Source organism: Xanthomonas sp. F10 (genome assembly GCF_014206815.1).
GTDB lineage: Bacteria > Pseudomonadota > Gammaproteobacteria > Xanthomonadales > Xanthomonadaceae > Xanthomonas_A > Xanthomonas_A indica.
Genome location: NZ_JACHNP010000004.1, coordinates 167855 through 223911, shown reverse-complemented (window position 1 = coordinate 223911; position 56057 = coordinate 167855). Strand labels below are relative to the sequence as shown.

Genomic DNA, 56057 nt, shown 5'->3' with positions numbered 1-56057 from the left:
GGGGGATACTAGATCAGCGCGCGCGGCATGTCCCTGCTTTTGGGCTGGACAACACATATCAGCGCCCAGCTCACACAGATCTAGCGGCTGGAATCACCTTTTTTGACGAACTACGTCACGCATTCGCGACTGATCCAGGCGAGGTTGCCCACTACCTGACACACCCGCGAGGGCGCCCAAGCCTAGCCTCCCCGCGATCTCGTCCGCGAACAGTTCGGCGCTTGAGCTCTGACTGCCTCAGGCGGGGAGGAGCATGTCTCCGTCTCCAGCCGCGGCCTGCTTGCCGCCGCGTCACTGTCCGGCGACGTCCGGCGGCAATCCCATCTTGGCTCGGCGCTGCTGCAGCTGCTCCGGCTGTTCTACATCGAACAGGCTGCCATCTGATTTGTGCTGGGTCCCATAGAGTTGCGGCCGACCACTCAGCACGCGGTTGCGATCCACGAATAGCGCGAGATCCTCTTTGCTGTAGCGCCCCTTGTCGGCCGCGGCTTCGATGCCTTGCAGGAACGCGTCACGGAACGTCCGGTCCGCGGCATGCTGCGCGATCAGAAAGCCCGCGTGCGCGCCGTCATCACCGGCGACCGTGGTATCCGGAAAGCCGTATTGGCCCATCAGCGCGGAGAGCTTCTGCTGGTTCTGTTGCTGCGAAGCATGGATCTGCAACGCGAGAGCACGCGCGGCACCAGGATCGCTCTGCAACTGCTGCGGCGTGTAGTGCTTCAGGGCATCGTCGCGGATCTGCTGGTCGGCCCGGGCAAGCTGCAGAAGCTGTTGCCGGTACTCGGCATTTACGCTCGCGGCTTGGTCAGAATGGGCCATCGAGGGCTCCTGTCGAGGACGTGCGAAACCGTAGCCAGCGATCGCGAACAGGGCCGCCGCCGCGGCCAAACGCATCATCATTCGCATAAGGGACTCGTTTCAGTTGGGATCGGTGTGCGCTCGGATGCGTGCGCAAGCGGTGCGACGACGACAGGCATGGCGAACTCGCGATAGCGCGCGATGTCACCATGCACCAGCAAAGCGCAGAACTTGCGTGCGACATCCAGATGTGGAAGCTTCTGGTCCAGATACAGGAACTGGCCGCCCGGGTTGAGCTCGATGAAGATCGGCTCGCCTCCATCCGCCGGGACGAGAAAATCGGCACAGAAAAAGTCGATGGCCAGCGTCTGTCGCAGGTGCTCAAGCTTGACCAGCAGCGCGTGCGGCAGCGCAATCTCGGCATAGGTGATCGTGGTCTTGTGGCGCACCGCGCGGTAATCGATCTCGCCTTCCAGCGCATGCGTCATCTTGACCGCTACGTACTGCCCCTGGAGGCAGACGACGCGCAAATCGCCACGGTGGGGCACAACTTCCTGGTAGTTGGTGGGGCAGGCGCTCACGTCGCCATCGGCCAGGGTTTCCTCGATACAGACGCGCGTCGCATAGGACACGCTATAGCCCGCGTTTTCCGACCAGGCCCCGACGTTGAATGGCTTGACGACAACGCCATCCGGTTCGGCGCTACGAAACCGACGAATGTCGTCCGCACGGCGGCTGATCAGGGTCCGCGGGAGGCGCAGGCCGCTGGCTGCCGCCATCGCCAACTGCAATGCCTTTTGGTCCGCCATCAGCGCCTGCATCGGCGCATTGATCCAGCGCTGCACGCCGACCCCGCTCCCCATCACGGCAAGCGTTCCAAGGTCGAACAGCAATCCCTCGGAGCGGATGAATCCCACATCCTGCTCGTGCACCGCCGCGGGCGGCTGCTTCTTGAACAGCAACCGCCTGCACCAGGCGGCGTCATAGTGCAATGGTGACCCGTCGCGCACGAAGCGGGCTCCGTGCGTGTCGCACAGCATCGATCCGGTCATGCCGGTCGGCCATGCGCCACTGTCGAACAACTCCACCGTATGTCCCGCCGCCACGATCATGGCGGCGATGGCCGTTGCGTGCGTGTCGCGTTGCGGCGCCACGATCAAGACCTTCCTTGCCTCTTCCTGCGTCATCTGGGCATCCGTTGTGCAGTCTCGCCGGATGCATGGCGGCGCTGCAGCGCCGCCATGCGCCTTCCGATCAGCCGATGATGACGATGGTCTCGGTATCGACAGCTTCGACGATGATGACGATCAGCGTGTCGCCCTGCTGCTGACCGCCACCACAGGAGATCGCATTGACTTCTTCCTGGGTCATTTCACGCGCGAAGCGCTGGGCGACGGGACGCGAATTTTCCGTGTTCACGACAGTTTCCATTCCACTCTCCTTGAAAGACAGCATGGTTATTCGCCGGCGACGATGCCGGCGAGCTTCTCGACGCTTCGCGACGCGTCAAGTCTTTCGGCGCCATGACGCACGCCTTGATTCCGCTCCGCCCCCAGCACGACCTTGCGGTCGGCCGAGGCGATGGTGTCTTCTCGATGCGCGATCAGGACGCGCGTCATGCTCAGCGCCTTGATGTGCGCATTGACCATCTCGTCGCGCTGCCGATCCAGATGGCTGGTTGCCTCATCCAGCACCAGGATCTTGGGCTGCCGGTACAGGGCACGCGCCAGAATCACTCTCTGCCGCTGCCCGCCCGACAGGATCGACCCCATGTCGCCAACCAACGATTCGTAGCCCATCGGCATCCGCACGATGTCGTCGTGGATGGCCGCCAGCTTGGCGGCGGCCACAACGCGCTGCAGGCTGGCGTCAGGATCGAAGAACGCGATGTTGTCGGCCAACGAGCCGGCGAAAAGCTGGTCGTCCTGCATCACCGCACCGACCATGCCGCGATAGGTCTCCAACCCCAGCCGTCGGATTTCCACACCGCCCACCTCGATATGCCCTTCGGTTGGCGCGAGCAAGCCCAACAGGAGTTTGGCCAGGGTGGATTTGCCGCAACCGCTCGGTCCGACGATGGCCACCGATTCGCCTGCGCGAATCTTCAGATCAAAGTGGCGCAGGACCCAAGGATCATCGTCGGAGTAGCGGAAGCTCACGCCCTTGAGCTCAATCTCCGGCGCCAGTTCGGGCCCACTGTAGTGTCCCAGCGCATGCGGTTCGGGATCACTCATGGCGATGTCGGCGATACGCTCGGCATGCAATCGCAGCATACGAAACTCGACGCACTTGTCGACCAGGCTTCCTGCCCGGCTGGTGAACAGATCCGCATAGCTGAGAAACGCCACCAGCATGCCCGCCGACAACGCATCATGCAGTGCCATGTAGCCACCGATGCTGATCAGCAGCACGCGCTGGAGCCCGAAGACGCCGCCATTCAATGCGGTGAACGCCAGGCCAATGCGCTGCGCCTGCATATCCAGACTGGCGGCCTGGACGGTCGCCGCGAACAGCCGGCTCTGACGCAGGCCCTGCTTGTTGGCCAGCTTGATCGCCTGGATGCCGCGGACCGACTCCATCAACTCGCTCTGCTGCCGCGCCGAATGAAACAATTGATCGCGGGTGATCCGGAACTGCACGCGGTACATCGCCACGCGCAGCAGCAAGTAGCAGACGAATGCCGTCAACACCAAACCGGCGAGCTTGGCGCTGTAGAAAAACAGCACCACCAGCGCCAGTACGCCGGTCATGCCGTTGAGGACTGCTTCGACGAAACTGCCGGTCAGCGTCGTCTGGATCGACTTCAGCGATCCGAACCGGGACAGCACATCGCCCATATGCCGCTTTTCGAAATAGTCCAGCGGCAATCGCATCAGGTGGCCAAACAGGTTGTTGATCCACTGGCTGTTGAGCGAGGCGCCCAGCCAGCTGACCACCCAGCTGCGCGCCAGACTCAGCGCCGTCTGTGCGAGTACCGCGAGGAGGAATCCGATCGCCAGGATCTTCAGCAGTGGCATGTCTGCGGAGACCAGGACGTGGTCGATCAGCCACTGCATCTGGAATGGCATCAGCAGCACCAACATCTCGATCGCCAGCGCCAGCGCAAAGACCTGCACCAGCGCGCGACGCAGCCCGACGACCCTCCCGGTCAGCATCCGCAAGGACACCGGCTGCGGCGCCGCCACCTTCTCGAAGCTCGGACTCGGCACCAGTTCCAGCAACACGCCGGTGAAATGCTTGCCGACCTCTGCCAGCGGCAGCCGCAGCACGCCGCGCGCAGGGTCGTGGATCAGCGCGACCCCTCGCGTGACGCGCTCAAGGACCACGAAGTGGCTTAGATCCCAGTGCAGGATGCAGGGGCCGCCAACAGCGGCCAGGTAGTCGAGCTCAGCGCGCATCGGCCTGACCTCGAAACCGATGGTGCGCGCGATTTGCATCAGACGCTCAAGACGTGCGCCCTGCAACGAGATGCTGAAGCGCCGACGCAGGCTGGGCAGGTCGACGTTCTGCCCGTGGAATCCCGCGACCATCGCCAGGCAGGCCAGGCCGCACTCCGCCGCCTCGGTCTGCATGACCGGCACGATCCGCGTCGCAAACGGCGACCTCCAGGGCGACCAGGACCCGCTCATGACCCACGCTCGTCAGACGGGGCATCGCGCATCCCGGCGGCCAGTTCGTAGACCGGCTCGAACATCCATTCGATCAGGTGTCTGCGTTCCAGCAGAATGTCCGCATCCAGCGCCATCCCGGGGCGCAGTGGCTCCTTGCGTCCGTACGCCACGACATTCTGGCTACCCAGTTCGACGACCACCCGGTAGCGCTGCTCCTTGATGTCCTGGCCCAGCAACCGGGTCAGATCGCCCGAACTCATCGCACTGCGCGAAATTTCCGCGACGCGGCCGGCGTGCCGTCCGAACTTTTGATACGGAAATGCCTGATAGCGCAACACCACCCGATCGCCTGGGCTGACGAACCCGACTGCACGCGAAGACACCCAGAGCTCGGCGCGCAGACGCGTCTCCTGCGGCAACAGCGTCATCAACGGCTGCTGTGCAGCGACCGGCTGCCCCGGATACACCAGCAGATTGCCAACGATCCCATCCGATGGCGCGCGCAGGATCACCGCGCGGCGGGCCTCGCTCTCGGAAATCGACTGTGCCACGTCCGCCAGTTGCCGGTCGATCTCGTTGTTCTTTCCGATCAGCGTTGCCGGAAGCTGCTCCAGCTGTGTCCGCAATTGCGATTGCTGCTGCCGCAGTTCCAGCGAATGCTTCTGCAGATCCTTGAGCTGCGCCTGATTCTGTATCGCCACATCCTGCTGCTGCAGCAACTGCACCTTGGTCAATACCCCACGGTTGCCGGGACTGGACCATTGCTCGTACAGGCGCATGGCGCTATCGGCACGTTGCCGCTGCAGACCGATCTGTTCTTCGGTACTGGCAATCTGACGTTTCAGCAGTTCGATTCGCGTACGCAAGTCGCGATCCTGCGCCTGCGACAGGCTGCGCTGTTCCTCGATGTCCGAACGCAAACGCTCGCGCTTGAGGCGCAATTGCGCGATCACCGATGCCTGCGTATCGCCGAGCGAGGCGCTGTCCTGTTCGCCGGAAATCTCGATCAGCGGTTGTCCCGCACGGACTTTCGCGCCTTCCTTGGCGAACGTACGCACGACCCGCCCAGAGGCCGAAGGCGTCATGGTCAGCAGCCCGCGATCGGGCACCAACGTGCCACTGACCGCTTCTCGCCGCGTATAGCTGCCAATGCACAGCAGCGTCAGAACAAAGACGAGTAGTGCGATGCTGACCCAGAAGTAAGCCCAACCGAAGCGTGGCGCGTCCAGGCGCACGGCGCCGAGCCAGCCCTCGCGGCGCGCTCGAAACACTTCTTCCCTGAAGAATCCGTCCGCCATCGCCATCCCCTGAGCGGCGCTGTGTGCTTTCCTAGCGCGTGAATGTTTATCGCTTTTTGGGATCAGGGCCGTCAAGCGCGCATCGACGCATCCATGGACGGCACGGTAGACAATTTCACGCTGCTACGACGCTGCCCGCGGCCCGTCGCGCAGAGCAGCGACCGACCACGTCGGCATCAGCGGCGTCGCACGCGCATTCGCTAGCCGATCACCCGCTTGAACGGCGGCAACGCATCGATGATGCGCTTGCCATAGCGCTTGGTCAGCAGCCGCGAATCGAGAATGATCACGCGGCCGTGGTCGTCGGCGGTGCGGATCAGGCGGCCGGCGAACTGGGTCAGGGTGCGCAGCGCGTGCGGCACCGCGATCAGGTTGAAGGCGTTGAGGCCGCGGCTCTCGAACCATTCGCCGAGCGTGGCGGTCTGCGGATCGGTCGGCACCGCGAACGGCACCTGGGTGATGACTACCGTGGTGCAGGCCTCGCCCGGCAGGTCCAGGCCTTCGCCGAAGGAATTGAGGCCGAACAGCACCGAGCCTTCGCCGGCGGCGATGCGGCGCATGTGCTCGCCGATCATCTGCGACTTGGAGCCGTCGCCCTGCACCAGCACGCGGTTGCGCTGCGCGATCGGCAACAGGTCGGCCACCTTGAGCATCTTCCAGCGCGAGGTGAACAGCACGATCGAGCCCTTGCCCCAGTCCAGCTCGCGCACCAGGTAGCGCGCCACTTCGCGCGGGTGGCCCTCGCGGTCGTCCGGCGCCACCGGGAACGCCGGCACGATCAGTTCGGCCTGGTTGGGCAGGTCGAACGGCGAGGACAGCGACACCATCTCGGCGTGCGCGGGCAGGCCGTTGTCGATCGCCAGCGCCTGGAAATCGCCGCCGCCGGTGAGCGTGGCCGAGGTCAGCACCGCCGCGTCCACCTCGCTCCACAGCAGCGAGCGCAGCACCTGCGCGGCCGACACCGGCGAGCAATGGCAGATCAGATCGGCATCGCGCGAGGCGGTGATCCAGCGCGCCATCGGCGGCTGCCCGTCCTGGTCCTCGCGGCGCCAGCCCAGCCACAGCGCGTACTGCTGCTCGACCATCTCCAGGGCCATGCCCAGGTTGCGCTGCAGGCGTTCCTTGGCCGCATCCTCCTGCTTGGACTTGGCCGCCATCTGGTGCGCGGCCTGCACCCAGTTCAGCAGCGCGCCGGTGTCCTGCGCCTGCGCATCGATCAGCGGCTTCCAGTCCTCGGGTAGACGACCGTTGGGCGCGCGCCACATCGGTTCGTCCTGGCCCGGCTCCGGCACCCACACCCGTTCGATCTCGGCGCGGAACGCCTTCAGCCCCTTGGCCACCTGCGCGGCCAGTTCGACCGCCTCGTTGGGCAACTGGTTGCCGATGCGGTCCTTGTCGGCAAGCCGGTAGGCGGCGCCGACCAGCGCCTGCAGGCGGCCGGTGCGCCGCGCCATCTCGTCCAGCGGCAGATTGGCTGCGCCCTGGTCGATGGCGACGCCGGCGATGTGGTGGCCCTCGTCGAGCACCAGCAGCATGTCCGACGGGGGCGCGATCAGCGGCTGGCCGTTGTCGCTGTCGCCCAGCGACAGCGCCGACAGCAGCAGGGCGTGGTTGGTGACCACGATCTGCGCATCGCGCACCTCGCTGCGCGCCTTCAGCACCGGGCACTGCACCGCGAACGAACAGCGCCGCCCGGCGCAGCCGGCGGCATTGGTGGTGATGCGCGCGCGCAGCGACGGCGGCACCGGCTCCGGCGCGGCGTCCAGGTCGCCGTTCCAGGTCCTGTCGGCGTAGGCCTTGGCCAGCGCCCGCGCCTGTTCGGCCTCGGCCGGGCTCAGCGGGCGGTCGTACAACGGCGCCTCGTCCTCGAACATGCTGTCCTGCGCGGCTTCGCCATGCAGCTCGGCCACGTTGCGCGTGCACAGGTAACGGGTGCGGCCCTTGGCCAGGGCCACCGTGGCCTCCAGCCCGGTCGCCTTGAGGAAGGCCGGGATGTCGCGCTCGACCAGCTGCGACTGCAACGCCACCGTGCCGGTGCTGATCACCAGCTTCTTCTTGCTGGCCAGCGCGATCGGCACGCCGGCGGTCAGATAGCCCAGGCTCTTGCCGACGCCGGTGGGCGCTTCGGCCACGCCCACGCCGCCGGACGTGCCCAGCGCGCGCGAGACCACGCCGATCATCTGGCTCTGCGCGCGGCGCACGCGGAAGCCCGGCGTATTGGCCTGCAGCTTGGCGTAGGCATCGCGGATGGCCAGCTTGACCGGTTCGGTGAGCTGACGCGGGGACGGGCCGGACGCGGGCGGCGTCGACGGCGAAGGGGACTCGGTCATCCCGACATTTTCTCACGTCCCGTCGCAAGGACTGAAACGCGGGAACTGAACGGCGCGCCATGCCGCCCTACGGCGGCGGCGCGCCCTTGCGCGGCAGCGCCAGCCACAGCGCGCGCAGCAGCAACCCCAGGCCGACCACGTACAGCGCATCGTCCAGCAGATGCACCAGCGCATAGACGCCCGGATGCATGGCGCGGAACTGATCGTCGATCAAGGCCGCCCATGCCAGCACCGCGTCCAACAGCCGCGGCAGGATCGCGCCCACCAGCAACACCGTCAGCCCGAGCCGCGCCCGGGTGCGCGCGCGGCCCGGCGCCAGCCGCGGGAGCAGCAGCAGGGCGATCAGCGGCAGCAGCAGACGCGCCAGCAGGCCGAGCGCGCCGGTCAGCGCGCTCACGTCCAGCACCGGGTACAGCCCCATCGCCAGCATGGCGCCCTCCATGGACCAGGCCCGTCGGCGTCGGTCAGTGCGGCGCCGCCACGCGCGGCGGCAGGGCGAAGCGCAGCGCCAGCACCACCAGCAGCATGCCCGCCGCGAATATCAGCGCGGCGACGAAGCTGACGATGCCAAGCATGCTTGAGACCGACGAGTAGCTATGGCCTTGGGAAACCAGCCACATCGGCACGAACGACATCGCCGTCCCCAGGACCAAGGCCAGCAGCAGGATCGCCAGCCCGCAGATGCCCAAGGTGCGCGCACGGCCAGGACGGCGCGTGAACAGCAGCGCCAGACCGACCACATAGACCAGCAAGAGCGGCAACTGCGTAAGCAGTCGCGTCAGCACTTGCAGCATCAACGATTCGTCCATGCGTTTACTCCCGGATAGATGGCGGAGGCGACGTCTTTCAGTCTGCGCTGACCAGCACTGCATCGCGCTCGCGCAGCGCGGCATACACCGGATCGGTGTCCGGACGCACGCCATGCCAGGTCTCGAAGCTCTCTGCGGCCTGTTCCACCAGCATGCCCAGGCCGTCCACCGTGTCGCGGCACCGCGCCGCGCGCGCCCAAGCCAGGAACGCGATCGCGACCTCGCCGTAGTTCAGGTCCACCGCCAGGGTCATGCTGTTGATCAGCGACAGCGGCAGGGTGAAGCTGGCGGCCGGATCGCGGCCGATGGTGGTGGCGTTGACGATCAGTTCGAAATCGCCCAGCTCGCGCAGGTCTTCCCAATAGCGCGAGATCGCGCGCGCCGGCTCGCCCAGCGCATCGACCAGCGCGTCGGCGCGTTCCGGCGCGCGGTTGACCACCACCAGTTGCTGCACGCCGGCCTCCAGCAGCGCCGGCGCCACGCCGCGCGCGGCGCCGCCGGCGCCCAGCAGCAACGCGCGGCGACCGCGCAGGTCCAGGCCGTTGCGGCCGGTCAGGTCACGCACCAGGCCGGCGCCATCGGTGTTGTCGCCGTGCCACTGGCCATCGCGGTAGCTGAGCGTGTTGACCGCACCGGCCGACTGCGCGCGTGCGCTGTGCACCAGGCTGAGCGCGAACGCGGCTTCCTTCAGCGGCAGGGTCACGTTGGCGCCGACGCCACCGGCCGCGGCGAAGGCGGCCAGCGCCGCGGCGAACCCGTCGGCCTGGACGTCGATCGCCTCGTACTGCAGGGCGATGCCGGTCTGTTTGGCGAAGGCGGCGTGGATGCGCGGCGACAGCGAATGGGCGACGGGGTGGCCGAACACGGCAAAACGGGAGTTGGGCATGGAGCGCTCGTTGGTTGTTTTAGACTGGCGGCGACATTCCATGGAATCCCTCATGCGGACCCCTGCCCTGCCGCTCGCGCTGGCCGCGAGTTTACTCTGCGCGCCGTGTGCGTTCGCGCTTTCCGAATTCGGCATCGAGGGCATGGGCGTGGTGTCGACCGCCGCCGACGAGACCCGCGCGAGCGTGTCGCCCGACGGCCAGCGCATCGTCTGGGCCAGTCCCGACCGCGCCGGCGGGCCCGGCGGCGGCGACCTGTGGCAGGCGGTGCTGCGCGACGGCCGCTGGCGCGACCCGCAACCGCTGCCGGCGCCAGTGAACTCGCCGAACCTGGACAGCGACCCGTTCTTCAGCGCCGACGGCCGCTGGCTGTACTTCGCCTCCGATCGTCCCGGCGGCCACGGCGGCAGCGACCTGTACCGTGCGCCGGTGCTGGCCGGCGGCGGCTACGGCGCACCGCAGAACCTGGGCGCGGCGGTGAATTCGGCGGGCAACGAACGTGCGCCGGCCCTGTCGCTGGACGGCACGCGACTGCTGTTCGCCAGCGACGGCCACGGCGGCGCCGGCGGCCTGGACCTGTTCGTGGCGCGTCTGGAAGGTCAGGGGTTCGTACGCCCGCAGGCGCTGGCCGGGGTCAACAGCGCCGACGACGAAACCGATGCGGCCTGGCTGGGCGACGGCCGCGCGCTGCTGTTCGCCCGTGCCCACGGCAGCGCGAGCAGCCAGGTGCTGCTGGCGCAATGCGCCGGCGGCCGCTACGCGGACCCGCAGCCGCTGGCGCTGTCGTTCAACGGCAGCGATGGCCACACCGCCGGCGCCGTAGTGGATGCGTCCAAGCCGGGCGAACTGCTGTTGTCCGGCAGCGCCCGCGCGCCGAAGGCCGGCAAGCGCGACCTGTACCGGATCAAGGCGCCAGCGGCGACCGGCAGCGGCGACTGCATCTAAGCGGGTTGCGCGGCGACGCGACGCACGGTTGCAATTGGTCGAGCGCAGTCGCGCAGGTTCGCCGAAGGAGTACGGCGGCGGCGGCCGCCCCCTTCCGGCAACCACACCCGGGCGTTTCCGGGATGCCCGGGCTGCTGCCATGCCGTCGGGCAAGCGGCGTAAGAAAAGGCCGGTGTGGGAGGGACTTCAGTCCCGACGCGTGGCACTTGGGCGCATCCCCTCTGCGCTTGCCGCAACCGAAGCCCTCCTCCAACAACGCGCTCTACCGCAGTCAGCGAGACACGCCGTGGTCTTGCAGGAGCACATTTCGCCCTTTTTTGCAGAAACAGCCGCGACGTGCATTCCCGGGTGCCGGTCGCGGCTGAAGCCGCTCCTACGAGGCACGGCGTATCCGGGTGATCCATGACCGGCGCAGACGATAAGAGACGCCCTGAAGTCGCGCCACTCGCATCTCCAGCCGGCACATGATGTGCAGCAGCAGTCGACGCAAGCACGCAGCGGACACCGATTACGCCGCTATCGGCGCATCATCTCAATACACATCGCGTCGGTAGCGCCCCTCGGCGCTGAGCGCATCCAGCGCGTCCTCGCCAAGGATCTCGCGCAACGCAGTATCCACGCCTCGCGCCATGCCCTGCAGGCTGCCGCACACATACACGGTGGCACCACGCGCCACCCAGTCGCGCAGCGTGTCGGCGGCCTCGCGCAGCCCGTCCTGCACGTAGCGCTTGTGCGCCTGGTCGCGCGAGAACAGCAGATCCAGGCGCTGCAGATGGCCCGCGGCCTGCCAGGCCCGCAATTCGTCGCCGAACAGCGCGTCGTGCGCGGCGTTGCGTTCGCCGAACAGCAGCCAGTGCCCCTGCACGCCGGCCTGCTCGGCCTCGCGCAGTAGGCTGCGCAGGCCGGCGATACCGGTGCCGTTGCCGATCAGCAGCATGGGCGCATCGCCATGCCGGCGGAACCCGGGGTTGGCCCGCACCTGCGCGCGCAGCACGGCACCCACCGGCGCGTGCTGGCACAACCAGCCGGCGCCCACGCCGGGGCTGCCGTCGTCGCGTACGGTCAGGCGCACGACCAGCTGCAGCAGGCCGTCGGCCGGCACCGAGGCGATCGAGTACTCGCGCAACGGCAGGCTCGGCAGCGCATCCACCCAGGCCTGGAGATCGTCGTCCGGCGCCGGCGGCGTCAACGCGCGTGATGCCAGCGCCTGCCACAGCGGCTGACGCACACCATCGGCGTGCACCGCCTGTTCGGCGTCCAGCGCCTGCGCGGCGAGCCAGGCGCGGACCGTGTCGGCGGCGTGGCAGGGCTGCACTTCCAGGATGTCGCCGGCGTGCCAGTGCGCCTGCGGCGGCGGCGCCAGATCGATGCGCCACACCGGGGCGCCGGCGCTGCCGGGGTTGAGCAGGACGCGACCAGCCAGGCGCCAGTCCAGCGGTTCCGGTGCCTGCAACACCGGCGCCGACGCCGCCACCCCGGTGAGCGCGGACAGTTGCCATTGCCACTGCGCCAGCGCCTGCGGGTCGGCGTTGTCCACTTCCAACGGCGGGAACAGCGCCTGCGCGCCCTGCGCGTCCAGCCAGTGCTGCACCTCCCGCGAGAAGCCACAGAATTGCGGATACTGGCGATCGCCCAGGCCGAGCACCGCATAGCGCAAGTCCGGCAGCGCCTGCGCCTGGCGCAGCACGCGGCGGACGAAACCACGTGCCGCGTCCGGCGGTTCGCCATCGCCGAAGGTGCTGATCACGAACAGCGCGCGCTGGGTGCCGCGCAAGTGCGCCAGGTCCAGCTGCGCCAGCGAGCGCACGTCCACCGCCAGGCCGGCGGCCTGCAGTTGCGCGGCGGTCTGCCAGGCCAGGCGCTCGCCCAGGCCGCTCTGGCTGGCGAAGCCCACCAGCCAAGAGCCAGCGGCATCGCCGACCAGCCCCGGCAGCGCACGCCGCGCGTCGCGCAAGGCGCGCTTCTTGCGACGGCGGTCCAGGTACAGCATCCAGCCGGTGACGAAGAACAGCGACATGCACAGGCTCGCCAGCAGCATCACCACGCGCCCGGGCAGGCCGAAGAAGCTGCCGGTGTGCAGCGCGAACATGCTGGTCAGCAGGCGCCGGCCCAGCGGTTGCTGGCGATACTCCAGGTGGCGCAGGACGCGGCCGCTGGCCGGATCGACCTCCACGCTGTCGTAGGCGCGGTCGTGCGCCGGGTCGGGCGGCAGGTAGCGGGCCACGATCGGCTGGCCGCTGCGGCCGGGCAGGCGCAGATCCAGGTAGGCGCGCTGTGCGGCGGGCACGGTCGCCAGGGCCGCCTGCAGCCGTGCGTAGTCCACCGTCGGCGGCTTGCCGCCGCGGCCGCCCTCCTTGTCCTTGGGTGCGGCATCGCCGCCGAGCATCGCCACCAGCCCCTGCCGGTACCAGTCGTAGGACCAGTACAGCCCGGTCGCGGCGATCAGCAGGTAAAGCAGCAGGCACCAGGTGCCGATCACCGAGTGCAGGCTCCACAGGAAGCTGCGTCCCTGCCGGTTCCACTCCACCGCCCACCAGGCGCGCCAGCTCCACCATCGCCGCGGCCAGCGCAGGTACAACCCGGACAGGCAGAAGAAGATCAGCACGAAGGCGCAAACGCCGGTGACCGCCTTGCCGCGCTCGCCGGCGGCCAGGCGCCGGTGCAGGTCTTCGACGAAGGAGAAAAACCCGTCCAGGCGCGGCGCCGGCAGCACCGCGCCGGTGTAGGGATCGAAGTACAGGCGGCCGCCGTCGCGGCCGGGCAGGCGTACCGCGGACGGCCGCGTGCCAGTCGGGTCGATCAGCAGCCTGTTGCTGCGGTGTGCGCCGTCCAGGTCCAGGCGCCGCGCCAGTTCAGCCAAGGGCAGCGGCTGCTCGCCGGCGGCATGGCGCGCGGCGATGGCCGCCAGCGGCGGATTGGCCAGGCGCACGATCTCGTCCTCGAAGGCCAGCGTGGCCCCGCTCAACCCCATCACCGACAGCACCAGCCCGGCGCTGATGCCGAGCAGCCAGTGCAACTGGAACAACAGCGTCTTGATCACGGCGCGCGCGGGGGACAGGGCGGGCGCGCATTGTAAATGAGAACGCTTATCGCATGCGATTGATCCGGCGCGGCGCGGCGTCTACCGCCAAGCGTGACCGCCGGCGCGGTTGCCATTTGCCGCACATCCAGCGGTCACCCGGCGGACATCGAACCTGGCCAGTTTCTTCACCTCCATCGACCACCCCCGAGGTTCCTGCAATGTCCGTCTCCCTGCGCGGTTGTCTTGCCCTGCTTGCGCTGTTCGCCGCCCAGGCGGCCAGCGCCGCCACCAGCTGCCCCACGCTCTACGCCGGCGGCAAGGCGCCGACGCTCGACGCGTCGATCACCAGCCGCACCACCGAGGTCTGCCATACCGAATACGTGCTGATGGCCTCGGGCGTGACCAAGGGCCCGCTGTACTCGGCCGAGCACATCACCGACCAGCAGGTCGCCGGCGCCGAATCGATCGGCCGCGTCGGCTCCTTCCACGACGAGACCGGCATCCCGGCCGCCGACCGCTCGCACACCTCGGACTACACCAACTCCGGCTTCGACCGCGGGCACATGACCCCGGCCGGCGATGCCTCGACCACCAACTCGGAGAAGGAAACCTTCTCGATGGCCAACGTGGTCCCGCAGGACCACAAGCTCAACACCGGCGAGTGGGCGCGGATCGAGGAGCAGGTGCGCCAGCTGGCCAAGCAGCGCGGCGAGGTCTACGTGGTCACCGGCCCGGCCTTCGACAGCGGCACGCGCAGCAGCATCGGCGCCGACAACGTGCAGATCCCGAACTACGTGTGGAAGGCGGTGTACGAGCCGGGCAACGGCGCGGCCGCCTACATGTGCGTCAACGACAGCACCATCAACTGCGACGTGGTGTCGATCAACGACGTCATCACCATGTCCGGCGTGGATCCGTTCCCGGCGATCAGCGCCAGCATGAAGGCCAATCCGATCGCGCTGACGTTGCCGTAAGGCGGGGATTGGGGATTGGGGATTCGGGATTTTGGGATTCGTAAAAGTGTCCTGACATCCCTGCCCGGGTCGGGGCGGCCGGAGGCGAGCGTGATGTGCCGGCCGCCGTGATCAACGCGCGCACACCTCAGGCGGTGTGCGCGGTCATCGCGTCGACCAGCGCCGCGAACACCGCGCTGCAGGCGGCGCTGCCACGCACGTCCTGGTGCATCACGATCCAGCTTTCCAGGCCCACGCGCACCTGCTGCGGCAGCACCGGCACCAGCGCCGGCGTCCGTCGCGCCAGCGCGACCTGGCAGAAGCCGATGCCGCAGCCGGCACGCAATAGCGCCAGTTGCGCCAGGTCGCTGTCGGCGCGCAACGCGAACGCCTCGCGCCGCCATGGCGGCAACGCACTGCGCGCCGCGCGCAGGAACGGCGTTTCCGTATCGAAGCCGATCAGCGCATGCTGCGGCAGGTCCTCCAGCGTCTGCGGCAGCCCGTGGCGGTCCACGTAGTCCTGGTGCGCGAACAGCGCCACCGCCACCGCGCCGACGTGGCGCGCGACCAACACGTCCTGGGTGGGGCGGGTCATACGCACCGCGACGTCCGCTTCGCGGTGCAGCAGGTCCTGCACCCGGTTGCTCAGCACCAGTTCCAGCCGCAGGTGCGGATGCGCGCGGCGCAAGGCCGCCAGCGCCGGCGGCAACACCTCCGCACCGATCACTTCGCTGGCGGCGATGCGCACCGTGCCGCGTACCGCATCGCCGTGGCGGCCCGCCGCGCGCTGCAGCGACGCGGCCAGGCTGCCCATCGCCTGCGCATGCCCGCGCAAGGCCAGTGCGGCATCGGTCGGCAGCAGGCCGGTCTGCGAACGCACGAACAGCGGCACCGCCAGCGCCTGTTCCAGCGCCGCCACGTGACGGCCGACGGTGGGCTGGGTCAGGCCCAACGCGCGTGCCGCCGCCGACAGCGAGCCTTCCTCCAGCACCGCCAGGAAGGACCGGTAGAGTTCCCAACCGATCGTGTTGTCCATACAGAAATGTATAGCCGGTCCGCATTATTCGCCAATTTTCTTCAGCGGCACCGGCACCGACACTGACCGCCGACCCCAACGGAGCGCTGTCATGTCCTCTTCTTCTTCCACGGCCCTGGTGCTGGGCGCCAGCGGCGGCATCGGCGGCGAACTGGCGCGGCAGTTGCGCGACGCCGGCTGGCAGGTGCGCGCCCTGCAGCGCGGCCTCGCCCACGCCAGCGAGGAGCGCGACGGCATCCATTGGTGCCGCGGCGATGCACTGCAACGGGCGGACGTGCTGCAGGCGGCGCAGGGGTGCGCAGTGATCGTGCATGCGGTCAATCCACCGGGTTACCGGCGCTGGTCGGAACTGGTGCTGCCGATGATCGACAACACCGTCGCCGCCGCCATCGCCGAGCGCGCCACCGTGGTCCTGCCGGGCACGGTCTACAACTATGGCCCGGACGCCTATCCGGCGCCGCACGAAGACGCACCGCAAGCGCCGATCACCCGCAAGGGCGCGATCCGGGTGGAACTGGAGCGACGCCTGCAGGCCGCGACCACGCGAGGCGCACGGGCGATCGTGGTGCGCGCGGGCGATTTCTTCGGCCCGCGCGTGGGCAACAGCTGGTTCGCGCAAGGGCTGGTGCGGCCGGGACGACCGGTCACGACGGTGACCCTGCCGGGCGATCCGGGCGTGGGCCACCAATGGGCCTACGTGCCGGACGTGGCGCGGACCATGCTGGCGCTGCTGCAGCGGCGCGAGCGTCTGCCGGACTTCGCCCGTCTGCACATGGACGGGCATTGGGACGCCGACGGTACGCAGATGGCCGCGGCGATCGCGCGGGTCGCGCAACGCCATGGTCTGGCGCCGCCGCGCACGCGCCGCTTCCCGTGGCTGCTGCTGACCCTGGCCGTGCCGTTCTGGCCGCTGGCGCGCGAACTGCACGAGATGCGGCCGCTGTGGCGGCAGCCGCTGCGCATGCGCAATACGCGGCTGCTGGAGTTGCTTGGCGAAGAACCGCATACGCCGCTGGACGCAGCGGTGGAGGCGACGCTGCGCGGACTGAGCTGTTTGCCGGTGGCATTGCCATCGGCAACGCCGACGTGCGCGTAGAAGCGGTTTCAGGCACGACCGGGCTGTAATGGGAATGCCCGGTCGCGGCTGAAGCCGCTCCTACGAGGAGCCGAAATAGATGGGTCGATGGATCGCAAGCTCCTGCCTGTGTAGGAGCGACTTCAGTCGCGACAGGGGTTTGCCGAGAAAAGCGTCGCGACGGAGGTGTCTCTGACAGACAGACGCTGGCTCAGCGCGCCTCGCGCAACCAGCGCGCCACCTGCGGCGCGAAGTAGGTCAGCACGCCGTCGGCACCGGCGCGCTTGAACGCCATCAGCGACTCCAGCACGCAGGCGCGCTCGTCCAGCCAGCCGTTGCCGATCGCCGCCTTGAGCATCGCGTACTCGCCGCTGACCTGGTAGGCGAAGGTGGGCACGCGAAACTCGTCCTTCACCCGCCGCACCACGTCCAGGTAGGGCATGCCGGGCTTGACCATCACCATGTCCGCGCCCTCTTCCAGGTCCAGGGCGATCTCGCGCAGGGCCTCGTCGCCGTTGGCCGGGTCCATCTGGTAGGTGGTCTTGTCGGCCTTGCCGAGGTTGCCGGCGCTGCCCACGGCCTCGCGGAACGGGCCGTAGAACGCCGAAGCATACTTGGCCGAGTAGGCCATGATGCGCACGTGCAGGTGCTCGTCGGCATCCAGCGCGCGGCGGATCGCGCCGATGCGCCCGTCCATCATGTCCGACGGCGAGACGATGTCCACGCCGGCCTGCGCGTGCGACAGCGACTGCTGCACCAGCGCCTGGACGGTGATGTCGTTGAGCACGTAGCCGCGGTCGTCGATGATGCCGTCCTGGCCGTGGCTGGTGTAAGGATCCAGCGCCACGTCGGTCATCACCCCAAGCTCGGGGAAGCGCGTCTTCAGCGCGCGCACCGCGCGTTGCGCCAGGCCGTCCGGGTTCCAGGCCTCGGCCGCGTCCAGCGACTTGCCGGCCGGGTCGATCACCGGGAACAGGTCGATCACCGGGATGCCCAGTTCCAGGGCCACCTCGGCCTCCTTCAGCAGTTCCTCGATCGACAGGCGCTCCACGCCGGGCATGGAGGCGATTGGCGTGCGCCCGGGCACGTCGTGCACGAACACCGGCCAGATCAGGTCGTCGACGGTGAGGGTGTGCTCGCGCATCAGGCGGCGCGAAAAGGCATCGCGGCGCATGCGCCGGGGGCGATAGTGGGGATGGGCCACGTGCAGGCTCCTGGGTGGGCGGATTCTGGGAGGCCGCGCCGGTCGTACGGGCCGATGCCGCCAAGGCACCGCAGGCCGCGCCGCCGGCACCGGCGTGAACGCAAGGCGGCCCGTGAGCGGCGCCGTCGGCTGCGCATGTTACTCCCGCCGGAGTGGCCCGCCGCATGGGATGGTGCAACACAGCATGCTGGTTGCCGGCCCGCGGCTCAGATCACGCCGCCGCCCAGGCTCAGCCGGATCACCCCGACCACGATCACCAGCGCATTGAGCATCAGGCCGGTCTTGGCGCGGCCGCGGTTGGGCGCGGCGGTGAACAGCAGCCCGATCGCGGCGATCAGCGCACCGACCGCGGCGAACGGGATCAGGAACCAGTTGCCCCAGCCGAGCAGCGGGATGAAGGCCAGGATCATCCACAGCAACGCCACGATGCCCCACAGCAGACTGATCAGACCCATGCCGGCCTCCGTGCGAATGTCAGCCTCCACGATAGCGCACTGCGGAGGCTGGCGCGGCGCGTCCGCCCGACCGATAGCGAACGATCCACATAGCGGGCGATCCACGCTGACGGCGCCAACGGAGCGCCCAGGCAACGCAGGTAGGGGATGCACGCACTGGATCGTCTTAATGCGGGACGGGAACCCTGGACCGTCCCCCATCTAGGAGCAGCCCATGAAGCGCTGGATATGGAGTTTCGCCATCTGCCTACTGTCGTTCCCCACCGTCGCCGAGCCCGTCTACAAGAAGCTCGTATGCCGCGACAACGACCCGTTCGTGTTCTGTACCCAAGGCTGCAAGGGCGTGGACAAGAACTGGAGCCCGGTCGACCCGATCAGCGGCTCCTGGCAAGCGGACCCCGGGTATTGTTTGCGGCCAAGTCCCGTGCGCTGCTGCAAGCACGGTTCGCACTGCGGCGCGTGGACGCCCACCGCGATCGTGGCCGTGAAACAGTACGAAGACATCTGTCCTGCCGCCGTCACACAAGGCGACTGGACGGATCCGAGCCGGCGTCCGGAGAACGTGCCCTACGAGCACTGACGATCATGCCGCTGCACGACGCAGCGGTGTGTTGCCCCGCCAGACGCCCCGACCCTTGGCATGGGGATCACGCCCGCCCTGCCAGGGTGACGGCGGCGGGTTCGGCGCGATTCACCCGGCCCGCCTATGATCGCGTGAGATCCGAATACGGGGGTAAGGCCATGAAGATCCGACCGTTGCTGCCGCTGGCGCTGCTGCTGGCCCTGAGCGGCTGCGCCAGTTCCTCCAAGGTGATGGTCGGGGCGGCACGCCCGCCGATCGATCCGGCGCTGGTGCAGATCTACTCCGCGCCGCCGCCCGGGGCGATCGACATCGCCCAGTTGGAGGCCTCCAGTGCGGCCGGCTTCGGCACCCAGGGCCAGACCGACGCAGCGGTGGACCGGCTCAAGCGCGACGCGGCCAAGCTCGGCGCCAACGGCGTGGTGCTGATGGGCGTGGGCTCGCAGCGCTCCGGCGGCGGCCTGTCGGTCGGCGCGGGCAGCTACGGCGGCCACGTCGGCGGCGGGCTGGGCATCGGCATCCCCACCACGCAGAAACGCGCCGCCGGCATGGCGATCTGGGTGCCGCCGGGGGCGGCGGCGCCGGCGGCACCGCAGCCTGCGGCGCCGCCCGGTCGCTGAATTTGGTCAGGCAGGCCAGCGGCCGGTGGCCTACCCGGCCGATGCGCCGGCGCAGGCGAACCCACTGATCACCCGAAGCGGGTCATCCGGTCTGCCCTGGCCAGCAGGGTGGGCCCATGGACCGTGCCCTCCGCCACTGAAACCCTTGCTAAGCTATTTGCGGGCAAAATCGGCTGGACCCGTCGCGGGTCCGGGGTCGGGATGCCGCTCGCCACGCAACGACACGTTTGGTCCGAACGTTTGGGATGGACCGCTTTCGACAGAGGGAAGGGTGATGAAAAAGCTGATCTGGATTCTGGTTGCGTTCCTGGGGATGCAGGGTGCCGCTAGCGCGCAACAGGTCTACGAAGACCTGTCTTGTCGTTCCAACGATCCGTTCGTGTTCTGTACGCAAGGCTGCAAATCGCCCAACCGACATTGGAAACCTGTAGGTGCCGGCAGCGGATGGGCGCCGATTCCGCCCTACTGCCCCTACCCCACGGTCGTCAGCACCAAGTACTGCAAAGGGTGGTCCGTCATTGCGTACAACGCATGGTTCGAACGCCAGCGCATCTGCCAGGTAGGCGGCGGTAAGGCTAGCGACTGGACGGGACGGCAGCGCCCCGAAACTGATCCGGGGAATCACTGAGAGCCGCAGCCTGTCCGATGTCGACGGTGATCGCAAGCGCGCTCACTTGCGCTGTGACGGCACGAACGCCTCGTCCACCGCCGCGGCCAGCTGATCCGGGGGCAACAACCCCTGGTCCAGCAGGAAGTTATTGAACTTCAGCCGGTCGAACCTGGCGCCCAGCGCCAGCTCGGTGCGCATGCGCAGTTCCAGGATGCGGCTGTAGCCGTAGAAGTAGCTGCCGGCCTGCCCGGGGGCGCGCACCATGTAGCGGTCCAGCTCCTGCCGCGCCATCGCCGGCGACAAGCCGACGTCGTTCTCCAGCACCAGGCGCGCACGCTCGCGGTCGATCAAGCCGAGGTTGAGCATCGGGTCGAGCATGGCCCGGGCGGCGCGCAGCAGGCGGAACTGCAAGGCGATCAACTGCCCGTCCAGCGGCTCGTACGGCACCATTTCGGCCTCGGCGTACAGCGCCCAGCCTTCGACGTTGACCGAATTGAACGCATACAGGCTGCGCGCCAGCGACACGCCGCGCTCGACCATGGCGGTGAACTGCAGTTCGTGGCCGGGCCGGCCCTCGTGCGCGCTCAGCGTCCACGCCGCCGCGCCGAAGTTGAAATCGTCGTAGTGCTCGCCCTTGCCGGCGCTGTCCGGATTGCCCAGCGGCAGCACGAAGGTGCCCTGCTCGCCGGTGTTGCCGACCAGCGGCGCCGGGCGGAAATGCGGCGCCGGTTGCGCGGCGCTTTCCGCCGGGGAGCCCAGGCGCATCTGCATCGGCCGCTGCGGCACATCGACGATGCGCTGCTGGCGGATGATCGGATCGATGCGGTCGATGACGCTGCGGTAGTGCGCCTCGAGCTTGGCGTCGGGGATGGTGTCGCGCTTGAGCGCGCGCAGCACCGTGCGGTAGTCGCGGGCGTCGTCGCCGCGCAGGCCCTTGGCGGCGGCCACCAGCGGCGCCAGTTGCTGCATCGCCGAGCGGGTTTCCATGAATTCCAACTGCGCGCGCTGCATCAGCACCTGCGGGGCGATGTCGATGCCGACCTGCTTGAGCTGGAACGCATACAACTCGGGCGGCAGGCGCGCATCCTCGCGCGCCTGCGGCAACACCACCGTGCGGGTCCAGGTGGCGTAGTCCTGGAACTGCTTGTCCATCGCCGCCAGCGCCGCCTCCGCGCCCGTGATCTTGTACTCGGCGAACAGCGAACGAATGCCCTTGGCGTAGGTATCGACATTGCTCAAGGCCTGCTCGACCTCGCGCTTGGTCGGCTGCAGGAGGTTGCCGTCGGCGCGCTTCTCTTCGTAGCGTTGCCGCGCCAGCTGCAGAGTCGAGGTGCTGCCCGGCGCAAGGCCGACGTAACGCTGCAACCGCAGCAGCGCCTTGGCGCGGCGCGCCGCCGGTACCTGCTCGGACAACAGGTTGTTGATGCCGCCGAACACGTGCTGCGGCGCGTCGGTCCATGGCAGCAAAAAGCGCTCATTGAGGGTGCTGCCCTCGATGGACTGGTCGGCGGCGTGGATCAGGATCGCCAGGTCCTGGCGCACATTGGGATCGCGCTCCACCTGCAGTTTTTCCTGCAGCGTGCGGCGCGCTGCGCTGGTGGCCTCGCGGAAGCGCCGCGCGTTGTCGGGACCGAAATCGGAAACCTGGTCGTCGAAACCCGGTACGCCGAAGAAGCTCACCTCCTCGGCCTGGAACGGCGCCTGCGCCTGCAGCAGGATCTGCGCGAAGGCATTGCTGCGCTCCACCCAAGCGGGTGCGTGCTTGGCCGACGCGGCCGCCGGTGCGGCCGCTGCTGCCAGCGCCGGGAACGGCGCAGGCGCCGCCAGCGCCAGGGTCAGAGCGATGGCGAGGACACGTGGCTTCATGGCGCAGCTCCGACAGAATGATGCAGGGACCGTACGCGGCATTGCCGGATCGGCCATCTGCCGGAGGTCATGGCCGCCACCGCGCGGCGATGCGGCATGCGGCGGTGGCGACGCCGCGGCGTGGCTGCATCAGTGCAGACTCGTGGCGGTACGCCATCGCGTGCCGATGGCCACCGTCGACCGCACACGACGTGCGCGGCAGACCGCTTGCGCCGCTATTGTGTGGTGTCGGCCTCGGCAGGCGTGGCGCTGTGCACGTCCGCCGCGGGCACCGGCCGCGCCTCGACCGCCATTCCGTCCGCGTCCTCGTCGTCGTCGCTGTCGGCGTCCTGCCCGAGCGCATCGAGCAGCGGGATCGCTTCACCCGCATCCGGCAATACCTGCAAGGTGGTGTAGTGCCACTCGCCCGCATGCCGCTCGGCTTCGATGTACAGGGTGCCGTTGGCGCGGCTGCCGTGCAGCGACACGCTCAGCTCGGCATTGCCACTACCACCGCCGCTGCTGTTGAAGCTGCCGCTGGGCATGATGCCGTCCTTGATCGGCGCGCCCAGCGCGGCCGCCACGCGCGGATCGTGTTGTGCGGCCATCACGCCGACCCGGTACGGCTCGGACGACTTGGTGACGCGCGCGATGCCGAGCACGAACACCGCGATCGACGCCAGCAGCAGGGCGCCGAGCACCAGCACGATCAGCGGCACCGCCCACTTCCAGTGCCGCGCCCACCAGCCGCGCTTGGCCGGTGGCAGCGCCGTGGCGGAGGCAGGACCGGGCGTCCCGGGCAGTGGCGGCGGACTCGACATGACGTCACCCCTTGTCGTGCGAAAGCGGAAAGGTGAAATGCAGCGGCGCGCTCAGGGCTTGAGGCAGCGCGCTAGGAAGGCCTCGGTGGTGCGATAGCGATGCAGCGCGTTGCTGCCGGACAGCCCGTGCTTGGCGCCGGGATAGGTCATCAACTCGAACAGCTTGCCGCGCTTCTGCAGTTCGCTCATCAGCGAGGTGGAGTTGGTGAACAGCACATTGTCGTCGGCCATGCCGTGCAGCAGCAGCAACTGCGAGCTCAGCCCGTCCAGGTGCGCGGCCACGCGGCTGTCGCGGTAGCCATCCGGATTGGCCTTGGGCAGATTCATGTAGCGCTCGGTGTAGTGGCTGTCGTACAGGCCCCAGTCGGTGACCGGCGCGCCGGCGGCGCCGCAGGCATAGGCCTCGCTGTGCTTGGCCAGCAGCATCAGGGTCATGTAGCCGCCGTTGGACCAGCCGTACACGCCGATGCGCGCCGCATCCACCCACGGCTGCGCCTTCAGCCAGGCCACGCCGCGCAACTGGTCGTCCACTTCCACAGTGCCCTGGTGCTGGTACAGCGCACCGCCGAAATCGCGGCCGCGGCGCGGCGTGCCGCGATTGTCCAGCGAGAACACCACATAGCCGTGCTGGGCCAGGTACTGGTCGAACAGCGCATCGCCGCGGCCGGGCCAGCCATCGACCACGGTCTGCGCGGCCGGGCCGCCATACACGTAGACCACCACCGGATAGCGCTTGCCCGGATCGAACCCTTCCGGCTTGATCAGCCGGTAGTGCAGCGGGGTCTTGCCGTCGGCGGCGGTCATGGTGCCGAACTCGACCGGGCGCTGCGCGGCGCGGTAGGCGGCATAGGGATGCTGTGGATCGGCCAGGTCGTTGACCAGCAGGGTGGCGATCTTTTCGCCATTGGCGCGGAACAGCTCGATCTGCGGCGGCGTGGTGGTGTTGGACCAGCTGTCGACATAGACGCTGGCGTTCTTGGCGAAGCTGGCGGCATGCGTGCCGTTGGGCTTGGACAGCTGCTCGATCGCACCGCCGGCCAGCGGCACCGCGTAGAGCTGGGTCTGGGTCGGCGACGCCTTGGTCGCGGAGAAGTAGACCTTGCCGGCGGCCTCGTCCACCGCCAGCAGTTCGTCCACCACCCACTCGCCCTGGGTCAGCGGACGCAGCGTGCGGCCGTCTTCCGACGCCAGGTACAGATGCTCGTAGCCGCTGCGCTCCGACCCCCAGACGAAGCGCCCGTCCTTGAGGAAATGCAGGTCGTAGGTGAGCGGCACCCAGGTCGGGCTGGTCTCGGTGATCAGCACGCGCTGCTTGCCGCTGGCCAGGCTCGCCTCGATCAGCTCCAGGCGTTTCTGGTCGCGCGACTGGCGCTGGAAGGTCAGCCGTTGCGGATCGCGCCAGTCCACGCGCGCCAGGTAGATGTCCGGGTTCTTGCCCAGGTCGATCCACTGCGGCTGCGCGCCGGCACGCGGCGCGATCACCCCGAGCTGGATCTTGACGTTCGGCTGCCCCGCCTGCGGATAGCGCTGCTCCACCACCTCGGTGTGGTCGGCATAGACCTCCGGACGCTTCTGCACCGGCACCTCGGTTTCGTCGATGCGCGCGAAGGCGATCGCCGAGTCGTCCGGCGCCCACCAGTAGCCGGTGTGGCGGTCCATCTCTTCGTCGGCGACGAACTCGGCCACGCCGTTGCCGATGGTCTCGCTGCCGTCGCGGGTGAGCTGGTGCTGCTGGCCGCTGGCCAGGTCGATGACCCACAGGTTGCGCCCGCGCACGAAGCTGACGTAGCCGCCCTTGGGCGAGATCTTCGGGTCGGTGACGAAGCCTTCGCCGTGGGTGAGCTTGCGCACCGCGGCACTGCCGGTCTTGCTCAGGTCGTACAGGTACAGCTCGCCGCCGAGCGGGAACAGCAGCGCATGCGCGTCCGGCGCCCACTGGTACTCGACGATGCCGGTGTAGGCGGCGATACGCTGGCGCTCGCGGCGCGCCTTTTCCTCGTCGCTCAGGGTCTCGGTGCCGGGCAGCACCAGTTTGGAATCCACCAGCATGCGGGTCTGCCCGCTGGCGATGTCGTACTCCCACAGATCCAGCTGGTTGCGGTCGCTGTCCTTGCCGCGCAGGAAGGTCACCCGCGAGCCGTCCGGCGCCACCTTGGGCTTCATCAGGGTCGGCCCGGACAGCGGCTTGCTGCCGGTGATGGCCTCCAGGGTCAGTTTCTCGGCGTGGGCGGGAACGATGGGGGTGGCGAGCATGAGGGCGAGAGCGGCGAACAGAGAGCGCATGAAGGTTCCTGATGGAGCACCGAGCGCACGGATGATGCGCGTGCGCCCGGGATTTGAGAAGCGCGCCGGCTCAGCGCTGCCCGAACAGGTGCTTGCGCTCGGCGTCGCTGAGCGGCTTGCCCGCGTTCGGGTTCACCTGCTCCTTCAAGGCGTAGGCGCGCTGGGTGGCCGGGCGCGCGGCGATGGCATCGTGCCAGCGCTTGAGGTGCGGGAAGGCGGCGTAGTCGGGGGTCAGGCCGTTGTACACCTCGATCCATGGGTAGCTGGCCATGTCGGCGATGCCGTAGGCGTCGCCGGCCAGATAGGCGCTGTGCGCCAGGCGCTTGTCCAGCACGCCGTGCAGGCGCCGCACCTCGTTGCCGTAACGCTCGATCGCATAGCCGATCTTCTCAGGCGCATAGACGTTGAAGTGGCCCATCTGCCCGGTCATCGGGCCGAGCCCGGCCATCTGCCAGAACAGCCATTCCAGCGCGACCACGCGCCCGCGCGGATCGGCCGGCAGGAAGCGGCCGGTCTTCTCGGCCAGGTACAGCAGGATCGCGCCGGACTCGAACACGCTCTGCGGCGCGCCGCCGTCGGCCGGGGCGTGGTCGACGATGGCCGGCATCTTGTTGTTGGGCGAGATCGCCAGGAACTCCGGCGCGAACTGCTCGCCGGCGCCGATGTTGACCGGCTTGAGCGTGTAGTCCAGCCCGGCTTCCTCGAGGAACAGGGTGACCTTGTGGCCGTTGGGGGTGGGCCAGTAGTACAGATCGATCATGGCGGCGCTCCTGGACAGGGAACCCCGAGTGTAGCGGCGCCCCCCCGGCTTGGCAGCGTCACCGCCGGCCGGGTACCCTGGCCGCTCCCGCAACGCAGCATTCCAGACCACGCCATGACTCCCGAGCGGCCTCGCCTGCATCCCCTGTCCAACCTGATCTTCGCCTCGCGCTGGCTGCAGTTGCCGCTGTACCTGGGGCTGATCGTGGCCCAGGGCGTGTACGTGTTCCTGTTCGGCAAGGAGCTGTGGCACCTGATCCACGAAGCGCCGAGCCTGGGCGAGCAGCAGATCATGCTGATCGTGCTCGGCCTGATCGACGTGGTGATGATTTCCAACCTGCTGGTGATGGTGATCGTCGGCGGCTACGAGACCTTCGTGTCGCGGCTGGGCCTGGAAGGCCACCCGGATCAGCCGGAGTGGCTGAGCCACGTCAACGCGAGCGTGCTCAAGGTCAAGCTGGCGCTGTCGATCATCGGCATCTCCTCGATCCACCTGCTCAAGACCTTCATCGCGGTCGGCGCGCTCGGCGGCATGCCGATGTGTTCGCCGGAGCAGCTGGCCAGCGCCGTGGGCACGGTGGATCTGAAGAGCTGCGCGACGCTGACCGCCACCGGCGTGCTGTGGCAGACCATCATCCACGGCATCTTCATCCTGTCGGCGATCGGCATCGCCTGGACCGACCGGATCATGTCCGCGTCCGCGCCGGCGCGCCCGGCGCATTGACGGACGCGCGCAGCGTCACGCTTTTTGCCGCATGGCAGCGTCTGCCACGCACGCGGCGGCCGCGGATGCTAGATTGACCGATGGGGTGCGCTGGCGGCATGGGGGCCGCAGCACCGCGAACGCACCGCCGTCGCATCGTTGATTGCCAACACCGGGGATTCAGGGGGACGCATGTCGCAACTCACCACACTCGCCAAGGCGCGCCGTGTCGCGCCGGTCCTGTTGCTGGCCGCGCTGGCGGCCTGCTCCAAGCAGGACGAGACCGCACCACCCAGCGCCACGCCGGCCACCGCCGCAGCCAACGCTGCGGCGACGCCGGCGGTGTCGGCCAAGGTGCAGTCGATGGGCACTGAACAGTTGCACGACTCGGCCAGCCAGGCGCTGCGCGAGAACCGCATGTACGCGCCGGCCGGCAACAACGCGGTCGAGTACTACCTGGCGCTGCGCGACAAGCAGCCGGACGACGCGGGGGTCAAGAGCGCGCTGACCGACCTGATGCCGTACACGCTGATCGCCGCCGAACAGAGCATCAACCGCGAGGATTTCCCGGAGGCCCAGCGCCTGATCGGCCTGATCGAGAAGATGGATCCGCAGGCGCCGGCCCTGCCGCGGCTCAAGCAGGGCATCAGCAAGGGCATGGAGGCCGTGACTCAGCGCAGCCAGGACGAGACCGACAAGGCCAAGAAGGACGCCGAGCAGAAGGCCAAGCTCGCGGCCGAGCAGCAGAAGCAGGCGCAGCAGCAGGCCAGCGAAGCGCAGGCGGCGCAACAGATCGCTGCGCAGCAGGAGGCCGCGCGCCGCGAGAGCGCACGCCAGGAGGCCGAACGCCAGGCCGCCGCGCGCCCCGCCACGCCCGCCGCGACGCAACCGACGCCTGCACCTGCCGCGGCACCCGCGGCCGCGCCGGCGGCCACGGCGCAGACCCTGCGCCCGATCAGCACCCCGGCCCCGCGCTATCCGCCCGAAGCCCTGCGCTCGGGGACGGCCGGCGAAGTGCTGGTGGAGATCACCGTCGGCACCGACGGCGCGGTCACCAATGCCCGCGTCCTGCGCTCCACGCCGCCGCGGGTGTTCGACCGCGAGGCATTGAACGCGACCAAGCGCTGGCGCTTCGAGCCGGTCAGCGCCCCGGTGACCACCCGCCGGACGCTGGCGTTCAATCCCGGCGGTTGAGCCGCCGTTGACGCGTGCCCGGCCACCGTGGCCGGGCACGCCGCATCGCCAGGCGCGGCACCGCGCGAAAACGCTCAGGACACCGGCGCACTATCCGCACGGCGCCCGGGCGCGCCGAAGCGCCCCTTGCGCCAGGCCACCCAGGTCGCGATCGCACCCACCACCGTGCACACCAGCAGGCCCGGCAGCGATGCTTCCGGGCCGAAGGCGCCGCCGCTCAGCCAGTCCGGCATCCCGGCCTGCACCGTGCTGCGCGCCACCGCCGGGCCCATGTCGGTGCCCGACACCGCCGCGCCGAACAGATAGCCCTGGGTGAAGTTCCAGGCCGCGTGCACGCCGATGGACACCCACAGCCGGCCGGTGAGCACGTAGAAGGCGCCCAGCATGATGCCGGCCTCCACCGCGATGCAGAGCGCGGCGAACACGCTCGCGTTCGGATTGCCGAGGTGGGCCAGGCCGAACAGCGCCGCCGACAACGCGAACGCCAGCCAGGGACCGAACGCGCGCCACAGCAGCCGCAGCAGGATCGCGCGCAGCATCAGTTCTTCCACCACGCCGGCCTGCAGTGCCTTGCCGAGCGCCCCCCACGCCGGCGCCGGCCCGGTCCAGCGGATCGCGTACACGCCCAACGCCACCATGAGCGCCATCACCGCCGCGAACATCGCCGCGCCCAGCAGCAACCCCAGGGTCAACTGCGATGGCATCGCGCGCCAGGCGAGCTCCGCCGGCCAGCGCCGCTCGCCCAGGCGCACCGCCACGGCGTAGAGGATGGCGGCCATCGATGCCGTGGCATACGGTGCGAGTTGACCCGCGCCCGGCGGCAGGAGCCTGCCGCACAGCAGCGGCACCGCCACTGCCACGACCACCATCAGCGCCAGCAAGGCGACCGCCCAGGCCACCGCCCTCAGCCAGCGCAGCATGCCCGGCTGCAGGATGCGCGCCTCGCCCAACACCAGCAGGCGCGTGCGGTCGGCGGCATGCGTTGCAGGCGCATCGTGTGGATCGGAAGACATGCAAGGCTCGCTGCGGATCGGGGTACAGGAAGGCGGATGCAGCCGCCGTGCGGGAACGCCATGCGCATCGCCGCCGCACGTTCGCGCGGCGACCGCGACCAGGGCGGCGCAGCGCGCGGACCTTGCCCGCGCGCTGCTGGCGCTTATGCGGAGATCGCCAACTGCTCCTGCCGGTAGCGGCGCACCGCCGCCAGCCACAGCACCGCGGCCAGGCCGAAGCCGGTGAGCAGGTAGACCGCCCAGATCTGCGGATCGATCGTCTCGCGGCGGATGATCTTCATCAGCATCTGGTTCTGCGCCAGGAACGGCACCGCGAACTGCCACAGCGTGGTTTTCAGCGGATACACCATCAAGGCGTAGCCGGGCAGCATCGGCAGCAGCATCAGCCAGGTCATGTGGCTCTGCGCTTCCTTCATGCTCTTGGCCGAGGCCGCCAGGTAGGTCAGCAGCGAGGTGCCGATGAACAGCATCGGCAACAGCACGAACAGCATCTGCAGCATCGCCACGAAGCTGACGTTGAGTTGCCGGCCGATGCCGCTGGCCACCTGCGCGCTGAGCTTGAACGCGAGCAGGGTCAGCAGCAGCGACACCAGGCCGACCACGCAGGCCGCGGCGATCTTGCCGCTGACGATGGCGCTGCGCGAGGCCGGCGTGGCCAGCAGCGGCTCCAGCGATTGCCGCTCGCGTTCGCCGGCGGTGGCGTCGAGGATCAGGTAGGCGCCGCCGATGAACGAGGTGATGGTCAGCAGCACCGGCAGCAGCATCGCCAGCAACGCACCGCGCTTGGCCTCCGGCGTGGCCAGGTCCTGCAGCGCCACGTCCAGCGGCCGCGACACCTGCGAATCGATGCCGCGCGCCAGCAGGCGCAGGGCACCGACCTGCTGGCCGTACATGCTCAACGCAGCCTGCACGCGCTGGGTCGGGATGTCGGCGTCGCGGCGGGTGCTGTCCTTGATGATCTCCACCAGCGCCGGGCGCCCTTCGTGCCAGGCGTTGGCGTAGTCCTCGTCGATCTTCAACGCCAGGTCCACGTCCTGGCTGCGGATCGCACCGGTCAGATCCTTCGGCGGCGCGACCGCGTTCAGGCCCTGCGCGGCGAGGAAGGCGACCAGGTTCGGCGCGCGTTCGCGGCCGATCACCGGAATGTCCAGCGGCTTGTCGATCTGCGTGCGCACGCGGCTCTCGGCCAGCGCGCCCATGCCCAGGATCAGCGCCGGGTACAGCAGCGGCCCCAGCAGCAAGGCCAAGGCCAGGGTGCGGCGGTCGCGCGAGAGGTCGCGCAATTCCTTGCGCATCACGGTGAATACGGTACGGAGCAGGCTCATGCGTGCAGTCCCTCGTCGCTGCCGATCGCCTTGACGAAGGCGTCTTCCAGATTGGGTTCGCCGGTGAGGGCGCGCAGTTCGTCAGCGGTGCCGGCGGCCACCACCGTGCCCTTGGCGATGATCACGATGCGATCGCACAGCGCCGCCACCTCCTGCATGATGTGGCTGGAAAAGATCACGCAACGCCCTTCCTCGCGCAGCTCGCGCAGGAACCCGCGCAGCGCCCGCGTGGTCATCACGTCCAGGCCGTTGGTGGGTTCGTCCAGGATCACGTTGCGCGGGTCGTGGACCAGCGCGCGGGCGATCGCGGTCTTGGTGCGCTGGCCCTGGCTGAAGCCTTCGGTCTGGCGGTCGAGGATGTCGTCCATGTCCAGCGCCTTCGACAGCAGCCGCGTGCGCTCGGCGATGCGGGCCGCCGACAGTCCGTGCAGCTCGCCGAAGTAGGCGATGTTCTCGCGCGCGGTCAGCCGCTTGTACACGCCACGCGCGTCCGGCAGCACGCCCAGCGCGCGCCGCACCGCCATCGGATCCTGGCCCACGTCGACGCCGTCCACGCGCACCTGGCCCTGGTCCGGCGCCATCAGCGTGTACAGCATGCGCAAGGTGGTGGTCTTGCCGGCGCCGTTGGGGCCGAGCAGACCGGTGATCTGGCCGTCGGCGGCCTGGAAGCTGACCCCTTGCACCGCCTGCACGGTGCCGGCGCGGGTCTTGAATGCCTTGTGCAGATTGTCGGCGACGATCATGCCTGCCCCTCCCTGTCGAACGCTGCGCAGCTCATGGTTCCCATCCGTTGAATGAAGTGAAGGCCGGCACGCCGCTCATCGCGTCCAGGCAGGTGGCATCGAGGTGTTTGGCGTCGGCGGTCTCGAAGAACTGGCCGAGCAGCTTGGGCATGCAGCCCAGGGTCATGGTGCCGTGACCCTGGCCGTGCACCACCAGGTGGCGGCCGTTGGGCAATCCCTTCAGCACGCGCTCGGCGTAACGCGGCGGCGTCACCGGATCCAGCTGGCCGGAGGTCAGCAGCACCGGCAAAGTGGAGGTGAATGGCGCGGTGAAGTCGGCCGGCCGGGTGCCGGTCGGCCACACCGGGCAGGGCGCGAAGAACATCTGCGCCACGTCCGGGCCGAGCAGCGTGTCGTGCCTCTGCGGCGCGCGATAGCGGTCGGCGTCCTCGGCGCAGATCACCGACCACTGCATGCCGCGGTTCATCTGGCCGTCCAGTTGCCCGCCCATCATCCGCGCCAGCGACATCAGCGGCCCGTAGCGGCCGTTGGCGGCCTCGTCCAGCACCAGCGGCAGCAGCGACGCGGTCTGCGGTGCGTAGGAGAACGAGAACGCCAGGCTGGTGACGGTGTCGGCGGTGACGCGGTCGTGGCGGCTCTCGCCGCTGGCCGGATCGCGGTAGTCCACCTCCACCGGCGCCTGCCGCAGCCGCTCCACCACCGCACGCAACTGCGTGCGGGTATCGGTGGGGAAGCGCTTGGCGCAGGCCGGGTCGGCCTTGCACTGCTCGGCCTGCAGGGCGATGGCATCCTCGAAGGTCGTGGCGAACTCGCCGCCGACCACCAGGTCGTTCGGCGCCACGCCATCGATGACCACGCTGCGCACGTGCGGCGCGTAGCGGCGCGCGTACTGCTGGGCGACGCGGGTGCCGTAGGAACCGCCGATCAGGTTGATCTTGTCCACGCCCAATGCGGCGCGCACCGCATCCAGATCGCCGATCGCCTGGGTGGTCGTGTAGTAGCGCGGATCGGCGCGGCCCTGCAGCGACTGCGCGCAGCGGCGGGCGTAGTCGACCAGTTCGTTCGCGGTGGGCGCGCGCGCCGGATCGGCCAGCGGCATCTCCTTGCCGTCCGGACCCAGGCAGCTCAGCGGATTGGACTGGCCGGTACCGCGCTGGTCGATCAGGAACACGTCGCGACGCTTGCGGGTTTCGCGCAGCGCCATGTCGACGATGCTGGCGACCTGGGTCGCGGCCTGGCCGGGGCCGCCGGCGAGGAAGAACACCGGATCCGGGTCGCTGCCGCCCTCGCCGGTGATCGGCAGCCAGGCGATGTTGAGTTCGATCTTGCGGCCGTTCGGCGCCGCCGGATTCTCCGGCACTGGCATGCGCGCGCACTGCGCCGCGACGTTGTTGGAGGCCACCGGATTGGTCAGCGTGCACGGGTGGAAGCGCAGCGCGCCATAGCTGCGTTCGGACGACTGCGGCGTCGGTGCCTGGGCCGCCTGGCAGGCGGCGAGCAACAGGGTCGCCGCCGCGATGGCGAACGGCCGGGAGGGGTGTCGCATGGTTCGCATCCTTGAGTTCATGGCTTGCAGAATGCCATGCCGGAACATGGCGTCGTCGGGGCCCGGTGGGGCATGGAACGGAGTGCGCGTTACTCGCCCTCATCGAACAGGAACACCTGCTCGATGCTGTGCGCGAACAGCCGCGCGATACGGAACGCCAGCGGCAGGCTCGGATCGTACTTGCCGGTCTCCAGCGCATTGATGGTCTGCCGCGACACGCCCAGCCGCTCGCCCAGTTCGCCCTGCGACCAGCCGTGCGCCTCGCGCAGTTCGCGGATGCGGCTGTTCATTGGTAGCGGCGCGCGTTCGCGACCTTGACCACGCCATACGTCATGCACAGCGCGGGGAACACCCACAGCATCGCCGTGGACGCTGCCACTGCGATCACCTGCGCCGCCTGCAGGAAGCCGGCCGCCATGTAGACGCCGCAGATCAGCCCGGCGGCGATGGCGATGGACTCCAGTTCGATGCGCCGCTGCAGTTCGTCGGAGTCGCGCACGAAGCGCGCCACCGCACGGATCACCAGCGCCAGCATCAAGGCCGGCAGCAGCGCGACCACCACGCGCAGCCAGTGCGCGTCGACGCTGTCGAGCAGGCGCTTCCAGAACAGCATCACCACCACATAGGCGCCCATTGGCGGGAAGAACTCGCGGTAATAGCGCCGCGCCAGCGCCCGCGGCGCACTGTCGGCCAGGCTGCCCCGCGACCACCACATCAACAGCGCCATGAACAGGCCGCCGATGCCGACGCCCATGCATACCCCACGCAGATACTCGCTGCCGCCGAGCGGCAGCCAGGCGGCCGCCGCCAATAGCGCAAGACTCACGCACAGCACCACGATCGCGTTGCGCCTGCAGTTGCCCATCACTGTCCCCGATTCTCAGCCGATCCCCGATCCGGCACCGTTGCGGCTGCCGCTCCTGCCGTGTCGACCTTGTCCCCTGTCAAGCACGCTTGACAGGAGAATGCGCGCAGCGGGAACGACTGTCAAGCGTCCTTTACAGATCGAGCGAAAGCATCATGGGCTGGCACAACTGGCCCTCTCCCACTGGGAGAGGGTTGGCGTGAGAGTAAGCGCGCGAAGCGCACCCGCCGCTGCGAGAACGCGCGGCTTCGCCCCCGGCAGACATTCACGGTGAGGCGGTCGCGGCTGAAGCCGCTCCTACGCAGGATGTCCGCGCCGACGGCAACCACCATTGGCTGTTGACCTGTCCGGACGAGACGAAGACAAACCCAGACGGCGCGAGTAGCCCCTCTCCCACCGGGAGAGGGGTTGGGGTGAGGGTAAGCGCGCGAAGCGCACCCGGTGCTGCGAGAACGCGCGGCTTCGCCCCCGGCAGACATTCACGGTGAGGCGGCCGCGGCTGAAGCCGCTCTACGAGCGGACGTCGCGCCGGCGGCAGCCGCTACTTGCTGCTGACGTACTTCTCGCGGCGGATGTGCTGCACCGGCAGCCCCGCCTCCTTCAGCGCATCGAAGCAGGCGTCGACCATGTTCGGATTGCCGCACAGGTAGGCGATGTCGCCCTCGGCCTGCGGCGCGAATTCGCCGAGGAACTGCTGCACGTAGCCATGCCGTACATCGGCATGCGGCGCCTCCGGCAGTTCGCGCGAGAAGCACGGCACGAAACGGAAACCGGGATGCGCATCGGCGAAGGCACGGAACTCGTCGCCGTACAGCAGCTCGGCCGGCGTCCGCGCGCCCAGCAGCAGCACCACCTCCACACCGCGCTCGGCCATCGCCGCTTCCAGCAGCGGCAGCATCGAGCGGTACGGGGTGACGCCGGTGCCGGTGGCGATCAGCAGATAGCGACGGTTGACGTCGCCGGGCTGCAGGCAGAAGCGCCCGTAAGGACCGCTGGCGCAGACCTGGCCGCCGATCTCCAGCCCCTCAAACAACGCCGTGGCCGCGCCGCCGGCGACGAAGCTGACCGCGATCTCGACGGTGGCATCGGCCGGCTGCGCCGGATCGTGGCGGGTGGCCAGCGAGTAGCTGCGCTTGGTCGCGGTGCCGTCGGCATAATGGAAGTGCACCTGCACGAACTGGCCGGGCACGAACGGCAGGGGTTGGCCGTCGTCGCGAACGAAGCGGTAGTGGCCGACGGCCGGGGCCAGCATGTGGCGATCGACCAGTTTCAGCGGGAATTGGGCAGGCACGGAGATGCAACAGTCTGTGGCCGGGGGCGACCCCACGAGGTCTTCTATAATAGCGGCTGCACTTCTCCTGCGCCGTCGATGCGGCGCGAAGGCCCGTCTTGACTCCCGCATCCGCTCCTTCTCCCCAGACGCTGGCGCCTGCCCTGCGCGTGCGCGACCTGCGCAAGACCTACGACAACGGCGTGCAGGCCCTGCATGGCGTGTCGCTGGACGTGCTACCCGGCGACTTCTTCGCCCTGCTGGGCCCCAACGGCGCCGGCAAGTCCACCCTGATCGGCATCATCAGCTCGCTGGTCAACCTCAGCGCCGGCCAGGTCGAGGTGTTCGGCACCGACCTGAGCAGCCAGCGCAGCGCGGCGATGCGCCTGATCGGCCTGGTGCCGCAGGAGATCAACTTCAACCTGTTCGAGAAACCCTTCGACATCCTGGTCAACTACGCCGGCTTCTACGGCATGCCGCGCGCCGAGGCCGAGCGTCTGGCCGAAGTGGAACTCAAGCGCGCGCACCTGTGGGAGAAGGCCCAGGTGATGAGCCGCACCCTGTCCGGCGGCATGAAGCGGCGGCTGATGATCGCCCGCGCGATGATGACCCGGCCGCGCCTGCTGATCCTGGACGAACCCACCGCCGGCGTGGACATCGAGATCCGCCGCGACATGTGGCGCGTGCTGCGCGAGATCAACGGCGCCGGCACCACCATCATCCTCACCACGCACTACCTGGAGGAAGCGGAGAGCCTGTGCCGCAACCTGGCGATCATCGACCGCGGCCGCATCGTCGAACAGGGCCCGATGCGCGCGTTGCTGGCCAAGCTGGACGTGGAAGGCTTCCTGCTGGACATCGATGGCGAACTGCCGGCACAGCTGCCGGCGATCGAGGGCACCACCCTGCTCGCCCAGGACGCGCACACCCTGGACCTGGACATGCCGCGGGCCATGGACCTCAACCGCGTGTTCGCCGCGCTGGGCGACGCCGGCATCCGCGTGCGCTCCATGCGCACCAAGAGCAATCGCCTGGAAGAACTGTTCGTGCGCCTCACCGGCGAGCACCGCGACGCCGCCACGGCCAGCGCCGGCGCCACGCCGCCGTCCGCCACTCCCTGATGCCCCCACGGCGACGACCATGACGACCCAGACCGATTCCACCCTCCCCGTTTCCGACGCCACCCCGGCCCAGCGCAACTGGATCGCGCTGGGCACCATCGTGCGCCGCGAGGTCAAGCGCATCCTGCGCATCTGGGGCCAGACCCTGGTGCCGCCGGCGATCACCATGACCCTGTACTTCCTGATCTTCGGCGGGCTGATCGGCTCGCGCGTGGGCGACATGGGCGGCTACAGCTACATGCAGTTCATCGTCCCCGGCCTGGTGATGATGAGCGTGATCCAGAACAGCTACGGCAACATCAGCTCCAGCTTCTTCGGCGCCAAGTTCGGCCGCCACGTCGAGGAACTGCTGGTCAGCCCCATGCCCAACTGGGTGATCCTCTGGGGCTACGTCGCCGGCGCCGTGCTGCGCGGACTGATGGTCGGCGTGATCGTGCTGATCATCGCCATGTTCTTCACCCCGGTGCGCATCCCGCACCCGCTGGTGACCCTGACCACGGTGCTGCTGGGCGCCACCATCTTCTCCCTGGCCGGCTTCATCAACGCGGTCTACGCGAAGAAGTTCGACGACGTGGCGATCGTGCCGACCTTCATCCTGACCCCGCTGACCTACCTGGGCGGCGTGTTCTACTCGGTCAAGCTGCTGCCCGGCTGGGCCGAGGCCGCCACCCACGCCAACCCGATCTTCTACATGGTCAATGCCTTCCGTTACGGTCTGCTCGGCAGCAGCGACGTGCCGGTGTGGGTGGCCTACAGCCTGATGCTGGGCTTCGTCGCGGTACTGGCGGCGCTGGCGCTGTGGTTGCTGCGGCGCGGGGTGGGGTTGCGGAGCTGACGTTCCGCGTCCTCCGCGCCCGAGTTGCAGACGGCTCACGCGCCCCAGGCCCCGCAGGCGGCGGCACCACCGGGACCCGTCCCTGCGTCGGCCCGGCTCAGAATCTCTGACGGCAAACCTGGGGCGGCGTCGCGCCGTCTGCCAGCTATGTCGTGATTTCACGGGCTTAGCCGAAGCAGGCGTCGCCAGCTTGCACCGTGTCGATACAAATCGCCGGCTGTCCCGCTTTGCGTCGCCGACCGCCTGCGCTCATTGGTCCGCGCCTGCGCAAACCAGTGAGCGCAGAGGCATTCGCGGATGGCATGACGCGCCACACGCCGCCATATCCGCCACGCATCACACCCAAATCTGACGGTGCGCACGCCGCAACTGCACCGAATTCACAATTGTATATTCCATACGGGATCGCACGCGTCCAAAGTTTGACTCAATAATGTGATGCGAACCTAGTTAAGCGCCAATTTATTAACGCTAGTTTTCTTGTAACGGCAATAAGCCGACGCTACAGTGCACACGTCCGCTACACACCATCTCTTTACTGGACGTAAAGCGCGGGCCGGAGACCAGCTTCGTCTCCGTGAACGACTTCACTTAATGAACCCACTCGCCACACGTTGCCGCGGGGCACGCTTGTGTGTTGCCGGTAATTGGGCGATCGAGCCAAGGAGAGGAATCAGATGAAGATCCAACGCAAGCCCATCCGCTTCGGCCGCAAGCAGCAAGGCCAAGGCATGACCGAGTACATCATCATCGTGGCCCTGATCGCGATTGCGGCGATCGGCGTGTTCACGTTCTTCGGCGGCACCGTCCGCAGCCAGGTCGCCGGTATGGCGCAGGAGCTGTCGGGCAAGCAGGATGCCAGCCAGATGATCAACCGCGCTGGCACCAACGCCGGCAAGGCGCAGGCGCAGGCCGACAAAGACAAGGGCATGGCCGCTTACAACGGCAACAAGTAACGCCCTTGCCACCATCTGCCCGACGGCGGGCAGATGGTGGCCTGCCATTGGTCGTACCGGCAGGAGCCATCCGCAGGCTTCTGCGCATAGTTAGCTCTTCAATCCCATGGAACCAGCCGGGTCCGACGCATGCGTCGTGCCCTCGGCGTGGTGTTGCCCGAAGGAAGCCGTATGGTGATCATCGCCGCTGCCGATTCCTCGACCAGGACGGTCGCCCAAGGGCCTACCTGCGCTCGCGCCAGGATGCGAGGACAGGCCATGCCGATGGTGCTGGTCTTCCTGATGGTGCTGTGTGTGGGCTTGCTGGTGACCTTCAACACCGGCCAGGTGGTCGGCAAGAAGGTCGAACTCACCAATGCCGCCGATGCCGCGGCGTACAGCATCGCCGTCGAGCAGGCGCGCGCGCGTAATTTCGCGGCGTATCTGAATCGTGGACGCGTCGCCAACGAAGTGGCGATCGCACAGGTGGTCAGTCTGAATTCCTGGCTGACCATGGTGCACTCCTCCTCGGTGCACTTCGAGAAGGTCGTAGAGGTCGCGGAAGTCTTGCTGTTCTGGGTGCCGGCTCTTGGTCAAGTCCTGATCGGCGTGGATCGCGCGATGACGGCGATCAACAGCGCCCTCAAGGTGTTTCGCCGGACTTTCCTGCAGGCCGCGACCACCACCATCGGCCTCTTGGATCAAACGTTCGACCATCCCTATGCGCTGGCCGCCGAAGCGGCCGTCGGCGATCTCACGTCCGAAGCCAACGTCTTCGCCATGGCCAGCAAAGTGGTCAAGGACAATGTGCCCGATGCCGATCTGACCGTGGTCGGCAAGGGCGTTCTGGCCAAGAACGTGCTTTCCGCAGGCAATCAGCTCGAAAGCTATAACCCGGGCGAACGCCGCGGTCTGACCAGTACCAACCAGGGTGGCGAGCGCTACCGCAATGTGGTGATGGCGTCGCGCGATACGTTCACGCGCGCGCGCGACGGCACCGCGTTCGGCATCTTCAACAACAACGGCGGCACCGACATGGTCGAGTACGACCGCTGGTCGGCCGTTGATACCTTCCAACTCAAGCTTCCGCTGCTCTTCACTACCCTCAAGATTCCGATTGGTTGGGCTGGAACGCAGGCGGTCAACAATCGCAAACCCAACTTCTTTCCCGGCATGAACAACGGGCGGGGATGGCGGTCGCCCTACGAAAACAATCGCACCTATCGGGCTTACAACGGCACCAAACGCAGCGACATCGCCGGCGCATTCATCGAAGGCGACCCGGCCGTGATTCCGGACTTCAAGCGCAACGACGCGTTCATCAACAGCTACCGTTACGGCATCAGCCCACGCTATCGGGACGTCAAGGATGCGTACTCGCAGCAGCCCGACGGCGCGAATGCGGGGCCGATCTATACCGTCGAAGTCGGCACCCGGGTCGACAAGGCGCGCACCAGCTCGGCGCTGAAGATCGGCAGTGGCCGAATGCAACTGAAGGACCAGGCACGCGGCGACCAATTGCGCGCGATGGCCAGTGCGCAGGTCTACTTCAATCGGCCCCGTGAACTCAGCGCGTTCCGGCGCTCGGTCTGGGGCAGAGTCGACAGCAAGTTCGAAAAAGGCAGTCTGTTCAGTCCGTATTGGCAGGCGCGCCTGGTGCAAACCCCCATTTCCGACCGCACACTTCTGGTAGCCGCTCCATGATGGTACTGACCAACCGATCCCGCGCTCTGGCACTTGCTTGCATGGCCTCGCTGGCGTCCACCGCCGGTTGCCAGTCGCACGATGCGACCGAGAGCGGCAGCGGCGGGGATTCCTCCTCCGAAAGCGGCGTCAAGTCGCTGCCCGCCCTGCATGTCGTGCTGACCTGGGAGTCGCGCATGGGAGGCGAGAATCTGGAGCGCAAGAACTACCAAGCGAAGCTGGAAGCCTGCCGTGGCTCCGGCATGCCCACGCGTGCGCTTTCGCCGCAGGACGAAGCCAAACTGGGAACCGGCGAGGTCGAGATCATGATCGACGCGCATCGGCAGTTTGCGCATCAGGTCAGTTGGACCCTCGGCGCCGATGGCGATAGCGCGCAGGCTGCGTGCATGGTCAAGCTCGAGGAGCACACGGACAAGGACTCCATCGAAGACGCGAACGGCATGTACATGGCCATCGACAGCAGTGCGCGCGCGCAGGAGCGCCAGACCGTGCAGGCCATCGGCTGGAAACTGGCTGGCGACGCTCAGGTCAAGGGACAGCCCTGCACGCGTTGGGAGAACGGCAAACAGGAAGTGTGCATGTGGTCGGGCGGCAGCAAGTGGGGCTTTTCCGAATCGCCCGGCGATGCGGCCGGATGCACGATCGATGGTGCCGGTGCGTATCTGCAATCCATTCCGCTGGATGCCAAGCCCCTGCAGGGCGGCAACGGCTGCGTGCTGCAGGTCAAGTCGTTCAGTCTCGGCAGCGGTCTGATTCCTTCCAACGTGGCAGGTGAGAAGGAAGAAAACTAGGAGGACACAGGATGAAGACGACGCTCTTTACACCAGCGCGCAGGATGCGCGGACAGGGGATGGTGGAGTTGGCGGTGTGCGCCGCTGTGCTGGTGCCGCTGTTCCTGCTGATCCCGGTCGTCGCCAAGCTAGGGCATGGCAAGCAGATGGCGATGCAGGCGGCCCGCAACGCCGCCTGGGAAGCCAGCGTGGCCAAAAACTATCAGCCGGCCAGCCGCGCCGTGCTGCAGAGCAAGGCGCTTGACCGCAACTTCGCCGATGCAGACGCGCCCATCACCAGCCGTACGTCCGGCGTCAGCACTGGGACGTTCTCCGACCAGATGCTCAACACTTTCTCGAACCAGAAGCTGCTGGAAAAGCGCGACCTGTCGGTCACGCGTACCGCCAACAGCGGCTCTCCCGGCTACCTCGACGACGCAGCGAAAATACTGCCGAAGAACTATTTCGACAATGCCTTCCCGCCCAACAAGAGCGGCTACGTCACTGCGGAAGTGACGCTGAACTATCGCGACCTGAAGACCGCAGATGGTCGACCTGCGCGCTTTCTCGAGCCACTGGACAACCTCGATCTGTCCGACAAGCGTCACCAGACACTGCTGACCGACGCCTGGAATGCCTCCGGACCGCGCAGTGGTGCGCGCAGCGTGATCGCAACGGTGCGTCCTCTGGCGCCGGTCTCCTACTTCGAGGGGCTGGACGGGGTCTTCGACCTGCTGAAGCCCTTGACACCGATCCTGCCCATGGTCGGCTCTCTCGGCGATCTCGAGCTGGGGGCGATCGAGCCGGATGTCGTGCCTGCGGACAAGCTCGCCAACTACCCGGTCAAGCCGGGCAAGCCATGAGTCCGCGCGTCTCCCACCGCTTGCTCGCAGGCGGGCTTGGCGCGCTCTTGTCGACGGCCGCGGCGCAGCAGGCGCATGCGCTGGACTGGCCGGAGGTTCCGGTCCCCGACCAGGCCTCGGGCGAGATCGTGTCCGAGCACATGCTCTACAACGGTATCGCCATGCGGGCCAGCCGCTTCCGTCTCGACCAATCGCCGAAGCAGGTCGAGCAGTTCTATCGCAAGGAGTGGGGCAACGCCGTCGTGACCACGCCGATGGGCAACAAGACCGTGCTCGGACACATGACCAAGAGCGGGTACTACATCACGGTGGAACTGAGTGGCGATGCCAATCGCACACAGGGCCAGATCGGCGTCATGGAAGTTCCCAAGAAGGATCTCCCCGCCGATGGCATCGGCAAGGGCTTCGGCCGGCTGCCCGATACGCAGGTCGCCGAGGACATCGTCTACATGGACACGCCGCGTCATGTCAGGACGCTGAGCATGCTCAACCGCTACACGCCGCTGCAGAACCAGCAGTACTACGCGCGGTACTATGCCGGGCAGGGCTATGCGCGCGACGGGTCTTCGTCGGCCTGCACGGCGAACAGCCCGCACTGCGTTTCCCGTTTCACCCGGCAGGACGATCGCGTCACCGTGACCTCGAGTCGCGGACACACCGGTACCGTGATCGTCGCGGTGGTCGAATGAACGCGCATGCCCTGCCCGACCGACGCCTTCAGCGTGGTCAGTCCACGATCGAATACACCGTGGTGGTCATGGCGCTGGTGATCGTACTGATCGCCAAGCCCGACGTGATCACCGAGGTGGTGACAGCCCTGAAAGATCTCTATGCCGCCTTCGTCTACGCCATCTCGGCGTCGGACGTGCTGGTGGGGTGATCCCCCTTTCCTCGCGATGACCTGCCGACGGCGCCTCTTCAATGCAGAAACCCAAACTCAGCAAGAACGTCCTTTTCATCCTGATCGCGGTGGTCATGGCCGGCCTGGCCGCCTTCATCGCAGTCAGCTACATCCGTACCACCGTCGCCGAGCGCACCCAGGACAACCGGCCGATGGTCGACGTTGCCGTACCGGTGAACGATTTGCCGCAGGGGGCGATCCTGCAGGGCAGCGATCTGGCCCTGCGCACGGTCCCGGCCGAGTTCGCGCCCGCCGATGCGGTCACGCCCGACAACCACACCCAGTTCGAAGGCCGAATGTTGCGGGCGCCGGCACGTGGCGGTGCGCCGCTGAGCGCCAGCGCCCTGGTCCCGCTGTACGACCAGTTCTCGCGGCTGATTCCCAAGGGCAAGGTCGCCTACACGATGAGCGTGGACGAGAACAATTCGATCTCGGGCATGATCGCGCCGGGCGACCTGATCGACATCTTCTTCGTCAAGGACGCCGCCACCAGCAGTGGCGGTGCCGGCAGCGCTGGCGGCCAGGGAGCGGGTGCACAGGTGTTCCCGCTGCTGCAGAAGATCAAGGTGCTCGCGGCCGGCAGCCGGATCGGCGAGGTGTCGACGCCGAAGGAAGGCGAGGAATCCAACACCTCCACCGGCTTCTCCAGCGTCACCCTTGAGCTGGACCAGTACCAGGCCAAGCAGCTGGCCGTTGCCTCCAAGGTGGGCGCGGTACGCGTGCTGCTGCGCGAAGTACAGGACACCTCGCCCGGTGCGGCGACGGGCATGAGCGAAAGTCAGTTGTTGCGATCGCTGGGATCGGGCGATCCGGCAAACACAGGCAGCGGAAGCAGCCGCGTTGAGTTCATCATTGGCGGAAAGGGTTAAGCATGACGCAAGCAACACGCCGTCGCAGGAGCAAGGCCGGGACATCGGCGCCATGGTTGGCCGGCTTGCTGCTGGCGGGCATCGGGGGATGGAACGCATCGGCACAACAGGCCGCCACCAACGCCGCAGCCGCACGGCCAGCCGCGCACACTGCGGCGCCGTCACCGGCGCCGGCGGCCGGACAGGCAGCGGATGCCACATCGGCGGAACAGGCGCGACTGATGGCGCAAGGGCGCCAGGTCGACCAGCTCAAGCAGACAGTGGAATCGCAGATCCAGGAACTGGGCAACGGCGGCTCCTCGTCAGGCGGTGGCGGCGTCGCTCTGGCCGGCGACAAGAAGCCGTCGGTCGCCCCGCTGATCCAGCCGTCGCAAAGCATCTATGCGGGCGAGGCCGTGGTGCGGCGGGTACCCGGGGCACTGCGCCGCATCGCGGTCGGCGACGGCGAAGTCCTGAGCGTCTTCTCGGTCGGCAAGTCCGAGCTGGTCATGATCGGCACCAAGCCCGGTGAGACCAACGTCCACCTGTGGATGGCCGATGGCAGCCAGCGCGACGTCAACGTGACGGTGGGTGGCAGCAAGTCCGAAGGTGCGGCCGAGACCGTGCGCGAACTGTTGGGCAATACGCCGGGCGTTACCGTGCGGGCCATCGGCTCCAATGTGGTGATCTCGGGCAACGACGTCGACGCGGCCACCACGGCCAAGATCCAGGCGTTGCAGAAGATCTATCCGCAGGTGTTGAACTTCGCCGGGGCCGACCCGGTGGGCATGCGGCCGATGGTACAGATGGACGTGTCCATCATGGAGTTCAACAAGAACGCCGTGGAGGATCTGGGCATTCGCTGGGACAGCACCATCGATGGTCCGATCGGCGGCCTCATCCGCGACGTGACCACGAACAATTACTTCCGCGTACTGCCGCAGGACAACCAGACCTTCCAGGACATCAAGGACCAGTTGCCCACCAAGCTGCCCGGGCCGCAGGGCTACTTCGGCATCGCCACCACGATCGCCTCGAAGATCAACCTGCTGATGAGCCGCGGCAAGGCCTGGGTGCTGGCGCAGCCCAAGCTGAGTGCCAAGAGCGGCAGCAACGCGACCTTCCTGGTCGGCGGCGAAGTGCCGATCGTGGTGCCGTCGATCCTTGGCCAGACCCAGATCGAGTACAAGGAGTACGGCATCCGCCTGAACATCAACCCGTCGGTCAACTCGTCCAATCAGGTGAATACCTCGATCATGGCCGAGGTCAGCCGGATCGATCCGTCGGTGTCGGTGCAGGGCGTTCCCGGCTTCCTGACCCGGCGCGTCGAGACCGAACTGAACGTCAATGCCGGCCAGACCATCGTCATCTCCGGCCTGCTCGATCGGGAGGCCTCCAAGGCCGTGGACAAGCTGCCGCTGCTGGGCGACATCCCGATCCTGGGCAAGCTGTTCCGCTCCGATGGCTTCCGTGGCAACAAGACCGAACTGGTGATCTTCGTGACCCCGCGCATCGTCAGCCCGACCTCGCCGGAGAACCTGCAGGACCTGCAGCGCGCCGAAGGGATCGAGAAGGAGCTGCAGAACGAAATCAGCCCCCGGCAAGACAAGTTGATCAAGTAATCCCACCCACGGAGCGCAAGGTTCACCGCCATGTTCACAGTGCTGATCAATACGCCAGGAGGCGACACGCGTCAGGTCAAATGCATGCACCGCGAGTGCGGCATCGGCCGCGCCGATGCCAATCTGGTGATGCTGCAGGGCTGGAACATCGCCGGCAAACACGCCACCCTGCTGCGCGAGGACGAGGGCGTGTTCATCCTGCCCCTGGGCGGGCGCGAGCCGATCACGCTCAACGGCAAGGTGGTGCTGGCCAAGCAGGGGCCGATCGACGGCAAGGACGAGATCCGCATCGGCCAGTACATGCTGAAGGTCAGTGGCGACGATGCGCGCATCGTCCGGCAGACGCCTGCCGCCAACGACGGCGCTGCGACCAGGGCGGCAGAAGCGCCTGCGGCGGCGAGCGAGGCCGCCGCCGACCGCCAGCCGACCGCGCCCGCGGCAACAGACATGGTGGTGGCTGGCCCGCCGCCGTCGGACATCGCCACCTGGCGCACCAAGCTGCATATGGCGCTGGTGCGGCAGATGGATCTGCGGCGCATGGACGTGCGCAGCATGGACGACAGCGCGCTGCGCGACAGCACCATCAACCTGATCGACGACATCCTCAAGCGCGAGTTCAGCGATCTGCCGGCGGACATCAGCCCACGCAGATTGGCCAAGCAGGTGCTGGACGAGGCGATCGGACTGGGGCCGCTGGAGGACCTGATCGACGATCCGACCGTCACCGAAATCATGGTCAATTCCCATGACGACATCTTCATCGAGCGTGCCGGGCGCATCCAGAAGTCCGACGTGGTGTTCTCCAACGAACGCGCCTGCCTGGCGGCGATCGAGCGGATCGTCACGCCCCTGGGGCGGCGCATCGACGAAAGCTCGCCGTTGGTCGACGCACGCCTGAAGGACGGCTCGCGCGTCAACGCGGTGATCCCGCCGGTCGCTCTGCGCGGGCCCAGTATCAGCATCCGCAAGTTCGCCACACGTCGGCTGATGGGTGAGGATCTGCTGAAGTTCGGTTCACTGAACGAGGCGATGCTGGAGTTTCTGATCATGGCGGTGCGCGAGCGCCGCAACATCGTGGTGTCCGGCGGTACCGGCTCTGGCAAGACCACCCTGCTGAACATCCTGTCGAACTTCATCCCCGACGGCGACCGCGTGGTCACCATCGAGGATGCGGCCGAACTCAAACTGGTGCAGCCCAACCTGGTGGCACTGGAAGCCCGCCCGCCCAACATGGAGGGCAAGGGCCAGATCACTATCCGCGACCTGGTCAAGAACGCGTTGCGTATGCGCCCGGATCGGATCGTGGTCGGCGAGTGCCGCGGCGGCGAGTGTCTGGACATGCTGCAGGCGATGAATACCGGCCACGAAGGCTCGTTGACCACCGCGCACGCCAACAACCCTCGCGAGACGCTGTCGCGCCTGGAGGTGATGGTGATGATGGCCGGCATGGAGCTGCCGATGGTCGTGGTACGCGAACAGATCGCGTCTGCGGTCAACCTGATCGTGCACCAGCGCCGTTATCCCTGCGGCTCGCGCAAGGTCAGCCACATCACCGAAATCACCGGCATCGAAAGCGGCACCATCCAGATGCAGGACCTGTTCCTGTTCAAGCCGACCACCTACCACGGCCCCGACGGCAAGGTCGCCGGCAATTTCGTGGCGACCGGTGCGGTGCCGGAGTTCTACGAGGAACTCGCCGAGCGCGGCGTGTCGGTGGACCTGGGCATCTTCCGCAACCAGGGAGGCGCGCGCTGATGGGCCTGTGGCTGATCGCCCTGCTGGTGTTTGCCGGGACCGCGATGGCCATCCTGCTGATCGCGCGCTCCAGCGAGCAGTTCCTGAAGCGCTACCGCGAAAGCTTCATGGACCAAGCCCGCATGAACCTCGCGGACATGTTCCTGTTCCTGGATCCGGCGCAGGTGTACATGATCAGCGCCATCGTGATGGTGATCATTCCATTGCTGATCTGGATGCTGACCGGCAGCCTGGTCATCGCGGTGCTGATCGGCATCTTCCTGATCTTCGCGCCCCGCAAGATCTACGCGTTCCTGCGCAAGCGCAGGCTGGAGAAGATCCAGGAGCAGCTACCCGACGCGCTGCAGATGCTGTCCAGCAGCCTGCGTGCCGGCGTCGGGTTCGCGCCGGCGATGGAAGTGCTGGTCCACGATGGGCAACCGCCGCTGGCGCAGGAACTGGCGTTGGTCTTGCGCGAGCAGCACATGGGGCTTCGTGCCGAAGAGGCCATGGAGAACTTCAGCAAGCGCGTGCCCATTACCGATGCCGAACTGTTCGTCTCGGCGGTCAACATCTCGCGCGAAGTCGGCGGCAATCTGGCGGAAACCCTGGCGACCCTGGCCGAGACCCTGCGTCGACGCCTGACCATGGAGAAGAAGGTGAAGTCGCTGACCGCACAGGGCCGCCTGCAGGGCATCGTCATGGCAATGCTGCCGGTGTTCCTGATCGGCTATCTGAGCCTGATGTACAGCGAAACCATGCAGCCGATGTTCCATAGCTGGCACGGCTGGGTGGTGATCACCATCTGCCTGGTCATGGAATACCTGGGCTATCGTCTCTGCAAGAAGATCATGACGATCGACGTATGACCTGGATGCTCGTCCTCATCGCTCTTCTGGCTGCCGGCGCCGTTGCGCTGGTGGTGATCGGCACGCGCGGCGTGATCCGCGAGGTCGAACTGGAAGACCGCACCTACTACGACCCGCTACCGCGGCTGATGCAACTGATGTGGCCGTTGGTGACCGTGCTGACTCGGCGCATCGCGCCGCGCCTGAGCGTGGCGCAATTGGAACAGACCCATCGCCAGTTGCAGGCCGCCGGCCAGGACTACACGCTGACGCCGGAAGAGTTCTACGGCTTGCGCATGGCCAGCGCGCTGGTGGTGATCGCTTTTTTTCTGCTGTGCACCGGGATGCTCGGCCACCTGGGCATCGGCTCTGGCCTGATGTGCCTGCTGTTCGGCGGCGTGCTGGGCTGGCTGTACCCCGCGTTGTGGCTGGGCGAGCGGCGCAAGGCCCGGCAGAAGACCGTCGTGCGCGATCTGCCGGTCTACCTGGATTTCATCACCATGTCGGTCGAGGCCGGCCTGAACGTCACCGGCGGCATCGAGCAGGCGGTCGCCAAGGGGCCCGCAGGGGCGCTGTCGCAAGAGTTCTCGCGCATGCTGCGCGATCTGCGCGCCGGCCTGCCGCGCGCCGAGGCCTTACGGCGCATGGCCGAGCGCATGGACATCGCGCAGATCACCAGCTTCACCAGTGCGCTGATCCAGGCCGACAAGGTCGGCGCCAATTTGAGCGACACCTTGCGCGCGCAGGCCAATCAGCGTCGCGAGGAGCGCTTCCTGCGCGCCGAGAAGCTGGCGCTGGAAGCACCGGTGAAGATGATGCTGCCGCTGGTGATGTTCTTCTTCCCGCTGATCTTCCTGTTCCTGGGTTACTTCATCTACTTGAAGATGCTGCAGGAGGGGATCCTGTGAAGCGCGGATGCATCGAGCGCAGCGCCGGCAACCCGATCCCGCAGGTGTGGGCGGCGGATACCTGGTGGTCGCGCGCGCGCGGGCTGCTGGCGCGCCCGGCGCTGGCCGAGGATGGATCGGAAGCTTTGCTGATCCGGCCCTGCGCCAGTGTGCATACCATCGGCATGGGCTACCCGCTGGATCTGGTGTTCCTGGGCCACGACGATGTGGTGCTGGAGTGGCGCGAGAACGTCAGGCCGTATCGCACCGCGATGTGCCGGCGCGCCGCGGCCACCATCGAGTTCCATGGCGGTGCGCTGGACCGCCTGCAGCCGCAACGCGGCGAACACTGGCACTGGCGCGCCACCGCGCCGGCGCCTTCCTCTCCGGGAGTCCGGTCATGAAAGCACGCGTCCGCACTGTGCGCAGCCGCTCATCGATGCGCGGCCAATCCATGGTGGAACTGGTGATCATCACACCGGTGCTGCTGTTCCTGTTGCTTGCCGTCATCCAGGCCGTGCTGCTGTACCGCATGAAGTCCACGCTCGACTATGCCGCGCTGATGGCGGCGCGCGCGGGCGCGGTCAGCGGGGTGGACCGCATGGAGATGCGCAAGGGCTTCGCCAAGGGCATGATGCCGCTGTATGCCAACGACACGGGTCAAGCCGCGGTTGAAGTGGCATACGCGAAGGCGTTCGCCGACCTCACGCTGCATGGCCGCATCACGGTCATCAATCCGACGCGGGCCGCCTGGAGCAACTTCCGCGAACGCCAGTACAACGGCCAGTACGCGTTGCCCAACGACACGCTCGCGTATCGCAGCGATGCGGTCGGCAGCAGCGGCGTCAATGTGCAGGACGCCAACATCCTCAAGATCAAGGTGGTCTACGACGCGCCGCTGGTGGTCCCTTTTGTCGATTGGGTGTTGGGCGGAAAATCCCAGTACCTGAAGCCAGGCACGTTCGAATCGTCCCCGCTGCAGCCATTCACCAGGCGCTTGCCCATCGAGAGCTACGCCATCGTGCGCATGCAGTCGCCGATCTATACGCAGGGCAATCTGGACAAGTGATGCGTCGACAGACACGGCTGGCGTGCGTGATGGCGCTGTGCCAGGGGTTTGCCGGCGTGGTACACGCCGAGGACGCCGGGCTCGCTGGCGTAGCGCAGGTCACCACCAACGAGCTTGGCGGCCTGAGCCGGATCCAGCCGCGCGGCGCGGCGCAGCCGGCGACGGTGTTCTTTCGCGACGGCGCGCTGCGCATCCAGTTCCAGGATGCCGGCGGTCGGTCGTATGCCCTGATCCTCGCGAAGGATGCGCCGACCGGCTGGATCGTCGGCCAGCAGGGCGGTGCCATGCCGGTTCCCGGCATGCGCTGGCCGCTGCGTTTCGACCCGGAGCAGCCCTGTGCGGGCCTGGGCATGTTCGCCGACTGCCAGCGAGGCGACAGCGGCCTGCGCGCGGGCCGCTCCGCGGTGCAATGGCGCTATCGCCTGGCCAACCCGGACGGTCCTGGCAGGACCCGGCAAGGCACGATGTGGCTGGATCGCGAAACCGGCCTGGTACTCGCCTATCGCGGCAAGACCGGGCTGGAACAGCAGCAGCAATGGGACATCCAGCGCGTCGACTACGGCCCGCAGCCGGACGCGTTGTTCCAGCCACCCGACCTCGCGCACTGATCCCGCTTCCACTGCGACCCAAGCACGCGTTGCCATCGTTGGTCGACGCGGATTCATCGTTCTGCAGCAAGATCGGTCGATCTCGCCGTTACACTAGTTTGGTTCGTCCCCCGACAAGGAGTATCTCTGTGAAAAGAGCAGTAGTGGCGACCTTGGCCCTGGCCGTCATCGCAAGTCTGAGCGCCTGCAAGAAGCATGAGCAGCAGCCCGCGCATCCCGACGATCAGGCGCCGGCCCCCGCGGCGACTGCCAGCAACACGCAGGACGCTCCCAAGCAGCAGGCTGCCGCCAATACGGCATTCGACCCGGCCAGCCTGCCGGTGTCCGACGTCCCGCTGGGAGACTTCCCCTACATCGCGCTGCCCACGGGCTATGTCACCAGCAGCACACCGGACGTCGCGGACTTCGACCAGGTGCCGTTCTGGACCGGCGATCGCCTGCAGCCGGTCGAGGGCAAGGTCTGGTCCGCGCACATCGATGCCGCACAGGGCAAGACCTTCTCGGATCTGGAACTGGAACGCAACATCGAGGCGGTCGTCACGGCACTTGGCGGCAAGAAGATCTTCGACGGCCGGATTCCCGAAGCGGCCACGCAGAAGATCAAGGAGTGGCCACGCGATGTCGCCACCAAGTACAACAGCGGCCTGGGCGATGTCTGGAACAACCCGGCGCAGGTGTTCGTGGTGCATCGCGCCGATCGCGATATCTGGATCCATCTTTGCAGCTACCAGTTCGGTGGCGGCCTGCTGATCGCCGAGACCAAGCCGCTGCAGGTCACCGCCAGCCTGCTGCCGGCCAGCGAACTGAAGACGCAGATCGACAAGACCGGCAAGGTGGCGCTGCACGTCAACTTCGCCACCGACAAGACCGACATCCTGCCCGATTCGCAACCGCAGATCGCCCAGGTCGTGCAGCTGCTCAAGCAGGATGCGGCGTTGAAGCTGGCCGTCAACGGTTATACCGACGGCACCGGCGATGCCGCGCACAACAAGACGCTGTCCGAAGGCCGCGCCAAGGCGGTCGTCGCCGCACTAGTCGCGCAGGGCATCGATGCGTCGCGGCTGAGCGCAGCCGGCTTCGGCGATGCCGATCCGGTGGCGGACAATGCGACCGAGCAGGGCAAGTCGCAGAACCGCCGCGTCGAGTTGGTGAAGAAGAGCTGAGCCACACTGGCCACCGCTGCGTGCGGTCACCTGACGGCGTGTGCGGCCCGCGATGCGGCGCAACGGCATAGCAGGTTGCGTCGCATCGTCGATGGCACTGCATACGCGCTCGTTTGCCGGCATGCGTTCCCACGGTCGGACGTGTCCCACCCCAAGGCGATCCACGTCTCATGCGTATCCTGATTCTCGGTGCCGGCGCGACCGGCGGTTACTTCGGCGGACGCCTGGCCCAGGCCGGCGTCGATGTCAGCTTCCTGGTGCGGCCGCCGCGGGCCGCACGCCTGCAGCGCGACGGTTTGCGCATCCGCAGTCCGCGCGGCGATGCGACCATCGCGGTGAACACGCTCACCGCCGAAATGCTGCCCGGCGCGGCGCAGGCGCGGCCGTTCGACCTGGTGCTGCTCAGTTGCAAGGCCTACGACCTGGACAGTGCACTGGACGCGGTGGCGCCGGCCGTGCACGACGGCACCAGCGTGTTGCCGATCCTCAACGGCCTGCGCCACTACCGGGCGCTGGATGCGCGCTTCGGTGCGGAACGGGTGATCGGCGGGCTGTGCTTCATCAGTGCGGTGCTCGATGCCGATGGCGCGATCCAGCACCTGGCCAAGCCGGCCTCGCTGACCTTCGGCGAGCGCGGTAGCCGCGGCGCCGACAGCGCGCGCGTGCGCGCCCTGGCGGATGCATGCACGCAAGCCGACGTGGATCACCTGGCCACGCCGCGGATCGCGCAGGAGCAATGGATCAAGTACACCTTCCTCACCGCGCTGGCCGCAGCCACCTGCCTGATGCGAGCGCCGATCGGGCGCATCGTCGCCAGCGACGACGGCGTGGCGCTGGTGCGTGGCCTGTATGCCGAGTGCACGGCGGTGGCCGCAGCCGCGGGCGAACCGGTGCCCGAGGCGGCGCAGGCCAGTGCGCAGCAGTTGCTGACCCACCCCGGATCGCCGATGAAGGCGTCGATGCTGCGCGACCTGGAAGCCGGGCAGCAGGTGGAAGCGCAACAGATCGTCGGCGACATGCTCGCCCGCGCCCGCGCCGCCGGGCACGAGGCACCGCTGCTGATGGCCGCGTACTGCCATCTGCAGGCCTACCAGGCCGGCCTTCCCGCGCGCTGACCCGCGCCGCGCGCGGTCGACGCGGCAATCGCCCTTCGCATCCCCATGGCGCGCCGCGCGCCGCCGCAGGCAAGCGTGTACCTGACCGGGGGGCGGCCACGCGTCTTCGCGTGCCGCTGACGCGCCTGGCGCCTATGCTCGCCCACCACACAGGGGCAAGCGACGGGCACGCGCATGGAAAAACTGTTCCGCGGCGGGCATTTCCTCATCATCCTGCTGTTCCTGCTGTGCGCGGCCGGGCTGATCTGCATGGCCGTGCTCGAGCTCTGGTACGGCCTGACGCCGGGCGGCGAACTGGTGGTGCGCGACCGCTTCAATGTGGTGCTGGAAGCGATCGGGCTGCTCACCGTGGCGCTGGTGACCCTGGAACTGGGCCAGACCATCTACGAGGAAGAGGTGCAGCGCGACGTCAAGGTCAGCGGACCGACCCGGGTGCGACGCTACCTGTCGCGGTTCTTCGTGGTCATCGTCATCGCCCTGGCGATCGAGACCCTGGTGTCGATCTTCGAACTGATGCACGACGATCCGGCCAAGCTGCCCTACGCCGCCGCGGTCGGCCTGTGCGCGGCGCTGCTGCTGGTCGCCTGGGGCGTGTTCGTCAAGCTCAACCGCAGCGCCGAGGAACTGGAGCCGGAAGCCATGGCCGAAGCCAAGCGCGAGGATGCGCAGGTCGAGTGAGGCGGGCGGCTGCCGCCCGGCAGGCCGCATTGCGCTTCTCGTAGGAGCGGCTTCAGCCGCGACGACGCCTTGCCGGTAACGCCCGGTCGCGGCTGAAGCCGCTCCTACACCTGTTTACTCGCCGGCGCCTACCCTCAGGCCGGCGTCGGCAGGCGGAAGAACGTCCGCGCGGCGGCAGTGCTGGCGGCGGCGACCGTCGCCACGTCCTCGCCGCGATCGCGCGCCAGCTCCTCGACGATGTGCGCCAGGAACGCCGGTTCGTTGCGCCGGTCCTTGGGCGTGGGCTTGAGCGTGCGCGGCAGCAGGTACGGCGCGTCGGTCTCGATCATCAACCGGTTGGCGGGAATGTGCTTCACCAGCTCGCGCAGGTGCGCGCCGCGGCGCTCGTCGCACAGCCAGCCGGTGATGCCGATGTACCAGTCGCGATCCAGGTAGTCGAACAGTTCCTCGCGGCTGCCGGTGAAGCAGTGCACCACCGCCGGGCCGAGCTTGCCGTCGAACTGGCGCATCAGTGCCATGAAGTCGGCATGCGCGTCGCGCTGGTGCAGGAACAGCGGCTTGCCGGTGTCCACCGCCAGTTGCAGTTGCCGCTCGAACGCACGGTGCTGTGCCGGCCGCGGCGAGAAGTCGCGGAAGTAGTCTAGGCCACACTCGCCCACCGCCACTACCTCGGCGTGCATGTGCAGCGCGCGCATTTCGGCGTCGCACTCGGCGGTGTACTCCACCGCGTGGTGCGGATGCACGCCGGCGGTGGCGTACAGCAGGCCCGGATGCTGCTGCGCCAACTGCAACGCCAGCGGCGAGTGTTCGCGGCTGGCACCGGTGACCACCAACTGCGCGACGCCGGCGGCGCGGGCGCGCTGCAGTACGGCGTCGCGGTCGCGATCGAAGGACTCGTGGGTGAGGTTGGCGCCGATGTCGATCAAGGTCATGCGGTTGCGCGGGAATCAGCAGGGAAAGTGGCCGATTGTACGGGGCCTGCGCAGAACGCCGCTCTACAGCGGCGCGGCGGCCCCGTATCCTTGGCCGATGACGTCCGCCGTGTTTCCGATCGATCCGCTGCTGCCGCAGATCCGCGACAGCCTCGCCGCCCATCCGCGCCTGGTGCTGGAAGCCCCGCCCGGCGCCGGCAAGACCACCCAGGTGCCGCCGGCGCTGCTCGATGCGCCCTGGCTGCAGGGCCGGCGCATCGTCATGCTGGAACCGCGCCGGGTTGCCGCGCGCAGTGCCGCCACCTTCATGGCCCGGCAGCGCGACGAAGCGCCGGGCGAGACCGTGGGCTACCGCATCCGCTTCGAGAACAAGGTCTCCGCCCGCACCCGCATCGAGGTGGTCACCGAGGGCATCCTGACCCGCATGCTGCAGGACGACCCGATGCTTGAGGGCGTCGGCGCGCTGCTGTTCGACGAATTCCACGAGCGCCACCTGGCCGCGGACCTGGGCCTGGCGCTGGCCCTGGACGTGCAGGCGCAGGTACGCGAGGACCTGCGCATCGTGGTGATGTCGGCCACGCTGGACGGCGAGCGCCTGGCGCAGTTCCTCGACGCGCCGCGGCTGTCCAGCGCCGGGCGCAGTTTCCCGGTGGAGATCGCGCACTTCCCGGCGCGACGCGAGGAATCGCTGGAAGCGCAGGCCCGGCGCGCGGTGGAGCATGCGCTGCAGCAGCATCCGGGCGACGTGCTGGTGTTCCTGCCCGGGCAGCGCGAGATCGGGCGGGTGCAGGCGGCGCTGGCGGCGGTGGGGGTTGGCGTCGAGGGGGCATCCGCCGCCGCGTCGAGCGTTGCCCCAGCAGACACCGCTTCCGGCGCCCCCTCATCCGGCGCTGCGGGTCACCTTCTCCTGGAGGGAGAAGGGAGCGGGGTCGAGGTGTTGCCGTTGCACGGCGAGTTGCCGGTGGAGCAGCAGAGCAAAGTGCTGCAGCCCGATCCGCAGGGGCGGCGGCGCGTGGTGCTGGCGACCAACGTCGCCGAGTCCTCGGTGACGCTGCCCGGGGTGCGCGTGGTGATCGACGCCGGGCTGGCCCGCGAGCCGCACTACGATCCCAACAGCGGCTTCTCGCGGCTGGACGTGGCCGCCATCGCCCAGGCCTCGGCCGATCAGCGCGCCGGCCGCGCCGGCCGTGTCGCCAGCGGCTGGGCCTACCGGCTGTGGCCGCAGTCGCAGCGCCTGGAGGCGCAGCGCCGCGCCGAGATCCTGCAGGTGGAACTGGCCGGGCTGGCACTGGAACTGGCCGCCTGGGGCAGCGATGGCCTGCGCTTCGTCGATCCGCCGCCGCCCGGCGCACTGGCCGCCGCCCGCGAGCTGCTGCAGCGGCTGGGCGCACTCGGCGCGAACGGCACCATCACTGCCAGCGGCCGGCGCATGCTCGCGCTGGGCACGCATCCACGCCTGGCGGCGATGCTGTTGGCCGCCGGCGATGCGCGCGCGCAGGCGCTGGCCTGTGACCTCGCCGCCCTGATCGAAGCGCGCGACCCGCTGCGCCAGGGCGGCGATGCGCTGGCCGCACGCTGGCGCGCCCTGGCCGCGTTCCGCCGCGGCCGCGTCCCGCACGACGCCAACCGCGGCGCGCTGGCGGCGATCGACGCGGCCGCCAAGCAGTGGCGGCGGCGCCTGCGCAGCGATGCCGCTGCGCCGGACAGCGTAGAGGCGCATGCGCTCGGCGATCTGCTGGCCCATGCCTTTCCTGACCGCATCGGTACCCGCCACCCGAACGATCCGCTGCGCTACCTGCTAGCCAACGGCCGCAGCGCGCGCCTTTTCGACAACAGCGACCTGCGCGGCGAGCCCTGGCTGGTCGCCACCGAACTGCGCCACGAAGCCAAGGACGCACTGCTGTTGCGCGCCGCGCCGGTGGACGAGACCTACCTGCGCGTGCAATTCCCGCAGCGCTTCGCGCAAGAAGACGTGGTGCGCTGGGATCCCGAACGGCGCGCGCTGAGCGCGCTGCGCGAGACCCGCTTCGATCGCATCGTGCTCGACAGCCGCCCCGCCGGCCGCGTCGAGCCGGCGCAGGCGGCCGCAGCGCTCACCGAGGCGGTCCGCGAACTGGGGCTGCAGGCGCTGCCCTGGAGCGAGGGCCTGGCGCAGTGGCGCGCGCGGGTGGCCGGACTGCGCCAGTGGATGCCGGAACTGGACCTGCCGGACCTGGGCGATGCCGCGCTGCTGGACAGCCTCGACGACTGGCTGCGCCCGGCCTTCGCCGGCAAGACCCGGCTCGACGCGCTCGGCGAGGACGAGCTGGGCGAGGCGCTGAAGGCGCGGCTGCCGTGGGACCGGCGCCAGGCCATCGACCGCCATGCCCCGGTGCGCATCGCCGTGCCCTCGGGCATGGAGCGGCGCATCGACTACAGCGTGGACCACGCCGGACAGCCGCAGCCGCCGGTGCTGGCGGTCAAGCTGCAGGAACTGTTCGGCCTGGCCGACACCCCGCGCATCGCCGACGGCCGCGTGCCGCTGCTGCTGCACCTGCTCTCGCCCGGCGGCCGGCCACTGCAGGTCACCCAGGACCTGCGCAATTTCTGGTCCAGCACCTATCCGGAAGTGAAGAAGGAAATGAAGGGGCGCTACCCGCGCCACCCCTGGCCGGACGATCCCTGGACTGCCACCGCCAGCCATCGCGCCAAGCCACGCGGTACCTAGCGCCTATGCCCGATTCCCGGGCATGCCACGCCGTGACAGCGCGGTTGTACCGGGCAGAGAGAGGATGTGGACGACGCGGCCGCGGACGCACGCAACATGGTCGATCGGGCCGAGTATGCA

General features: G+C 68.1%; 53 protein-coding genes. 28 read left to right on the top strand and 25 right to left on the bottom strand.

What is annotated here, in order from left to right:
• Positions 1-291 precede the first annotated feature (291 nt).
• From FHR56_RS19920 to aroE, 9 genes are all read right to left on the bottom strand, one after another.
• Positions 292-819 carry a DUF6624 domain-containing protein gene (locus FHR56_RS19920; protein ID WP_237473123.1) on the bottom strand — a complete coding sequence of 176 codons (528 nt, stop codon included), beginning with the start codon at positions 817-819 and terminating at the stop codon, positions 292-294.
• A 77-nt stretch (positions 820-896) separates the two neighbouring features.
• Positions 897-1985 carry a hypothetical protein gene (locus FHR56_RS19915; RefSeq protein WP_160946777.1) on the bottom strand — a complete coding sequence of 363 codons (1089 nt, stop codon included), beginning with the start codon at positions 1983-1985 and terminating at the stop codon, positions 897-899.
• Positions 1986-2052: 67 nt separating this feature from the next.
• Positions 2053-2229: a hypothetical protein gene (locus FHR56_RS19910; protein WP_184502842.1), complete on the bottom strand. Its 177-nt coding sequence runs from the start codon at positions 2227-2229 to the stop codon at positions 2053-2055.
• A gap of 26 nt (positions 2230-2255) precedes the next feature.
• Positions 2256-4427: a peptidase domain-containing ABC transporter gene (locus tag FHR56_RS19905; protein ID WP_160946778.1), complete on the bottom strand. Its 2172-nt coding sequence runs from the start codon at positions 4425-4427 to the stop codon at positions 2256-2258.
• The gene (locus FHR56_RS19900; protein WP_276568324.1) at positions 4424-5782 is read right to left on the bottom strand and encodes an HlyD family efflux transporter periplasmic adaptor subunit; all 1359 of its coding nucleotides are present in this window, start codon (positions 5780-5782) and stop codon (positions 4424-4426) included. Before FHR56_RS19900 ends, FHR56_RS19905 begins: the two co-directional genes overlap by 4 nt.
• 125 nt (positions 5783-5907) lie before the next feature.
• The gene (gene dinG, locus FHR56_RS19895; protein ID WP_160946779.1) at positions 5908-8037 is read right to left on the bottom strand and encodes an ATP-dependent DNA helicase DinG; all 2130 of its coding nucleotides are present in this window, start codon (positions 8035-8037) and stop codon (positions 5908-5910) included.
• A gap of 67 nt (positions 8038-8104) precedes the next feature.
• The gene (locus FHR56_RS19890) at positions 8105-8467 is read right to left on the bottom strand and encodes a hypothetical protein (protein ID WP_160946780.1); all 363 of its coding nucleotides are present in this window, start codon (positions 8465-8467) and stop codon (positions 8105-8107) included.
• 34 nt (positions 8468-8501) lie between these two features.
• The gene (locus tag FHR56_RS19885) at positions 8502-8846 is read right to left on the bottom strand and encodes a hypothetical protein (protein WP_160946781.1); all 345 of its coding nucleotides are present in this window, start codon (positions 8844-8846) and stop codon (positions 8502-8504) included.
• A gap of 37 nt (positions 8847-8883) precedes the next feature.
• Entirely contained in the window at positions 8884-9732 is an 849-nt protein-coding gene (aroE, locus tag FHR56_RS19880) for a shikimate dehydrogenase (RefSeq protein ID WP_160946782.1), read from the bottom strand.
• A 52-nt stretch (positions 9733-9784) separates the two neighbouring features.
• Between aroE and FHR56_RS19875 the strand changes: the two genes are divergently transcribed.
• Entirely contained in the window at positions 9785-10675 is an 891-nt protein-coding gene (locus FHR56_RS19875) for a PD40 domain-containing protein (RefSeq protein ID WP_160946783.1), read from the top strand.
• Between the two features lie 532 nt (positions 10676-11207).
• Here the strand turns inward: FHR56_RS19875 and FHR56_RS19870 are convergent.
• The gene (locus FHR56_RS19870) at positions 11208-13715 is read right to left on the bottom strand and encodes a sulfite reductase flavoprotein subunit alpha (protein ID WP_160946784.1); all 2508 of its coding nucleotides are present in this window, start codon (positions 13713-13715) and stop codon (positions 11208-11210) included.
• A gap of 200 nt (positions 13716-13915) precedes the next feature.
• Between FHR56_RS19870 and FHR56_RS19865 the strand changes: the two genes are divergently transcribed.
• The gene (locus FHR56_RS19865) at positions 13916-14671 is read left to right on the top strand and encodes a DNA/RNA non-specific endonuclease (RefSeq protein WP_160946785.1); all 756 of its coding nucleotides are present in this window, start codon (positions 13916-13918) and stop codon (positions 14669-14671) included.
• Between the two features lie 127 nt (positions 14672-14798).
• On the opposite strand, the gene FHR56_RS19860 is transcribed toward FHR56_RS19865, so the two are convergent.
• Positions 14799-15686, bottom strand: a complete 888-nt coding sequence (locus FHR56_RS19860) for a LysR family transcriptional regulator (protein ID WP_160946786.1) — start codon at positions 15684-15686, stop codon at positions 14799-14801.
• 91 nt (positions 15687-15777) lie between these two features.
• Here FHR56_RS19860 and FHR56_RS19855 point away from each other — a divergent pair, with 91 nt between their 5' ends.
• Positions 15778-16782: an SDR family oxidoreductase gene (locus FHR56_RS19855; protein ID WP_184502841.1), complete on the top strand. Its 1005-nt coding sequence runs from the start codon at positions 15778-15780 to the stop codon at positions 16780-16782.
• 190 nt (positions 16783-16972) lie between these two features.
• Here the strand turns inward: FHR56_RS19855 and hemB are convergent, their stop codons facing one another.
• Complete coding sequence (hemB, locus tag FHR56_RS19850; protein WP_160946787.1) at positions 16973-17965, bottom strand: porphobilinogen synthase; 993 nt, start codon at positions 17963-17965, stop codon at positions 16973-16975.
• A 206-nt stretch (positions 17966-18171) separates the two neighbouring features.
• Complete coding sequence (locus FHR56_RS19845) at positions 18172-18420, bottom strand: hypothetical protein (RefSeq protein ID WP_010340624.1); 249 nt, start codon at positions 18418-18420, stop codon at positions 18172-18174.
• Positions 18421-18634: 214 nt separating this feature from the next.
• On the opposite strand from FHR56_RS19845, the gene FHR56_RS19840 reads away from it, so the two are divergent.
• The 3 genes from FHR56_RS19840 to FHR56_RS19830 all read left to right on the top strand — a co-directional run bounded on the left by FHR56_RS19840 (position 18635) and on the right by FHR56_RS19830 (position 20248).
• Positions 18635-19000 carry a hypothetical protein gene (locus FHR56_RS19840; RefSeq protein ID WP_160946788.1) on the top strand — a complete coding sequence of 122 codons (366 nt, stop codon included), beginning with the start codon at positions 18635-18637 and terminating at the stop codon, positions 18998-19000.
• A 161-nt stretch (positions 19001-19161) separates the two neighbouring features.
• Positions 19162-19620: a hypothetical protein gene (locus FHR56_RS19835; protein WP_160946789.1), complete on the top strand. Its 459-nt coding sequence runs from the start codon at positions 19162-19164 to the stop codon at positions 19618-19620.
• 274 nt (positions 19621-19894) lie between these two features.
• Positions 19895-20248: a hypothetical protein gene (locus FHR56_RS19830; protein WP_160946790.1), complete on the top strand. Its 354-nt coding sequence runs from the start codon at positions 19895-19897 to the stop codon at positions 20246-20248.
• Between the two features lie 42 nt (positions 20249-20290).
• On the opposite strand, the gene FHR56_RS19825 is transcribed toward FHR56_RS19830, so the two are convergent.
• From FHR56_RS19825 to FHR56_RS19810, 4 genes are all read right to left on the bottom strand, one after another.
• A complete protein-coding gene (locus FHR56_RS19825) occupies positions 20291-22096 on the bottom strand; it encodes a DUF885 domain-containing protein (RefSeq protein WP_184502840.1) in 1806 nt (601 codons plus the stop codon).
• A gap of 215 nt (positions 22097-22311) precedes the next feature.
• Entirely contained in the window at positions 22312-22896 is a 585-nt protein-coding gene (locus FHR56_RS19820) for a cytochrome c oxidase assembly factor Coa1 family protein (RefSeq protein ID WP_160946792.1), read from the bottom strand.
• Between the two features lie 51 nt (positions 22897-22947).
• Entirely contained in the window at positions 22948-25179 is a 2232-nt protein-coding gene (locus FHR56_RS19815) for a S9 family peptidase (protein ID WP_160946793.1), read from the bottom strand.
• A 70-nt stretch (positions 25180-25249) separates the two neighbouring features.
• Positions 25250-25939 carry a glutathione binding-like protein gene (locus FHR56_RS19810; RefSeq protein WP_160946794.1) on the bottom strand — a complete coding sequence of 230 codons (690 nt, stop codon included), beginning with the start codon at positions 25937-25939 and terminating at the stop codon, positions 25250-25252.
• Positions 25940-26053: 114 nt separating this feature from the next.
• Here FHR56_RS19810 and FHR56_RS19805 point away from each other — a divergent pair, with 114 nt between their 5' ends.
• Positions 26054-26662 (top strand): TIGR00645 family protein, encoded by a 609-nt coding sequence (locus FHR56_RS19805; protein ID WP_017908501.1) that lies wholly within the window; start codon positions 26054-26056, stop codon positions 26660-26662.
• A 171-nt stretch (positions 26663-26833) separates the two neighbouring features.
• Positions 26834-27835, top strand: coding sequence for an energy transducer TonB (locus FHR56_RS19800; protein WP_160946795.1), 1002 nt, complete (start codon positions 26834-26836; stop codon positions 27833-27835).
• Between the two features lie 74 nt (positions 27836-27909).
• Here FHR56_RS19800 and FHR56_RS19795 read toward each other — a convergent pair whose 3' ends face one another.
• From FHR56_RS19795 to FHR56_RS19765, 7 genes are all read right to left on the bottom strand, one after another.
• Positions 27910-28848 carry a CPBP family intramembrane glutamic endopeptidase gene (locus FHR56_RS19795; RefSeq protein WP_160946796.1) on the bottom strand — a complete coding sequence of 313 codons (939 nt, stop codon included), beginning with the start codon at positions 28846-28848 and terminating at the stop codon, positions 27910-27912.
• Between the two features lie 143 nt (positions 28849-28991).
• Positions 28992-30173 (bottom strand): ABC transporter permease, encoded by a 1182-nt coding sequence (locus FHR56_RS19790; RefSeq protein ID WP_160946797.1) that lies wholly within the window; start codon positions 30171-30173, stop codon positions 28992-28994.
• On the bottom strand, positions 30170-30916 hold the full coding sequence (locus FHR56_RS19785; protein ID WP_017912098.1) for an ATP-binding cassette domain-containing protein: 747 nt from the start codon (positions 30914-30916) through the stop codon (positions 30170-30172). The genes FHR56_RS19790 and FHR56_RS19785 overlap by 4 nt, the downstream gene beginning before the upstream one ends.
• Positions 30917-30947: 31 nt before the next feature.
• Positions 30948-32462, bottom strand: a complete 1515-nt coding sequence (locus FHR56_RS19780; protein ID WP_160946798.1) for an alpha/beta fold hydrolase — start codon at positions 32460-32462, stop codon at positions 30948-30950.
• 89 nt (positions 32463-32551) lie between these two features.
• Positions 32552-32752 (bottom strand): helix-turn-helix transcriptional regulator, encoded by a 201-nt coding sequence (locus tag FHR56_RS19775; protein WP_017908434.1) that lies wholly within the window; start codon positions 32750-32752, stop codon positions 32552-32554.
• On the bottom strand, positions 32749-33327 hold the full coding sequence (locus FHR56_RS19770; RefSeq protein ID WP_184502839.1) for a hypothetical protein: 579 nt from the start codon (positions 33325-33327) through the stop codon (positions 32749-32751). Before FHR56_RS19770 ends, FHR56_RS19775 begins: the two co-directional genes overlap by 4 nt.
• 541 nt (positions 33328-33868) lie before the next feature.
• On the bottom strand, positions 33869-34579 hold the full coding sequence (locus FHR56_RS19765) for an FAD-binding oxidoreductase (RefSeq protein WP_237473131.1): 711 nt from the start codon (positions 34577-34579) through the stop codon (positions 33869-33871).
• A 137-nt stretch (positions 34580-34716) separates the two neighbouring features.
• On the opposite strand from FHR56_RS19765, the gene FHR56_RS19760 reads away from it, so the two are divergent.
• From FHR56_RS19760 to FHR56_RS19670, 19 genes are all read left to right on the top strand, one after another.
• On the top strand, positions 34717-35718 hold the full coding sequence (locus FHR56_RS19760; RefSeq protein WP_184502838.1) for an ABC transporter ATP-binding protein: 1002 nt from the start codon (positions 34717-34719) through the stop codon (positions 35716-35718).
• Between the two features lie 19 nt (positions 35719-35737).
• A complete protein-coding gene (locus tag FHR56_RS19755; RefSeq protein WP_160946800.1) occupies positions 35738-36553 on the top strand; it encodes an ABC transporter permease in 816 nt (271 codons plus the stop codon).
• A 677-nt stretch (positions 36554-37230) separates the two neighbouring features.
• The gene (locus FHR56_RS19750; protein WP_017907702.1) at positions 37231-37509 is read left to right on the top strand and encodes a hypothetical protein; all 279 of its coding nucleotides are present in this window, start codon (positions 37231-37233) and stop codon (positions 37507-37509) included.
• Positions 37510-37680: 171 nt separating this feature from the next.
• Entirely contained in the window at positions 37681-39192 is a 1512-nt protein-coding gene (locus FHR56_RS19745) for a pilus assembly protein TadG-related protein (RefSeq protein ID WP_160946801.1), read from the top strand.
• Positions 39189-39983, top strand: coding sequence for a hypothetical protein (locus tag FHR56_RS19740; RefSeq protein ID WP_184502837.1), 795 nt, complete (start codon positions 39189-39191; stop codon positions 39981-39983). Before FHR56_RS19745 ends, FHR56_RS19740 begins: the two co-directional genes overlap by 4 nt.
• An 11-nt stretch (positions 39984-39994) precedes the next feature.
• Positions 39995-40825, top strand: a complete 831-nt coding sequence (locus tag FHR56_RS19735; RefSeq protein WP_237473124.1) for a TadE family protein — start codon at positions 39995-39997, stop codon at positions 40823-40825.
• Positions 40822-41514, top strand: coding sequence for a hypothetical protein (locus FHR56_RS19730; RefSeq protein ID WP_160946802.1), 693 nt, complete (start codon positions 40822-40824; stop codon positions 41512-41514). The genes FHR56_RS19735 and FHR56_RS19730 overlap by 4 nt, the downstream gene beginning before the upstream one ends.
• The gene (locus FHR56_RS19725) at positions 41511-41705 is read left to right on the top strand and encodes a hypothetical protein (RefSeq protein ID WP_160946803.1); all 195 of its coding nucleotides are present in this window, start codon (positions 41511-41513) and stop codon (positions 41703-41705) included. Before FHR56_RS19730 ends, FHR56_RS19725 begins: the two co-directional genes overlap by 4 nt.
• 41 nt (positions 41706-41746) lie before the next feature.
• On the top strand, positions 41747-42595 hold the full coding sequence (cpaB, locus tag FHR56_RS19720) for a Flp pilus assembly protein CpaB (protein ID WP_160946804.1): 849 nt from the start codon (positions 41747-41749) through the stop codon (positions 42593-42595).
• 221 nt (positions 42596-42816) lie between these two features.
• Entirely contained in the window at positions 42817-44196 is a 1380-nt protein-coding gene (locus tag FHR56_RS19715) for a pilus assembly protein N-terminal domain-containing protein (protein ID WP_160946805.1), read from the top strand.
• 30 nt (positions 44197-44226) lie between these two features.
• On the top strand, positions 44227-45951 hold the full coding sequence (locus tag FHR56_RS19710; RefSeq protein WP_184502836.1) for an ATPase, T2SS/T4P/T4SS family: 1725 nt from the start codon (positions 44227-44229) through the stop codon (positions 45949-45951).
• A complete protein-coding gene (locus FHR56_RS19705) occupies positions 45951-46799 on the top strand; it encodes a type II secretion system F family protein (RefSeq protein ID WP_160946806.1) in 849 nt (282 codons plus the stop codon). The genes FHR56_RS19710 and FHR56_RS19705 overlap by 1 nt, the downstream gene beginning before the upstream one ends.
• Positions 46796-47686, top strand: coding sequence for a type II secretion system F family protein (locus tag FHR56_RS19700; protein ID WP_019795943.1), 891 nt, complete (start codon positions 46796-46798; stop codon positions 47684-47686). Before FHR56_RS19705 ends, FHR56_RS19700 begins: the two co-directional genes overlap by 4 nt.
• Positions 47683-48069, top strand: a complete 387-nt coding sequence (locus tag FHR56_RS19695; protein WP_019795944.1) for a DUF192 domain-containing protein — start codon at positions 47683-47685, stop codon at positions 48067-48069. Before FHR56_RS19700 ends, FHR56_RS19695 begins: the two co-directional genes overlap by 4 nt.
• Positions 48066-48734 carry a TadE family protein gene (locus FHR56_RS19690; RefSeq protein ID WP_160946807.1) on the top strand — a complete coding sequence of 223 codons (669 nt, stop codon included), beginning with the start codon at positions 48066-48068 and terminating at the stop codon, positions 48732-48734. The genes FHR56_RS19695 and FHR56_RS19690 overlap by 4 nt, the downstream gene beginning before the upstream one ends.
• On the top strand, positions 48734-49342 hold the full coding sequence (locus FHR56_RS19685; RefSeq protein ID WP_184502835.1) for a hypothetical protein: 609 nt from the start codon (positions 48734-48736) through the stop codon (positions 49340-49342). The genes FHR56_RS19690 and FHR56_RS19685 overlap by 1 nt, the downstream gene beginning before the upstream one ends.
• A gap of 143 nt (positions 49343-49485) precedes the next feature.
• Positions 49486-50505 (top strand): OmpA family protein, encoded by a 1020-nt coding sequence (locus FHR56_RS19680; RefSeq protein WP_343160752.1) that lies wholly within the window; start codon positions 49486-49488, stop codon positions 50503-50505.
• 170 nt (positions 50506-50675) lie between these two features.
• Positions 50676-51620 (top strand): 2-dehydropantoate 2-reductase, encoded by a 945-nt coding sequence (gene panE, locus FHR56_RS19675; protein ID WP_160946808.1) that lies wholly within the window; start codon positions 50676-50678, stop codon positions 51618-51620.
• A gap of 174 nt (positions 51621-51794) precedes the next feature.
• On the top strand, positions 51795-52298 hold the full coding sequence (locus FHR56_RS19670) for a hypothetical protein (protein ID WP_019798367.1): 504 nt from the start codon (positions 51795-51797) through the stop codon (positions 52296-52298).
• A 134-nt stretch (positions 52299-52432) separates the two neighbouring features.
• Here FHR56_RS19670 and FHR56_RS19665 read toward each other — a convergent pair whose 3' ends face one another.
• Positions 52433-53230 carry a TatD family hydrolase gene (locus FHR56_RS19665; protein WP_160946809.1) on the bottom strand — a complete coding sequence of 266 codons (798 nt, stop codon included), beginning with the start codon at positions 53228-53230 and terminating at the stop codon, positions 52433-52435.
• A 97-nt stretch (positions 53231-53327) separates the two neighbouring features.
• Between FHR56_RS19665 and hrpB the strand changes: the two genes are divergently transcribed.
• Positions 53328-55937: an ATP-dependent helicase HrpB gene (gene hrpB, locus FHR56_RS19655; RefSeq protein WP_237473126.1), complete on the top strand. Its 2610-nt coding sequence runs from the start codon at positions 53328-53330 to the stop codon at positions 55935-55937.
• The last annotated feature ends 120 nt before the right edge of the window (positions 55938-56057 follow it).

Excerpts from the sequence above, each read along its gene's own strand:
- FHR56_RS19920 (WP_237473123.1), bottom strand. The coding sequence starts at position 819 with ATGGCCCATTCTGACCAAGCCGCGAGCGTAAATGCCGAGTACCGGCAA.
- FHR56_RS19915 (WP_160946777.1), bottom strand. The coding sequence starts at position 1,985 with ATGACGCAGGAAGAGGCAAGGAAGGTCTTGATCGTGGCGCCGCAACGC.
- FHR56_RS19910 (WP_184502842.1), bottom strand. The coding sequence starts at position 2,229 with ATGGAAACTGTCGTGAACACGGAAAATTCGCGTCCCGTCGCCCAGCGC.
- FHR56_RS19905 (WP_160946778.1), bottom strand. The coding sequence starts at position 4,427 with ATGAGCGGGTCCTGGTCGCCCTGGAGGTCGCCGTTTGCGACGCGGATC.
- dinG (WP_160946779.1), bottom strand. The coding sequence starts at position 8,037 with ATGACCGAGTCCCCTTCGCCGTCGACGCCGCCCGCGTCCGGCCCGTCC.
- FHR56_RS19890 (WP_160946780.1), bottom strand. The coding sequence starts at position 8,467 with ATGCTGGCGATGGGGCTGTACCCGGTGCTGGACGTGAGCGCGCTGACC.
- FHR56_RS19885 (WP_160946781.1), bottom strand. The coding sequence starts at position 8,846 with ATGGACGAATCGTTGATGCTGCAAGTGCTGACGCGACTGCTTACGCAG.
- aroE (WP_160946782.1), bottom strand. The coding sequence starts at position 9,732 with ATGCCCAACTCCCGTTTTGCCGTGTTCGGCCACCCCGTCGCCCATTCG.
- FHR56_RS19875 (WP_160946783.1), top strand. The coding sequence starts at position 9,785 with ATGCGGACCCCTGCCCTGCCGCTCGCGCTGGCCGCGAGTTTACTCTGC.
- FHR56_RS19865 (WP_160946785.1), top strand. The coding sequence starts at position 13,916 with ATGTCCGTCTCCCTGCGCGGTTGTCTTGCCCTGCTTGCGCTGTTCGCC.
- FHR56_RS19860 (WP_160946786.1), bottom strand. The coding sequence starts at position 15,686 with ATGGACAACACGATCGGTTGGGAACTCTACCGGTCCTTCCTGGCGGTG.
- FHR56_RS19855 (WP_184502841.1), top strand. The coding sequence starts at position 15,778 with ATGTCCTCTTCTTCTTCCACGGCCCTGGTGCTGGGCGCCAGCGGCGGC.
- FHR56_RS19845 (WP_010340624.1), bottom strand. The coding sequence starts at position 18,420 with ATGGGTCTGATCAGTCTGCTGTGGGGCATCGTGGCGTTGCTGTGGATG.
- FHR56_RS19840 (WP_160946788.1), top strand. The coding sequence starts at position 18,635 with ATGAAGCGCTGGATATGGAGTTTCGCCATCTGCCTACTGTCGTTCCCC.
- FHR56_RS19835 (WP_160946789.1), top strand. The coding sequence starts at position 19,162 with ATGAAGATCCGACCGTTGCTGCCGCTGGCGCTGCTGCTGGCCCTGAGC.
- FHR56_RS19830 (WP_160946790.1), top strand. The coding sequence starts at position 19,895 with ATGAAAAAGCTGATCTGGATTCTGGTTGCGTTCCTGGGGATGCAGGGT.
- FHR56_RS19825 (WP_184502840.1), bottom strand. The coding sequence starts at position 22,096 with ATGAAGCCACGTGTCCTCGCCATCGCTCTGACCCTGGCGCTGGCGGCG.
- FHR56_RS19820 (WP_160946792.1), bottom strand. The coding sequence starts at position 22,896 with ATGTCGAGTCCGCCGCCACTGCCCGGGACGCCCGGTCCTGCCTCCGCC.
- FHR56_RS19815 (WP_160946793.1), bottom strand. The coding sequence starts at position 25,179 with ATGCGCTCTCTGTTCGCCGCTCTCGCCCTCATGCTCGCCACCCCCATC.
- FHR56_RS19810 (WP_160946794.1), bottom strand. The coding sequence starts at position 25,939 with ATGATCGATCTGTACTACTGGCCCACCCCCAACGGCCACAAGGTCACC.
- FHR56_RS19805 (WP_017908501.1), top strand. The coding sequence starts at position 26,054 with ATGACTCCCGAGCGGCCTCGCCTGCATCCCCTGTCCAACCTGATCTTC.
- FHR56_RS19800 (WP_160946795.1), top strand. The coding sequence starts at position 26,834 with ATGTCGCAACTCACCACACTCGCCAAGGCGCGCCGTGTCGCGCCGGTC.
- FHR56_RS19795 (WP_160946796.1), bottom strand. The coding sequence starts at position 28,848 with ATGTCTTCCGATCCACACGATGCGCCTGCAACGCATGCCGCCGACCGC.
- FHR56_RS19790 (WP_160946797.1), bottom strand. The coding sequence starts at position 30,173 with ATGAGCCTGCTCCGTACCGTATTCACCGTGATGCGCAAGGAATTGCGC.
- FHR56_RS19785 (WP_017912098.1), bottom strand. The coding sequence starts at position 30,916 with ATGATCGTCGCCGACAATCTGCACAAGGCATTCAAGACCCGCGCCGGC.
- FHR56_RS19780 (WP_160946798.1), bottom strand. The coding sequence starts at position 32,462 with ATGCGACACCCCTCCCGGCCGTTCGCCATCGCGGCGGCGACCCTGTTG.
- FHR56_RS19775 (WP_017908434.1), bottom strand. The coding sequence starts at position 32,752 with ATGAACAGCCGCATCCGCGAACTGCGCGAGGCGCACGGCTGGTCGCAG.
- FHR56_RS19770 (WP_184502839.1), bottom strand. The coding sequence starts at position 33,327 with ATGGGCAACTGCAGGCGCAACGCGATCGTGGTGCTGTGCGTGAGTCTT.
- FHR56_RS19765 (WP_237473131.1), bottom strand. The coding sequence starts at position 34,579 with ATGCTGGCCCCGGCCGTCGGCCACTACCGCTTCGTTCGCGACGACGGC.
- FHR56_RS19755 (WP_160946800.1), top strand. The coding sequence starts at position 35,738 with ATGACGACCCAGACCGATTCCACCCTCCCCGTTTCCGACGCCACCCCG.
- FHR56_RS19750 (WP_017907702.1), top strand. The coding sequence starts at position 37,231 with ATGAAGATCCAACGCAAGCCCATCCGCTTCGGCCGCAAGCAGCAAGGC.
- FHR56_RS19745 (WP_160946801.1), top strand. The coding sequence starts at position 37,681 with ATGGTGATCATCGCCGCTGCCGATTCCTCGACCAGGACGGTCGCCCAA.
- FHR56_RS19740 (WP_184502837.1), top strand. The coding sequence starts at position 39,189 with ATGATGGTACTGACCAACCGATCCCGCGCTCTGGCACTTGCTTGCATG.
- FHR56_RS19735 (WP_237473124.1), top strand. The coding sequence starts at position 39,995 with ATGAAGACGACGCTCTTTACACCAGCGCGCAGGATGCGCGGACAGGGG.
- FHR56_RS19730 (WP_160946802.1), top strand. The coding sequence starts at position 40,822 with ATGAGTCCGCGCGTCTCCCACCGCTTGCTCGCAGGCGGGCTTGGCGCG.
- FHR56_RS19725 (WP_160946803.1), top strand. The coding sequence starts at position 41,511 with ATGAACGCGCATGCCCTGCCCGACCGACGCCTTCAGCGTGGTCAGTCC.
- cpaB (WP_160946804.1), top strand. The coding sequence starts at position 41,747 with ATGCAGAAACCCAAACTCAGCAAGAACGTCCTTTTCATCCTGATCGCG.
- FHR56_RS19715 (WP_160946805.1), top strand. The coding sequence starts at position 42,817 with ATGGCGCAAGGGCGCCAGGTCGACCAGCTCAAGCAGACAGTGGAATCG.
- FHR56_RS19710 (WP_184502836.1), top strand. The coding sequence starts at position 44,227 with ATGTTCACAGTGCTGATCAATACGCCAGGAGGCGACACGCGTCAGGTC.
- FHR56_RS19705 (WP_160946806.1), top strand. The coding sequence starts at position 45,951 with ATGGGCCTGTGGCTGATCGCCCTGCTGGTGTTTGCCGGGACCGCGATG.
- FHR56_RS19700 (WP_019795943.1), top strand. The coding sequence starts at position 46,796 with ATGACCTGGATGCTCGTCCTCATCGCTCTTCTGGCTGCCGGCGCCGTT.
- FHR56_RS19690 (WP_160946807.1), top strand. The coding sequence starts at position 48,066 with ATGAAAGCACGCGTCCGCACTGTGCGCAGCCGCTCATCGATGCGCGGC.
- FHR56_RS19685 (WP_184502835.1), top strand. The coding sequence starts at position 48,734 with ATGCGTCGACAGACACGGCTGGCGTGCGTGATGGCGCTGTGCCAGGGG.
- panE (WP_160946808.1), top strand. The coding sequence starts at position 50,676 with ATGCGTATCCTGATTCTCGGTGCCGGCGCGACCGGCGGTTACTTCGGC.
- FHR56_RS19670 (WP_019798367.1), top strand. The coding sequence starts at position 51,795 with ATGGAAAAACTGTTCCGCGGCGGGCATTTCCTCATCATCCTGCTGTTC.
- FHR56_RS19665 (WP_160946809.1), bottom strand. The coding sequence starts at position 53,230 with ATGACCTTGATCGACATCGGCGCCAACCTCACCCACGAGTCCTTCGAT.
- hrpB (WP_237473126.1), top strand. The coding sequence starts at position 53,328 with ATGACGTCCGCCGTGTTTCCGATCGATCCGCTGCTGCCGCAGATCCGC.